Annotated in this window: 55 protein-coding genes and 1 pseudogene; 17 read left to right on the forward strand and 39 right to left on the reverse strand. The window is 56.5% G+C overall.

Translation table 11 applies throughout. The features are described from left to right. Positions 1-314: 314 nt before the first annotated feature. From JIF53_RS11905 to JIF53_RS11930, 6 genes are all read right to left on the reverse strand, one after another. Complete coding sequence (locus JIF53_RS11905; RefSeq protein ID WP_199452606.1) at positions 315-932, reverse strand: sulfite oxidase heme-binding subunit YedZ; 618 nt, start codon at positions 930-932, stop codon at positions 315-317. After that, positions 932-1,906, reverse strand: a complete 975-nt coding sequence (gene msrP / locus JIF53_RS11910; protein ID WP_199452556.1) for a protein-methionine-sulfoxide reductase catalytic subunit MsrP — start codon at positions 1,904-1,906, stop codon at positions 932-934. Before msrP ends, JIF53_RS11905 begins: the two co-directional genes overlap by 1 nt. 87 nt (positions 1,907-1,993) lie before the next feature. Beyond that, complete coding sequence (pssA, locus tag JIF53_RS11915; RefSeq protein WP_114434757.1) at positions 1,994-2,809, reverse strand: CDP-diacylglycerol--serine O-phosphatidyltransferase; 816 nt, start codon at positions 2,807-2,809, stop codon at positions 1,994-1,996. 90 nt (positions 2,810-2,899) lie between these two features. Then, positions 2,900-3,916, reverse strand: coding sequence for a ketol-acid reductoisomerase (gene ilvC, locus JIF53_RS11920; RefSeq protein WP_114434758.1), 1,017 nt, complete (start codon positions 3,914-3,916; stop codon positions 2,900-2,902). Between the two features lie 65 nt (positions 3,917-3,981). Continuing rightward, the gene (gene ilvN / locus JIF53_RS11925) at positions 3,982-4,473 is read right to left on the reverse strand and encodes an acetolactate synthase small subunit (protein WP_011784401.1); all 492 of its coding nucleotides are present in this window, start codon (positions 4,471-4,473) and stop codon (positions 3,982-3,984) included. A 2-nt stretch (positions 4,474-4,475) separates the two neighbouring features. After that, entirely contained in the window at positions 4,476-6,194 is a 1,719-nt protein-coding gene (locus JIF53_RS11930; RefSeq protein WP_011784400.1) for an acetolactate synthase 3 large subunit, read from the reverse strand. A 470-nt stretch (positions 6,195-6,664) separates the two neighbouring features. Here JIF53_RS11930 and JIF53_RS11935 point away from each other — a divergent pair, with 470 nt between their 5' ends. After that, entirely contained in the window at positions 6,665-7,141 is a 477-nt protein-coding gene (locus tag JIF53_RS11935) for a DUF4124 domain-containing protein (protein WP_199452557.1), read from the forward strand. A gap of 80 nt (positions 7,142-7,221) precedes the next feature. Here the strand turns inward: JIF53_RS11935 and clpB are convergent, their stop codons facing one another. The 3 genes from clpB to rluD all read right to left on the reverse strand — a co-directional run bounded on the left by clpB (position 7,222) and on the right by rluD (position 11,701). Next, a complete protein-coding gene (gene clpB, locus JIF53_RS11940; protein ID WP_199452558.1) occupies positions 7,222-9,801 on the reverse strand; it encodes an ATP-dependent chaperone ClpB in 2,580 nt (859 codons plus the stop codon). Positions 9,802-9,975: 174 nt separating this feature from the next. Beyond that, complete coding sequence (gene pgeF, locus JIF53_RS11945; protein WP_206769591.1) at positions 9,976-10,674, reverse strand: peptidoglycan editing factor PgeF; 699 nt, start codon at positions 10,672-10,674, stop codon at positions 9,976-9,978. Positions 10,675-10,723: 49 nt separating this feature from the next. Further along, a complete protein-coding gene (gene rluD / locus JIF53_RS11950) occupies positions 10,724-11,701 on the reverse strand; it encodes a 23S rRNA pseudouridine(1911/1915/1917) synthase RluD (RefSeq protein WP_023010891.1) in 978 nt (325 codons plus the stop codon). 172 nt (positions 11,702-11,873) lie between these two features. Here rluD and JIF53_RS11955 point away from each other — a divergent pair, with 172 nt between their 5' ends. After that, positions 11,874-12,707: an outer membrane protein assembly factor BamD gene (locus tag JIF53_RS11955; protein ID WP_199452559.1), complete on the forward strand. Its 834-nt coding sequence runs from the start codon at positions 11,874-11,876 to the stop codon at positions 12,705-12,707. An 8-nt stretch (positions 12,708-12,715) separates the two neighbouring features. On the opposite strand, the gene JIF53_RS11960 is transcribed toward JIF53_RS11955, so the two are convergent. After that, positions 12,716-14,380, reverse strand: coding sequence for an NAD+ synthase (locus JIF53_RS11960; protein WP_199452560.1), 1,665 nt, complete (start codon positions 14,378-14,380; stop codon positions 12,716-12,718). 92 nt (positions 14,381-14,472) lie between these two features. Here JIF53_RS11960 and JIF53_RS11965 point away from each other — a divergent pair, with 92 nt between their 5' ends. The 10 genes from JIF53_RS11965 (at position 14,473) to JIF53_RS12010 (ending at position 25,331) form a co-directional block, all read left to right on the forward strand. After that, entirely contained in the window at positions 14,473-16,119 is a 1,647-nt protein-coding gene (locus tag JIF53_RS11965) for a sensor histidine kinase (protein WP_199452561.1), read from the forward strand. Positions 16,120-16,168: 49 nt separating this feature from the next. Next, positions 16,169-17,557: a sigma-54-dependent transcriptional regulator gene (locus JIF53_RS11970; protein ID WP_199452562.1), complete on the forward strand. Its 1,389-nt coding sequence runs from the start codon at positions 16,169-16,171 to the stop codon at positions 17,555-17,557. Between the two features lie 112 nt (positions 17,558-17,669). Continuing rightward, positions 17,670-18,236, forward strand: coding sequence for a GspH/FimT family pseudopilin (locus tag JIF53_RS11975; protein WP_023009260.1), 567 nt, complete (start codon positions 17,670-17,672; stop codon positions 18,234-18,236). 147 nt (positions 18,237-18,383) lie between these two features. Further along, positions 18,384-18,866, forward strand: coding sequence for a GspH/FimT family pseudopilin (locus tag JIF53_RS11980; RefSeq protein ID WP_014420604.1), 483 nt, complete (start codon positions 18,384-18,386; stop codon positions 18,864-18,866). Continuing rightward, complete coding sequence (pilV, locus tag JIF53_RS11985; protein ID WP_023009259.1) at positions 18,863-19,357, forward strand: type IV pilus modification protein PilV; 495 nt, start codon at positions 18,863-18,865, stop codon at positions 19,355-19,357. The genes JIF53_RS11980 and pilV overlap by 4 nt, the downstream gene beginning before the upstream one ends. Then, positions 19,357-20,490, forward strand: coding sequence for a PilW family protein (locus tag JIF53_RS11990; RefSeq protein ID WP_081698947.1), 1,134 nt, complete (start codon positions 19,357-19,359; stop codon positions 20,488-20,490). Before pilV ends, JIF53_RS11990 begins: the two co-directional genes overlap by 1 nt. After that, the gene (locus JIF53_RS11995) at positions 20,487-20,996 is read left to right on the forward strand and encodes a pilus assembly PilX family protein (RefSeq protein ID WP_199452563.1); all 510 of its coding nucleotides are present in this window, start codon (positions 20,487-20,489) and stop codon (positions 20,994-20,996) included. The genes JIF53_RS11990 and JIF53_RS11995 overlap by 4 nt, the downstream gene beginning before the upstream one ends. A gap of 60 nt (positions 20,997-21,056) precedes the next feature. After that, positions 21,057-24,461, forward strand: a complete 3,405-nt coding sequence (locus JIF53_RS12000; protein ID WP_121208506.1) for a pilus assembly protein — start codon at positions 21,057-21,059, stop codon at positions 24,459-24,461. A gap of 44 nt (positions 24,462-24,505) precedes the next feature. Continuing rightward, positions 24,506-24,889 (forward strand): hypothetical protein, encoded by a 384-nt coding sequence (locus JIF53_RS12005; RefSeq protein WP_023009255.1) that lies wholly within the window; start codon positions 24,506-24,508, stop codon positions 24,887-24,889. 37 nt (positions 24,890-24,926) lie between these two features. Beyond that, positions 24,927-25,331: a type IV pilin protein gene (locus JIF53_RS12010; RefSeq protein WP_014420598.1), complete on the forward strand. Its 405-nt coding sequence runs from the start codon at positions 24,927-24,929 to the stop codon at positions 25,329-25,331. A 28-nt stretch (positions 25,332-25,359) separates the two neighbouring features. On the opposite strand, the gene ispH is transcribed toward JIF53_RS12010, so the two are convergent. The 6 genes from ispH to murJ all read right to left on the reverse strand — a co-directional run bounded on the left by ispH (position 25,360) and on the right by murJ (position 32,821). Beyond that, a complete protein-coding gene (ispH, locus tag JIF53_RS12015) occupies positions 25,360-26,313 on the reverse strand; it encodes a 4-hydroxy-3-methylbut-2-enyl diphosphate reductase (RefSeq protein ID WP_199452564.1) in 954 nt (317 codons plus the stop codon). Between the two features lie 2 nt (positions 26,314-26,315). Beyond that, a complete protein-coding gene (gene fkpB / locus JIF53_RS12020; protein WP_199452565.1) occupies positions 26,316-26,768 on the reverse strand; it encodes an FKBP-type peptidyl-prolyl cis-trans isomerase in 453 nt (150 codons plus the stop codon). A 5-nt stretch (positions 26,769-26,773) separates the two neighbouring features. After that, positions 26,774-27,295, reverse strand: coding sequence for a signal peptidase II (gene lspA, locus JIF53_RS12025; RefSeq protein ID WP_199452566.1), 522 nt, complete (start codon positions 27,293-27,295; stop codon positions 26,774-26,776). Then, the gene (gene ileS, locus JIF53_RS12030) at positions 27,295-30,114 is read right to left on the reverse strand and encodes an isoleucine--tRNA ligase (RefSeq protein WP_199452567.1); all 2,820 of its coding nucleotides are present in this window, start codon (positions 30,112-30,114) and stop codon (positions 27,295-27,297) included. The genes lspA and ileS overlap by 1 nt, the downstream gene beginning before the upstream one ends. Positions 30,115-30,147: 33 nt before the next feature. Next, the gene (ribF, locus tag JIF53_RS12035) at positions 30,148-31,116 is read right to left on the reverse strand and encodes a bifunctional riboflavin kinase/FAD synthetase (protein ID WP_023011688.1); all 969 of its coding nucleotides are present in this window, start codon (positions 31,114-31,116) and stop codon (positions 30,148-30,150) included. Between the two features lie 118 nt (positions 31,117-31,234). Beyond that, the gene (gene murJ / locus JIF53_RS12040) at positions 31,235-32,821 is read right to left on the reverse strand and encodes a murein biosynthesis integral membrane protein MurJ (RefSeq protein WP_081496550.1); all 1,587 of its coding nucleotides are present in this window, start codon (positions 32,819-32,821) and stop codon (positions 31,235-31,237) included. 266 nt (positions 32,822-33,087) lie between these two features. On the opposite strand from murJ, the gene rpsT reads away from it, so the two are divergent. Next, entirely contained in the window at positions 33,088-33,357 is a 270-nt protein-coding gene (rpsT, locus tag JIF53_RS12045; protein WP_011784377.1) for a 30S ribosomal protein S20, read from the forward strand. Between the two features lie 67 nt (positions 33,358-33,424). Here the strand turns inward: rpsT and proB are convergent, their stop codons facing one another. From proB to rplU, 4 genes are all read right to left on the reverse strand, one after another. Continuing rightward, a complete protein-coding gene (gene proB / locus JIF53_RS12050; protein WP_014420591.1) occupies positions 33,425-34,549 on the reverse strand; it encodes a glutamate 5-kinase in 1,125 nt (374 codons plus the stop codon). A gap of 30 nt (positions 34,550-34,579) precedes the next feature. Beyond that, on the reverse strand, positions 34,580-35,773 hold the full coding sequence (gene cgtA, locus JIF53_RS12055) for an Obg family GTPase CgtA (protein ID WP_011784375.1): 1,194 nt from the start codon (positions 35,771-35,773) through the stop codon (positions 34,580-34,582). Positions 35,774-35,909: 136 nt separating this feature from the next. Beyond that, a complete protein-coding gene (rpmA, locus tag JIF53_RS12060) occupies positions 35,910-36,170 on the reverse strand; it encodes a 50S ribosomal protein L27 (RefSeq protein ID WP_011784374.1) in 261 nt (86 codons plus the stop codon). A 35-nt stretch (positions 36,171-36,205) separates the two neighbouring features. Further along, positions 36,206-36,517, reverse strand: a complete 312-nt coding sequence (gene rplU / locus JIF53_RS12065) for a 50S ribosomal protein L21 (RefSeq protein WP_011784373.1) — start codon at positions 36,515-36,517, stop codon at positions 36,206-36,208. 241 nt (positions 36,518-36,758) lie between these two features. Here rplU and ispB point away from each other — a divergent pair, with 241 nt between their 5' ends. Then, on the forward strand, positions 36,759-37,727 hold the full coding sequence (gene ispB / locus JIF53_RS12070) for an octaprenyl diphosphate synthase (protein ID WP_199452568.1): 969 nt from the start codon (positions 36,759-36,761) through the stop codon (positions 37,725-37,727). Between the two features lie 14 nt (positions 37,728-37,741). On the opposite strand, the gene JIF53_RS12075 is transcribed toward ispB, so the two are convergent. Further along, positions 37,742-38,728, reverse strand: coding sequence for a glutathione S-transferase family protein (locus JIF53_RS12075; RefSeq protein ID WP_199452569.1), 987 nt, complete (start codon positions 38,726-38,728; stop codon positions 37,742-37,744). Positions 38,729-38,880: 152 nt separating this feature from the next. Here JIF53_RS12075 and JIF53_RS12080 point away from each other — a divergent pair, with 152 nt between their 5' ends. Further along, complete coding sequence (locus tag JIF53_RS12080) at positions 38,881-39,801, forward strand: LysR substrate-binding domain-containing protein (protein ID WP_199452570.1); 921 nt, start codon at positions 38,881-38,883, stop codon at positions 39,799-39,801. 82 nt (positions 39,802-39,883) lie between these two features. Further along, the gene (locus JIF53_RS12085; protein WP_041654568.1) at positions 39,884-41,410 is read left to right on the forward strand and encodes a WS/DGAT/MGAT family O-acyltransferase; all 1,527 of its coding nucleotides are present in this window, start codon (positions 39,884-39,886) and stop codon (positions 41,408-41,410) included. A gap of 65 nt (positions 41,411-41,475) precedes the next feature. Here JIF53_RS12085 and JIF53_RS12090 read toward each other — a convergent pair whose 3' ends face one another. After that, entirely contained in the window at positions 41,476-42,123 is a 648-nt protein-coding gene (locus tag JIF53_RS12090) for a DUF2057 family protein (protein WP_199452607.1), read from the reverse strand. A 269-nt stretch (positions 42,124-42,392) separates the two neighbouring features. On the opposite strand from JIF53_RS12090, the gene JIF53_RS12095 reads away from it, so the two are divergent. Continuing rightward, a complete protein-coding gene (locus JIF53_RS12095) occupies positions 42,393-42,596 on the forward strand; it encodes a DUF6316 family protein (RefSeq protein WP_011784367.1) in 204 nt (67 codons plus the stop codon). 33 nt (positions 42,597-42,629) lie between these two features. Here the strand turns inward: JIF53_RS12095 and JIF53_RS12100 are convergent, their stop codons facing one another. The 17 genes and pseudogenes from JIF53_RS12100 to JIF53_RS12180 all read right to left on the reverse strand — a co-directional run bounded on the left by JIF53_RS12100 (position 42,630) and on the right by JIF53_RS12180 (position 57,435). Next, entirely contained in the window at positions 42,630-43,154 is a 525-nt protein-coding gene (locus tag JIF53_RS12100) for a phosphatidylglycerophosphatase A (protein ID WP_014420585.1), read from the reverse strand. Then, positions 43,151-44,098: a thiamine-phosphate kinase gene (thiL, locus tag JIF53_RS12105; RefSeq protein ID WP_199452571.1), complete on the reverse strand. Its 948-nt coding sequence runs from the start codon at positions 44,096-44,098 to the stop codon at positions 43,151-43,153. Before thiL ends, JIF53_RS12100 begins: the two co-directional genes overlap by 4 nt. A gap of 3 nt (positions 44,099-44,101) precedes the next feature. After that, on the reverse strand, positions 44,102-44,578 hold the full coding sequence (gene nusB / locus JIF53_RS12110; RefSeq protein WP_014420583.1) for a transcription antitermination factor NusB: 477 nt from the start codon (positions 44,576-44,578) through the stop codon (positions 44,102-44,104). Next, a complete protein-coding gene (ribE, locus tag JIF53_RS12115) occupies positions 44,578-45,054 on the reverse strand; it encodes a 6,7-dimethyl-8-ribityllumazine synthase (RefSeq protein ID WP_011784363.1) in 477 nt (158 codons plus the stop codon). The genes nusB and ribE overlap by 1 nt, the downstream gene beginning before the upstream one ends. 48 nt (positions 45,055-45,102) lie before the next feature. After that, complete coding sequence (gene ribBA / locus JIF53_RS12120; RefSeq protein ID WP_011784362.1) at positions 45,103-46,218, reverse strand: bifunctional 3,4-dihydroxy-2-butanone-4-phosphate synthase/GTP cyclohydrolase II; 1,116 nt, start codon at positions 46,216-46,218, stop codon at positions 45,103-45,105. Between the two features lie 64 nt (positions 46,219-46,282). After that, positions 46,283-47,398, reverse strand: coding sequence for a bifunctional diaminohydroxyphosphoribosylaminopyrimidine deaminase/5-amino-6-(5-phosphoribosylamino)uracil reductase RibD (ribD, locus tag JIF53_RS12125; RefSeq protein ID WP_023011679.1), 1,116 nt, complete (start codon positions 47,396-47,398; stop codon positions 46,283-46,285). Beyond that, positions 47,395-47,913 carry a transcriptional regulator NrdR gene (gene nrdR / locus JIF53_RS12130; RefSeq protein WP_011784360.1) on the reverse strand — a complete coding sequence of 173 codons (519 nt, stop codon included), beginning with the start codon at positions 47,911-47,913 and terminating at the stop codon, positions 47,395-47,397. The genes ribD and nrdR overlap by 4 nt, the downstream gene beginning before the upstream one ends. A gap of 72 nt (positions 47,914-47,985) precedes the next feature. Then, positions 47,986-49,239, reverse strand: a complete 1,254-nt coding sequence (glyA, locus tag JIF53_RS12135) for a serine hydroxymethyltransferase (RefSeq protein WP_014420579.1) — start codon at positions 49,237-49,239, stop codon at positions 47,986-47,988. A gap of 805 nt (positions 49,240-50,044) precedes the next feature. Continuing rightward, positions 50,045-50,671 (reverse strand): hypothetical protein, encoded by a 627-nt coding sequence (locus JIF53_RS12140; protein WP_199452572.1) that lies wholly within the window; start codon positions 50,669-50,671, stop codon positions 50,045-50,047. A 331-nt stretch (positions 50,672-51,002) separates the two neighbouring features. Beyond that, positions 51,003-51,662, reverse strand: coding sequence for a hypothetical protein (locus JIF53_RS12145; RefSeq protein ID WP_199452573.1), 660 nt, complete (start codon positions 51,660-51,662; stop codon positions 51,003-51,005). 38 nt (positions 51,663-51,700) lie between these two features. After that, on the reverse strand, positions 51,701-51,946 hold the full coding sequence (locus tag JIF53_RS12150; protein WP_199452574.1) for a hypothetical protein: 246 nt from the start codon (positions 51,944-51,946) through the stop codon (positions 51,701-51,703). 5 nt (positions 51,947-51,951) lie between these two features. Next, entirely contained in the window at positions 51,952-53,595 is a 1,644-nt protein-coding gene (gene tnpC / locus JIF53_RS12155; RefSeq protein ID WP_008169627.1) for an IS66 family transposase, read from the reverse strand. A gap of 57 nt (positions 53,596-53,652) precedes the next feature. After that, the gene (gene tnpB / locus JIF53_RS12160) at positions 53,653-54,021 is read right to left on the reverse strand and encodes an IS66 family insertion sequence element accessory protein TnpB (RefSeq protein ID WP_008169629.1); all 369 of its coding nucleotides are present in this window, start codon (positions 54,019-54,021) and stop codon (positions 53,653-53,655) included. Beyond that, positions 54,021-54,329, reverse strand: a complete 309-nt coding sequence (gene tnpA, locus JIF53_RS12165; protein WP_008169631.1) for an IS66 family insertion sequence element accessory protein TnpA — start codon at positions 54,327-54,329, stop codon at positions 54,021-54,023. The genes tnpB and tnpA overlap by 1 nt, the downstream gene beginning before the upstream one ends. A gap of 494 nt (positions 54,330-54,823) precedes the next feature. Beyond that, a pseudogene (locus JIF53_RS12170) lies at positions 54,824-55,336 on the reverse strand (DDE-type integrase/transposase/recombinase); the annotation flags it as partial. Further along, a complete protein-coding gene (locus tag JIF53_RS12175; protein WP_228285547.1) occupies positions 55,305-55,691 on the reverse strand; it encodes a hypothetical protein in 387 nt (128 codons plus the stop codon). The gene JIF53_RS12175 and the pseudogene JIF53_RS12170, both read right to left, overlap by 32 nt. Positions 55,692-56,028: 337 nt before the next feature. Continuing rightward, the gene (locus JIF53_RS12180; RefSeq protein ID WP_199452575.1) at positions 56,029-57,435 is read right to left on the reverse strand and encodes an SEL1-like repeat protein; all 1,407 of its coding nucleotides are present in this window, start codon (positions 57,433-57,435) and stop codon (positions 56,029-56,031) included. Positions 57,436-57,671: the final 236 nt, after the last annotated feature.

A 57,671-nucleotide genomic window follows, 5' to 3' on the forward strand; every position in this document is an offset into this window, starting at 1 on the left:
CCCACACGAATTACTTGGTTAACTTTTTAAAGAGCGTTTGAGCTGTTGCTCAATCAAGGCCGCGTATTCTACATCGTTCCGCTGCCCTGTCAACCACTTTTTTCGAAGAATTTTTGAAGCAAATTTTCGAACACTTTCAAGCAGTTGCGTTCCTCGTGAACCGGCGTTGTCTGCCGTGTCCCTCAGAAGTGGTGCGCATTCTACAGCCCTCAGGAAAACTGTCAACGCCCATTTTCAATTTATTTTACCGGGCTTCGGTTTCCACCTATGCGAGTGATCAAACACCCACCAAAACGTTTAGAACTTGACCAAAATCACGTTCTTTTCAGAGGAATGAGGGTGGAGAAACCAGACCAGTACACCCTGGCACCCAGTATTACAGCCAGCGCCAACCCGTAGATCATCATTTCGGTCACATCGCTGCGTGCCTGCCACAGGAAATGAACCCAGGCCAGAACCGCCGAACTGTAGATAAGACGATGTAATGGTTTCCAGCCACGCCCCACTCTTTTCATCATGCCTCTGGTAGACGTTGCCGCCAGCGGAACCATCAACAGGAAGGCCAACCCGCCCGCGATGATATAGGGGCGTTTGGTAAAGGTTGCCCAGAGATCAAACCAACCAAGGATAAACTGGAGAAAGGCGAGCACATGCAAAGTCGCATAGAAGAAAGCGTACAGGCCCAGCATCCTGCGGAATCGGAGCCAACCGGCCCAACCTGTGATTTTCCGCAATGGCGATATTAAAAGCGTTATCAGTAGAAACTGGAACGCTGCGATACCGAGCGCTTCTGTAATGGTCTGGCCTGGATCAGGCCCCAGATTACCACTCTGGATGTCCCACCCGATCAACGCGAGCGGAATCAGGCAGGACAGAAAAACCAGGACTTTAACCGGAGCATAGGGAAATTGACGAGAAGCCTTGGATGCCATCAATAATACCTGGAAAGATCCATATCCTTGTATAGATGAGCGACCTGTTCACCATAGCCGTTAAACTTCACTGTCTCGATCCAGTTCGGACTCAACAAACCAGAGGGCAGGCGACGCTCACGTTTCTGACTCCAGCGCGGATGATCCACTTCCGGATTCACGTTGGCATAGAAGCCATACTCTTCAGGCGCAATCATCTCCCAGCTGGTCTTGGGTCGCTCCTCCATGAAGCGGATACGGACGATCGACTTGATGCTCTTGAAGCCATACTTCCACGGCACAACCAGGCGGATCGGCGCACCATTCTGGTTTGGCAGGGTCTTGCCGTACAAACCAATGGCCAGAAACGACAACTCGTTCATGGCCTCGTCCATCCGGAGCCCCTCCCGGTAGGGCCAGTCAATCACGCTGAACATGGAGCGCTGCCCACGCATCTGGTCCGGATCATGAAGCGTTTCGAAGTAGACGTATTTAGCTTTTGATGTCGGCTGCAGACTGGCGAGCACTTCGGCCAACGGCACACCGACCCACGGAATCACCATCGACCAGGCTTCCACACAACGCAACCGGTAAATACGCTCCTGATACTGGTGAGGCTTCAGCAGATCTTCCAGCGCATAGGCGCCTGTCTTTGCACATTCACCTTCGACAGATACAGACCAGGGATCGACCGACATGGCATCGGCATAGCGCGCAGGGTCGCCTTTGTCCGTACCAAACTCATAAAAGTTGTTGTAGGAAGTAATCGCGGGGTAAGGCGCTTTCTTTTCGTCGGTAGAAAACGCCGGCATGGCCTTATACTGCAGGGCGTCGCCAGGAATTCCGCCCTCCTCCGCCTTGAGAAGGGCCGGCATGGTCAGCGCCGCAGCGGATGCCATCGTCCCGGCCATGAATTTCCGCCGGTTCAGGTAGACGGACTCAGGCGTCACTTCAGATTCTGACAGAGCCCACGACGGGCGGCGCTTGATAAGCATCGGGAACCTCCAATTCATTACTTGAGGTAACTGACCGGAGGTTCCCGAGAAAATTCCCGGCCGATTCACTCGGCCGAGGGGTAAGTCCTACCGAGCGCGGGCCGGCTTGCGACGGAACAGAGCCCGGACCGGGCCGGAAAGTGCGTAAATCAGGAACCCGGTGAAGAGTACGGTGGCGGGATCAAGGGCGATCACCACAAACACCAGCACCACCAGAAGTATTGCCGCGAAAGGCACCCGACCTCGAAGATCGAGATCCTTGAAGCTGCGGTAAAGAATATTGCTGACCATCAGCACACCGGTTCCGGCCACAACGATAATTGTCAGCAACGTCAGCCAGGACGATGGCTCGAAACTGTGGAAACACCACACCAGCCCCGCAACACAGGCAGCTGCCGATGGACTGGGCAGGCCCACAAAGTATTTTTTGTCCACGGAGCCGATCTGGGTATTGAACCGAGCCAACCGCAATGCTGCGCCAGCCACGTAGATGAACGTAACCACCCAGCCCACTTTGTCCAATCCGTTGAGGGACCAGAAAAAGGCCACCAGGCCGGGCGCAACACCGAAGGCCACCATGTCGGCAAGGCTGTCGTATTCCTCACCGAATTTGCTCTGGGTATTTGTCATCCGGGCGACACGGCCATCCAGCCCATCCAGAATCATGGACACAAAAATGGCAATAGCAGCATTGTCGAAGACACCATTGGCGGCAGAAACAATCGCATAGAATCCAGAGAACAGAGAGGCAGTCGTCAGCGCGTTGGGAAGCAGGTAAATGCCTTTGCGACGAACCTTGGTCCCCTCAACAAGCTCCTCTTCAACCACTTCACCGGGCTCAATTTCCGGATCTGCGGCTTTCCTGGTTTCTGATTTTTCCACGGTATTCTTTTCTTCAGTCATTCCATAAACTCCGGAAAGCATTTGGGCGGAGTATAAACGAAAAACGCGGCCACAAGGGGCCGCGTTTCCAAACCTTACCGAAAATCCGGATCAGTTCTTGTCTTTGTCCACGATCTTGTTCGCGGAAATCCACGGCATCATGGAACGCAGCTTCTCGCCCACGGTCTCGATCTCGTGAGCCGCATTCTGGCGACGGCGAGCGGTCATGGACGGATAGTTCAGGGCACCTTCAGAGATGAACATCTTGGCGTATTCGCCGCTCTGGATGCGCTTCAGTGCGTTGCGCATGGCTTCGCGGGACTGCTCGTTGATCACCTCCGGACCGGTTACGTACTCACCGTACTCGGCGTTGTTGGAGATGGAGTAATTCATGTTGGCGATGCCGCCTTCGTACATCAGGTCAACGATCAGCTTCAGCTCGTGCAGACACTCGAAGTACGCCATTTCCGGAGCGTAGCCCGCTTCGGTCAGGGTTTCGAAGCCGGCTTTAACCAGCTCAACCGCGCCACCACACAGAACCGCCTGCTCACCGAACAGATCGGTTTCGGTTTCGTCTTTGAAGGTGGTTTCGATGATACCGGTACGGCCGCCGCCGATGCCGCTGGCGTAGGACAGGGCTACGTTCTTGGCGTTGCCGGACGCGTCCTGGAAGATCGCAATCAGGTCAGGGATACCACCGCCCTTGGTGAACTCGGTGCGCACAGTGTGGCCCGGAGCCTTCGGGGCAACCATGATCACGTCCAGATCTTTGCGCGGAACGATCTGGTTGTAGTGAATCGCGAAGCCGTGAGCGAAGGCCAGGGTAGCACCCTGCTTCAGGTTCGGCTCGATTTCCTCACGGTACAGCTGGGCCTGGAACTCGTCCGGCGTCAGAACCATGACCACGTCTGCAGATGCAACGGCAGAAGCCACATCGCTGGTCTTCAGTCCATAGGCTTCAGCCTTGGCGATGGAGGATGAACCGGAACGCAGACCAACAACCACGTCTACACCGGAATCCTTCAGGTTGCACGCGTGGGCGTGGCCCTGAGAGCCGAAGCCCAGAATGGCAACTTTCTTGCCTTGGATGATGGAAAGATCACAATCTTTATCGTAATAAACCTGCATGAGAAACCTCTATATGTATGTAATGGCCCCTCGGGGCCATGATTTTCGATTTGTTTCGGCAGCCCTTACAGGCTGAGTACCTTTTCGCCACGGGCAATGCCAGATACGCCAGTGCGAACAACTTCCAGAACACCCGAAGTGCCCACTGCCTGAATGAAGCCATCCAGCTTTTCACTGTCGCCGGCAAGCTGCACGGTGTAGACAGAACTGGTGACATCCACAATCTGGCCACGGAAGATATCCACCGTGCGCTTGATCTCGGCACGCTGGGATCCGGTTGCCTTGAGCTTGACCAGCATCAGCTCCCGCTCTATGTGAGCGCCCTCGGTCAGATCCACCAGCTTGACCACTTCGATCAGCTTGTTCAGCTGCTTGGTGATCTGCTCGATCACCTTGTCGGAACCTGTCGTGGTGACAGTCAGGCGAGACAGGGTTTCGTCTTCCGTGGGCGCTACGGTCAGGGTTTCGATGTTGTAGTTGCGCTGCGAAAACAGGCCAACCACACGAGACAGTGCGCCGGGTTCGTTTTCCAGCAAAACAGAAATGATTCGACGCATGATCACACCCTCTCCGTTTTGCTGAGCCACATGTCTTTCATGGATCCTCGAGCGACCTGCATGGGATAGACATGCTCAAAGCGGTCCACATAGATATCGACAAACACCAGTTTGTCTTTCATGGCCAGGACTTCCTTGAGCTTGGGCTCCAGGTCTTCCTTGCGATCAATGCGCACACCCACATGACCATACGCTTCCGCCAGCTTGATGAAGTCCGGCAAAGACTCCATGTAAGACTGGGAATGGCGGGACTCGTAATTCATGTCCTGCCACTGCTTAACCATGCCCAGAGCCTGGTTATTCAGGTTGATGATCTTCACCGGCAGATCGTACTGCTTGCAGGTGGACAGTTCCTGGATATTCATCTGGATACTGCCTTCACCAGTGAAGCACAGCACTTCATCTTCCGGATGGGTCAGTTTGATGCCCATGGCGGCTGGCAGGCCGAAGCCCATGGTGCCGAGGCCACCGGAGTTGATCCATCGGTTCGGCTTGTCAAACTTGTAGTACTGGGCAGCAAACATCTGGTGCTGACCTACATCGGTGGTTACGAAGGCATCACCATTGGTGAGCTTCCAGAGCATCTCGACCACTTCCTGGGGCTTGATTACATCCGGGCTGGTCTCGTAACGCATGCCGTGGAACGCGCGCCACTCTTCAATCTGCTTCCACCACGATGCCAGCGCCTCGGCATCCGGCTTGTCCCTGGATTCTTTTACCAGCGACAGCATTTCTTTCAGTACCGCATCCACCGGGCCGACAATGGGCACGTCTGCATCTATGGTCTTTGAGATAGATGCCGGGTCGATATCGATATGAATAATGCGCGCGCCCGGGCAGAACTTCTCGGTGGCGTTGGTCACGCGATCATCAAAGCGCGCGCCCACACAGAGAATCAGATCTGAATGGTGCATCGCCATGTTGGCTTCATAGGTACCGTGCATACCCAGCCAGCCCAGGTGCTGTTTGTCAGTCGCCGGATAGCAACCGATGCCCATCAGGGTGTTGGTGATAGGGAAGCCCAGGGTCCGGGTCAGCTCGGTCAACTGGCTGGAAGCCTTGCCCAGGATCACACCGCCGCCGGCATAGATGACCGGGCGTTTGGCCGCCATCAGCATGTCGACGGCTTTTTTGATCTGACCGGCATGGCCACGAACCGCCGGGTTATAGGAGCGCAGCTTGACCTTCTTGGGATAGGAGTACTCATAGCGCTCATTCGGTGTGGTCATATCCTTCGGGATATCAACCACAACCGGACCGGGACGACCGGTAGCAGCGATGTAGTATGCCTTGCGGATTACCTCAGGGATTTCCTCGGGGTGACGAACGCTCAGATTGTGCTTAACCACCGGACGGGAAACACCGATCATATCGGTTTCCTGGAAGGCATCCTCACCAATAAGGGTGGATGCAACCTGGCCGCACAGAACCACCATGGGGATGGAATCCATGAACGCGGTGGCAATGCCGGTAATAGTGTTGGTGGCTCCAGGACCCGAGGTCACCAGTACGGTACCTGGTTTTCCGGTTGCACGGGCATAGCCGTCGGCCATGTGGACCGCCGCCTGTTCGTGCCGAACCAGAATATGCTTGACTTTGTCCTGCCTGAACAGCGCATCATAAATATGAAGGGCTGCACCACCCGGATAGCCGTATATGTATTCGATCCCTTCATCCTGCAGGGAGCGGATCAGCATATCGGCGCCAGACAATAACTCCACGATTTTCTACCCTCTTCTACGAGTGAATGAGCCGGGTTACGCCCCGGTTGCCTGGATTCTCGGTTTCCCTGCTTCTTGTGAAAGCGGAACCGGCGTACTCCTCCACACTAAAACTAAAGAGGTTGTCTCCTGGCCAGCCGCCCTCCTGAGGGTTGCGGAGAACGGCCAATCAACGGGTTGCACGTAAGCAACAACCAAGGCCCGCCAAGCGCTGGCGAACGCAGTGTGGTGATTAACGGGGGATACTCGCTCGGGATTGCCTGCCGTATTGACCCCAGTCTTCAGGCAATCGGTAATTCTGACAGCGGGAAACTCGCTGTCAATAGGCGCTGTGGCTTAATTACCCCGGAATTCGCCTCTCTCTGCCATACTGTGCAAAACTGCGTGCAAGATTTTGAACCAGAGACAGGAAAATCCGGCCATCCGATGGCATGATAGCCACAGGCAGTAACCAAGTGACGAGCAGAGACATGAACCGAAAAATATTATTGCTGACGGTATTGATGGCGGCCGCACCCGGCCTTGCGACCAGCGCTTCGGTCTATAAGTGGACAGACGAGAACGGTGTAACGCACTTTGGCGACCGGCAGCCAACCGGCCAGAACGCAGAGCAGGTCAACGTTCGTTCCGGCACCAGTCAGGGTGCTGGTGTGCAGCGGCGAAGCGCCCAGGAACAGCTGGGCGAACTGCAGGAGCAGCAGGCGGCAGAGCAACAGCAACGAGAAGAATCTGCGGTTGAGGAAGCTCGCCGGAAACAGCGCGAAGCCAATTGCGCCACGGCACGCTCCAATCTTGAGGTGATCAACAGCAACGCTCGTATCCGCGTGGAGGAAAACGGTGAAACCCGGTATCTGAGCCCTGAGGAAATCGAGCAGCAGCGCCAGAAATTCCAGGAAATTGCAGACGAAAACTGTGGCCCGGAACAAGAAGGCAGTAGCGAGCGTTAAACCCGAAGGTTCGGAGAACAGAAAAGGGCGGAGACTCGTGCCTTCCGCCCTTTTCTTTTTCAGCAGCTGAGGTCCCGCCCTCAGCCGTTCTTACTGAACACCAGCCGGTCTTCCTGAACCGTTGCGCGAATGGTATCGCCGGGCACAAAGTCACCCTGTAGCAGCTTCTGCGCCAGCGGATTTTCGATCATGCGCTGAATCGCCCGCTTCAGCGGCCGAGCGCCATAAACCGGGTCGTACCCCACTTCCGCCAGCAACTGCATCACGTCGTCTCCGAGCTCCAGCTTCATATCCTGATCCTTCAGGCGACGAGCCAGATTCTCAATCTGGATACGGGCGATGCCCTGAATCTGGGACTCCGCCAGCGGATGGAACACCACAACTTCATCCACACGATTAATGAACTCCGGCCGGAAATGAGAGCCAACCACTTCCATCACCGCCGACTTCATGTCTTCGTAGTTCTCTTCTCCGGCCTTCTCCTGAATGATGTGGGAACCCAGATTTGAGGTCATCACCACCACTGTGTTGCGGAAGTCGACCGTGCGACCCTGACCATCGGTCAGACGCCCATCATCCAGCACCTGAAGCAGGATGTTGAAGACATCCGGGTGCGCCTTTTCAACCTCATCCAGAAGCAGAACCGAGTAGGGCCGGCGACGCACGGCCTCGGTCAGGTAGCCACCCTCTTCATACCCCACATATCCGGGAGGCGCACCAATCAAACGGGCGACCGAGTGCTTCTCCATGAATTCCGACATATCGATGCGAACCATGGCCTCTTCGGTATCGAACAGGAAGTTTGCCAGCGCCTTGCACAACTCGGTCTTCCCCACCCCGGTCGGCCCGAGGAACAAGAAAGAACCATTGGGACGATTCGGATCCGACAGTCCAGCCCGGGACCGGCGCACCGCATTGGATACCGCTTCCACGGCCTCATCCTGGCCAATGACCCGATCGTGGAGGGCTTCCTCCATGCGCATCAGCTTGTCGCGCTCCCCCTCCAGCATCTTGGATACCGGAATCCCGGTCCACTTTGAAACGATTTCCGCAATTTCTTCATCCGTGACCCGGTTGCGCAACAGCTTCATTTCCATCATTTCCGCCTGGCTGGCCATATCCAGTTGGCGCTCCAGCTCCGGGATCTTGCCGTACTGCAGCTCGGACATCTTACCCAGATCCCCTGCACGGCGGGCATTCTCCAGGTCAATCCGGGCCTGCTCCAGCTGGCTCTTGATCTTCTGGGAGCCGTGCAGAGCCGCCTTTTCAGTGTTCCAGACTTCCTCAAGGTCGGCGTATTCGCGCTCAACATTGCCAATAACCGCCGACAGCTCTTCCAACCGCTTCTTAGAGGCTGCGTCGGTTTCCTTTTTCAGGGCTTCCCGCTCAATCTTGAGCTGAATCAGCCGGCGCTCCAGACGATCCAGAGCCTCAGGCTTGGAGTCCATTTCCATACGGATCTGGCTGGCCGCTTCATCCACCAGGTCAATGGCCTTATCCGGCAACTGACGATCGGTAATATATCGATGAGACAGCTTGGCGGCCGCGATGATGGCGCCATCCGTTACCTCAACCCCATGGTGAACCTCATAGCGCTCTTTCAGCCCACGCAGGATGGCGATGGTATCTTCCTCACTGGGCTCGCTGACCAGCACTTTCTGGAAACGGCGCTCCAGTGCTGCGTCTTTTTCAATATTTTCCCGGTACTCATTCAGCGTGGTGGCGCCGACACAGTGCAACTCGCCCCGGGCCAGGGCCGGCTTCAGCATGTTGCCGGCATCCATGGAACCTTCGGCTTTACCGGCGCCCACCATGGTGTGGATCTCGTCAATGAACAGGATGATCTGGCCTTCCTGTTTCGACAGCTCATTAAGCACTGCCTTCAGGCGCTCCTCAAACTCACCTCGGAACTTGGCGCCGGCAATCAATGCGCCCATGTCCAGCGACAGTACTTTCTTGTCTTTCAGGCCATCGGGCACCTCTCCGTTGACGATACGCTGAGCCAGCCCCTCCACAATCGCGGTTTTACCCACACCGGGCTCACCGATCAGCACGGGGTTGTTCTTGCGCCGGCGTTGCAGTACCTGAATGGTGCGACGGATTTCATCGTCGCGACCAATCACCGGGTCCAGCTTGCCGGCCTCGGCCCGCTCGGTAAGATCAATGGTGTACTTTGACAGGGCCTGACGGTTTTCCTCCGCGCCGGCATCGTTCACCGACTCTCCCCCGCGCACTTCGTCAATGGCCTTTTCCAGCGCGGCCTTGTCAACGCCTTGCTCTCGCAGAATGCGCCCCAGGGAACCGCGGTCTTCAACCGCCGCCAGCAGAACCAGCTCACTGGATATGAACTGGTCACCCCGCTTCTGGGCCAGCTTGTCGGAAATGTTAAACAGTCGCCCCATGTCGTTCGACATGGACACATCGCCGGCATTGCCCTGCACCTCCGGCAGGTTCTCAATTTCCTTCGCCACGGCCTGTCTTACCCGGCCGGGCTCAACCCCCACTTGTTTGAGCAGCGGTTTAATGGAGCTTCCCTGCTGGTCCAGCAGGGCCTGCATCAGATGCACGGGCTCGATGAAGTTATGGTCTTTGCCAACCGCGATGGACTGCGCATCCGCCAACGCGGTTTGCAGCTTGCTGGTGAGCTTGTCGATTCTCATGTGCTCTTATCCCCAAAATTCGTAGTGAATACCGATCAACCCTGTGGTCCGGATATTCCGATTGCTTTGAAACTTAATGTAGGGGCAAGTGGGGGGAGTTCAAGTTGGGCAGACCGCAATTCGTCAGAAATTTGACGGCTGTCAGTTAACACATCAGGAAGAGCTATCGAGACTTCAGGATTTTAGCCAGACCAGGGTGGCCATACGGCCGGTTTGACCATCCCGGCGATAGGAAAAGAACCATTCCCGATCCTGAACGGTGCACAGACTACCGCCAGCGACGGACGAGACACCAACCTGACTCAGACGCAGGGTTGCCAGACTGTAGATATCGGCCATGAAATGGCCCGGGCGGGCACCCTTGGTGTCAAAGGCTTTCGCAGCTTCCGGACTGTGCTGAACAAACGCTTCGCGCACTTCCGGGCCAACTTCGAAACTGTCGGGACCAATGGCGGGGCCCAGCCAGGCCGAAAGCTTGTCAGGCTCAACCGCCATCGCACTGACCAGGTTTTCCAGCACGCCTCCGCTGAGGCTGCGCCAGCCGGCGTGAGCAGCCCCCACTACGGTTCCATCGGAATCCGCAATCACTACGGGCAGGCAGTCGGCAGTCAGAATGGCACAACTAAGGCCGGGCGATCGGGTGAAACTGGCATCCGCTTCAGGAACCTGTTGAGCGTTGTCGGGTGTAAGCTCGACCACCCTCGCACCATGCACCTGATTCAACCAGCCAATCCGATCCACCTCTAACCCCGTGAAGCGGGCCAGGCGCTGCCGGTTTTCGGCGACAGATTCAGGGCTATCCCCGACATGATCCCCGAGGTTGAGCGAACTCCACGGCGCCTCACTGACGCCTCCCTTGCGAGTCGTGCACATGGCTTGCACCGCCCCCGGTGCGGACCAACTCGGCCTCAGGATGTAGTTGTCAGAAATCACGTTCTTCCAGCTCCCGGGCGTGTTTGCGCAGAGCTTCGATCAGGTGAACCATATCCTCTGGTAGCGGCACCTCCCAGCTCAGAATCTCACCCGTTTCCGGATGCTCAAGGGTCAACTGTCTCGCATGCAGGGCCTGCCGGGTGAACGCAGCCAGTACATCCCGAAGCTCCTCTGTAGTGCCTTTGGGCAACCGCAGACGCCCACCGTAGGCAGGATCACCAACCAGCGGGTGGCGCACATGCGCCATGTGCACACGGATCTGATGGGTGCGGCCACTTTCCAGCTTGCAACGAACCAGGGTATGCGCGGCAAAACGCTCCAGCAGGCGGTAATGGGTGACCGCCGGTTTGCCACTGGAAACCACGGCCATGCGTTTACGATCCTGCGGATGACGGCCAATAGGTGCGTCAACTGTTGCACCACCGGTCAGCGCGCCCACCACCACGGCCTCATACTCCCGCCCCATCGTGCGTGTTTGCAGCTGGTCTACCAGGGAGGTATGTGCAATCAGGCTGCGGGCCACCACCATGATGCCGGAGGTATCCTTGTCCAGGCGGTGAACAATACCTGCCCTCGGCAGGTTTTCCACTTCCGGCGCGTAATTCAGCAGGGCGTTCACCAGCGTGCCATCAGAATGGCCGGCCGCTGGGTGCACCACCAACCCGGCCGGCTTGTTAATCACCAGCAAGTGCTCATCTTCGTAGACGATATCCAGGCTGATGGGTTCGGCTTCCCAGGTCACCTGCACTTCAGGCTCAGCATTGAGCGCCAGGGAATCGCCCATCATTACCTTGTCCCGCGGCTTGCGGGATTTACCGTTCACCGTCAGGGCTCCGCTCTTGATCCAGGATTGCAGGCGGGAGCGGGAATGCTCGGGCATCAGCTCCGCCGCGGCCTGATCCAGCCGCTTGTCGCTGAGTTCCGGCGGTACGGTAAATTGGCCGGTAATTCGGTTTTCGGAAGTCATTCAGCCTCGTTTTCGCCGTTGGTTTCTGGCGCAGACGGCCGCCGGACAGGCGGCGATGTTACGTTTCGGTCAGATTCTGGTGCCAATATCGGGAAACACTGCACACAGACAGCCTTCCCCGTTACAATGACCAATCCAACCACAAGTTCTGAACATTATACGGGATTCCGGCATGAGATCAGTCGTTCGATTACTGCTACTTTCCACACTTTTTGCGCTAGCCGCCGGCTGTGCGTCCCAGAAGGAGGTGGAAGTCCTGCCGGAACAGACCTATTACGAGAATGCCCGTGAGGCCATGAACTCGGGCAACTTCAACGAAGCCGAACAGAACCTGGATGCCCTGGAAACCTATTATCCATTCGGCCGCTATGCCGAACAGGCTCAGCTCGATCTGATCTTTGCCCGTTATCAGAACCTCGACCTTGAAGGCTCCCGGGCCGCCGCCGACCGCTTCATGCGCCTGAATCCGCAGAGTGATCACCTGGACTATGCCCTCTATATGAGAGGGCTAGCCTCCTACAACCTGGACCTTGGCCTGGCCGCCCGCTACTTCCCTGTTGATGTGGCCGCGCGCAATCCCGGCGAGCAGCTGCAGGCCTTCCGCGATTTCTCACAGCTGCTGAACCGGTTTCCGGACAGTGAATATGCCCTGGACGCCCGCCAGCGTATGATCGCCATCCGCAACCGCATGGCTGAACTGGAGCTGCACGCCGCACGCTACTACATCAAGCGTGAGGCCTACGTGGCCGCCAACAACCGCGCTCGCTACGTAGTGGAGAACTACCCGTCTTCGCCTTCAGTGGAAGAGGCTCTGATGATCATGGCGGATACCTTCCGCTTTCTGGAGCTGAAAAAGGGCGCCAACGATGCCATTGCCACGCTGAGAAAAAACTTCCCGAACAGCGACGCCTTCAATGACAACGGTGAGTACGAATCGGATCTTCTTCGCCGCCAGAACCGCTCATTGACCAACGTGGTGACCTTCGGTCTGATGGGGGATGAGTAAGAGCGGGATTACTTCCCGCTCTTCCAGCCATTGGTAATGGGATAGCGTCTGTCTTTGCCAAAGCCCCGTTCGGTAATACGAACACCGATGGGGGCCTGGCGGCGCTTGTATTCATTGATATCAACCAGCCTGACCACCCTGTCCACATCCTCGCGCTCAAACCCTTCCGCGACGATAGCATCGGCACTGTAATCACGCTCCACGTATAGGTTCAGAATCTGATCCAGCACGTCATAGCCCGGCAAGCTGTCCTCATCTTTCTGGTCTGGCGCCAGCTCGGCTGAGGGCGGGCGGGTAATCACCCGCTCCGGAATCACTGGTGACAGGGTATTGCGGTAGCGCGCCAGCCGGAAAACCAGCGTTTTCGGCACATCCTTCAGAACATCAAAGCCACCCGCCATGTCACCGTAAAGCGTGGAATAACCAACCGCCATTTCACTCTTGTTGCCGGTCGTAAGCACCAAAGAGCCAAACTTGTTGGACAGTGACATAAGCAGCACGCCCCGCAGACGGGCCTGAAGGTTTTCCTCGGTGGTATCCGGCTTTGTGCCTGCAAAAGGTTCTGCCAGAGCCGCCATGAAGGCATCGTACATGGGCTCAATGGAGAACACGTCATACTGCACACCCAGGGCGGTGGCCTCGGCCTCGGCATCTTCCAGGCTGATGCTGGAGGTATACCGGAACGGCATCATCACCGCGCGCACACGCTCCTTGCCCAGGGCATCCACCGCAACCGCCAGTGTAACCGCCGAATCGATGCCGCCAGACAGGCCCAACACCACTGACTTGAAACCATTCTTGTTGACGTAATCCCGTACGCCGGTTACCAAGGCACTGTAAACATTGGCTTCCAGCTGCGGTTCTGGCGGTAATGGCCGAGAAATCGGCTGACAATGGTGCTCGCACAGGAAATCCACCGGGTACAGCCCCTCCTCGAACTGAGACACCTCCGCAGACAGCCCACCCGAGTGGTCGTACACCATGGAGCCGCCATCAAACACCAGCTCATCCTGACCACCCACCAGGTTCACGTAGACGATGCTGACCCGGTTCTCCCGGGACTTGCGCTCGAGCAAAGCCTTGCGACGGGCCTGTTTATCGATGTCGTAGGGCGAGGCATTGAGATTAAGGATAAGTCGGGCACCCGCGGCTGCCGCATCTTCCACAGGGCCATCTTTCCAGAGATCCTCACACACGGTAATGCCGACAGGCTGGCCTTTAATGTCGAGCACCAGTGTGTCGGAACCTTCGGCGAAATAGCGCTTTTCGTCAAAAACCTGGTAGTTCGGCGGGAAGCGTTTGAAGTAGCGACCGCGAATCTGACCAGCTTCAATCACCAGCGCCGCATTATATAGCAACCCTCCAGAGCGAATAGGAGCCCCGATGACCATCACCGGAGGCAGTGCCGCACTTTGCAGCTTTTCCAGTGCTTCGCGCACGCGAAGGTCCAGACTTGGGCGCAACAGGAGATCCTCCGGCGGGTAGCCGGTCAGGCACAGCTCCGGAAAGACAACGATATCGGCCTGAAGCTCCGCCCAGGCCCGCTGGGTTGCCTCCAGAATCAGATCGGTATTGCCCGGAATATCTCCAACCAGGAAATCCAGTTGCGCCATAACAACGCGGAGTTTTCTGGCGGCGTTCTGGCTCTCGGATGTTTGACCGGCTTCCGGCATGGACTGGCTCCTGTAACTTGTTGCCGTTAAAAGGCTATTATAACCCGTCAACAACAAAGATTTCTCCCGCACACAGACAGATGACTCGCTCCATGGCTCAAGACACTGCCGACAAACACAGCAAGCGCTCTGCTTTCGGGCCGCCGGCCAAGCAGCAACAGGGAAGGCTGTTCCGGATCTACAATCATTATCGCGTGGTCATCAGCCTGATGCTGCTGGGCTTGCTGCTCTTCGATCCATTCACCACCGACAGCAAGTTCCGCTGGCTGGAGTACTACCAGGCGGGCGTGGTTACCTACCTGGCAATCAATGGCTTTACCGCACTGCTACTGCTTGCCGGCTTCCAGCCACGACAGCGGCATATCACGCTCTCCATTCTGATCGACATACTGGTGATGCATGGACTGTTACTGGCCAGCACCGGTATCACTAATGGCCTGGCCAACCTGGTTATCATTTCGGTGGCGGCGGGCAATATTCTGACACCAAGCCGGATAGGCACCTTCTACGCGGCGCTGGCTGCCATCTGCTCTCTCGGCATCTCCGGCTGGGCGGTACTCGCCATCAATGAAACCGCCGACGACATTGTCCGGGCGGGCTCTCTGGGCATACTCTACTTTGCCGCGGCTTTTGTCCTGCAGGGCATTTCAAAACGGATGATCCGAAGCGAAGCCCTGGCCAGCAGCCGGGCACGGAGCATTCAGGAACTGGAACAGATCAACCAGCAGATCATCCAGCGCATGCGTACCGGCATCCTGGTGCTTGATCGTTTCGGCCAGATTCGGCTTGCCAACGCCGCCGCCGAAGAACTGCTGTTCGGTGTGAGCGCCGATGGAGAAGATCTGGAGCCCCGTGCACGGCTACTGCCTAAACCGCTCAGGCAGGGGCTCGAAAGCTGGCTGAAAAACCCCAACATGCGGATTGAACCCTTTCAGGCGTCGTCTACCTCACCGCTTTTGCAGGCCAACTTCACGCAACTGGACCAGGAACGGGGCGACCAGATTCTGGTGTTTATTGAAGACATGAGTAAAGTGACCCAGCAGGCCCAACAGATGAAGCTGGCGTCCCTAGGACGATTAACGGCTGGCATCGCTCACGAAATCCGGAATCCTCTCGGCGCCATCAGCCACGCAGCCCAGTTAATGGAAGAATCCCCCAGCCTGGATGAGGGGGATCTTCGGATGCTCGATATCATTCGCCGTCACTCCCGACGGGTGAATGGCATCATCGAGAATGTACTGGATCTCTCTCGCCGCCGGACCGCAAATTCCGAGCTGATAGATGTCGGCCAATGGCTTCGCGAGTTCCGGGATGATTTCGTGCAGACGCTGAATGGGGAAACGGCCACCACGATCGAATTGAATATCAGCGAGCAGATTCCACAGGCTCGTTTCGACAAGAGCCAGATTGAGCAGGTGATGGTGAATCTGTGCGACAATGGTTTGCGGTACAGCAAACAGCAGACCGGGCAAAACAGGATACAATTAATTGCGGGCGCCACGGCCGATGGCAAACGGGCTTACGTGGACGTTCGGGATTTTGGCCCGGGCATCAGTGCCGAGCATCGGCATTCCGTATTCGAGCCCTTTTTCACTACGGATAAAAGCGGAACCGGGCTTGGCCTCTACCTGGCCAGGGAGTTATGCGAAGCTAACCAGGCACACCTGTCGCTGGTCGATGACGGACAGCCGGGGTGCCGATTCCGCATAACGTTTGCTCACCCCGGGCGAATGATCTGACCAACTGGCCATCGGGCGTTTGAATTCAACAGGGAACCGAAGACACAGAATGACTACACAGACAGCGCTGATTGTTGACGACGAGCCGGATATCCGGGATCTACTGGAAATCACCCTCACCCGGATGGGCATTACCACCTACACCGCCCCCGATCTGGCCAGCGCCAGGGAACTACTGCAGCAGCACAATCCCCAGCTCTGCCTGACAGACATGAACCTGCCCGACGGCAATGGTATAGACCTTGTTCACTGGATTCAGCAACACACTCCCTGCACCCCCGTTGCAGTGATCACCGCCTATGGCAGCATGGACACGGCTATCGAATCGCTCAAAGCCGGCGCTTTTGACTTCGTATCCAAGCCCGTGGAGCTGCCCCGCCTGCGGGAACTGGTCAACAGCGCTCTGAAGCTGTCAGAACCCCAGACCGGCGAAACCGCCGAGTCCGATGAGCCCGGCCTGCTTCTGGGCGACTCGCCGCAAATCCGGAAACTGCGCACACAGACGAAAAAGCTCGCCAGAAGCCAGGCACCGGTGTTTATCAGCGGCGAATCCGGCAGCGGCAAGGAGCTGGTCGCCCGCATGATTCACCTGCAAGGCCCCAGAAGTGACGGCCCCTTTATCGCAGTGAACTGTGGCGCAATCCCCTCGGAATTGATGGAAAGCGAGTTCTTTGGCCACAAGAAGGGCAGCTTCACCGGAGCCGTCGAGAACAAGCAGGGCCTGTTCCGCTCTGCCGATGGTGGCACCCTGTTTCTGGACGAAGTGGCCGACCTCCCACTGGCCATGCAGGTAAAACTGCTGCGTGCTATCCAGGAGAAAGCCGTCCGCCCGGTCGGCGATACCAAAGAAGTGCCGGTGGACATCCGGGTGCTCAGCGCCACCCACAAAAACCTCCCGGAACTGGTGCAGGAAGGCGACTTCCGCCAGGATCTGTTCTACCGGATCAACGTCATCGAACTGGCCGTTCCGCCGCTGCGCGAGCGCGCCGAGGATATCCCCCTGCTGGCCGAGCACATTCTCCAACGCATAGCGCGGGAATACGAGTGCGACCCGGCCAAACTCACCGCGGCCGCCATCGAACGACTCAAAGGCTACGAGTTTCCCGGTAACGTTCGTGAACTGGAGAACATCCTGGAACGCGCTTTTACCCTGTGCGATGAAGACCTGATTGATGCCGGAGATCTGCATCTTGGCGGCGGTGTCGTGCCAGCAGGCTCCGCCTCCGCGACCAGAGAGACGGAGTCAGAAACGGATGCTGCCGCAGCCCAGGTGCCCGAGGGTGAGATCGATCTTGAGGGCTATCTGGAAAGCATCGAGAGACAGGCCATTGAAAAAGCACTGGAAGCGACACGGTGGAATAAAACAGCGGCGGCCAAGAGACTGGGGATCAGCTTTCGGGCCTTGAGGTATCGGTTGAAGAAACTGGGGATGGAGTAATCCAGAAGTAGACTCAGTACTTAGAATCAAGCCAGCGGCCTGGGTTAGGATTGACAGGCTCTGAACAGGATGTACAGAGCTCATCAGATAACCTCAGACAAGGACGTTCGCTATGCGTTACACAATACGCAGTGGCGGGTTTACGCTTATAGAGCTGACCCTTACGCTATCTATCATGGCCATTCTGGCTACCTTGGCCAGTGTCTCCTGGCCCCAACTGATCACCTCAACGCGCCACACGGATACAGTCAATCAGATCCATCGCATGTTTGCCAGTGCCCGCTCACTGGCCGTCACCCGCAGGACAGTGATCACGGTATGCCCACTTACACCGGCGCAATCCTGCATCGACGACTGGAACCGACCGGTTCACGTGTTCCTTGACGCCGACAACGACAAGCGTCCGGATAATGGGCGTAGCCATCAGGTTTTCCACCTCAACGACAACCAGGCGAGACTCCATACTCGAACCGCCGGCCGGGGCTACTTCCAGTTCGCTTCAACCGGAATGAGCCGCGGCACAATGGGGAGCATAGTGGTGTGCTCCGGAACCCAGCCAAACGATATCAGAATGAGCTACCTGGCCCTGAATATCGGCGGACGTCTACGCAGCCTCGATGACGAAGACCGGGACGGAACCATCAGGTTACCGTGGGGCACCACCGTGGTCTGTTCCTGATCGCACACCGGGATAGCAGGTACGAGGTCTCATTTTATCAGACGCTCGTACCGCTCATTCCCTGACAACTACCTTTTATCGCAAGACTCATGGACTGTAAGACTCATTCTGCTGTAATTGAGACTGTATTAATGGGCAGGATGGCATATGAGGAACAGAACTGCGGGTTTTACGCTAATTGAGCTCATGGTGACGATGGTCATTCTCGCGCTTGTCGCAACCATCGCCATTCCGGGATTTGGCAGGTTAATCGATAACAACCGACTGGTATCAGGTACCAACCTGCTTGTTTCATCCATCAAGCTGGCCAGATCGGAAGCTATCAAGCGTGGCGAGAACGTGACCCTCAGCACCGATGGCGGGCTCGACAGTGGCTGGTGCGTCCATGAGGGCGGTGCTGCCGGTGATTGCACAAACAACCAGATTCGTGTTTTTGAGGCTCCCGGCAATCTGACGTATACCGAATCAGCGGCCGACATCGTGTTTGACCGCCGAGGTTTTCTGGTACCGCAGGCAGCCCAGACATTTACGGTCGCTCCCGTTGGCTGCGCTGCCGGGGATATACGGTTTCGGACTATTCGAATCAGTCCGGTAGGGCGAACTGAAGTGGAAGACGGAGTATGCCCGTGACGATCAATTCCCTAAATCACACAGTTAATTCGCACAGCCCCATGGCTCTGACCCGCCAGGCAGGTATCGGACTCATTGAGATACTGGTCACCGTCCTGATTCTCGGTATCGGGATTCTGGGCGTCGCATCGACACAGGTGGTCTCCCTGCAGATGAACACGCAATCGCAAAGCCGCAGCCAGGCGGTTCTGCTGGCGGAGGATCTGCTTGACCGAATTCGAGCCAATCCGGATAACATCGCCGGCTACGCACTGGCTCAAGGCGATGCCCAAGGCGCTGATGGCGGCGCCTGCGACACATCCTTCGTCCCGGCAAACGGGAGTGTAGCTGCAAATGATCTGGCAACCTGGGAAAACAACCTGGCTTGCCTGCTCCCGGATGCAGAACGCACAGTTGTCATTGACGGCCTCAACAACACGGTCACTGTGACGATCGACTGGGATCAAAACGACCAGGCAATGAACCCCGTAGTGGTGAGGACTCAGATCTGATGGCGCACACTATCCAAGCAAGAGCTCACGCTTCCGCTCCCCGTTGGCAATCCCAGCGCGGACTTTCACTCGTGGAGTTGCTGATTGCAGTTGCACTGGGCCTGCTGTTGACGCTTGGCGTCACACAGATTTATCTGAGCGGAAACGAAACGTATCGCCAAACCCAGGGACTTGCCCATGCACAAGAGAGCGCACGCTTTGTGTCTGCGATCCTCGCCCCGGATTTCCGGTCCGCAGGCAGCTTTGGCTGCCTCGCAGAGATGGGCCGGCCGCTGGACCAGGTTGTCGATAATCGATTGAATGGTGGCCTGCTGATGCCATTGGGGCGGCCCGTCCAGGGCTGGGATTTCAACGGCACAGGACCCAGCGACAGCGTTACCCTTCCCGCCGCTCTGAACACACCGGGGGCGGGCAGTTGGTCCTCTGGTAATGCTGGCGCGCAGCTGCCGGCCCAGTTGGCCGGCTCGGTACTGGCCAATTCAGACGTGGTCGTTATAAACGCCCTCACCCCCCTGAGCGTGCCTGTAAACGCAGCGAACCCTCAGAACGGCAACAGCATCAACCTCGTTGATAACTCCGAGGTGCCCGTCAACCGGATCGTACTGGCAACACTGGGAGACTGTTCTGAAGGCGAGTTGTTTCAAAAGAGCAACAACTTCAACTCGAGCTCAGTGACCATGGCAGGCGGCAATGTCATACCAGGCAATAATGGCAACAATTTCAACCTGGCATATGACTCTGAAACACGCGTGTATGAATTTACCTCTATGGCTTACTACATCGGTCAGGGCACCAACGGAGAACCCGCCCTGTTCAGACGACTGATGACACCGTTAGAACCCCCACAGGAACTCGTGTCAGGGGTCGAGACGCTGCAACTCCTGTATGGCGTCGACACGGTTGGAGACGAAGCCGCAGACGATTATGTTCCCGCCAACCTCGTGGCTAACTGGGATTCGGTTTCAAGCGTCCGATTTGCGGTAATCACCCGCAGTCGGGACGAGGTGCTTGATGAAGAAAACGATCGGTTGTTTGACGTCCTGGGCAGCGAAGTGTCCCAGGCCAACAACGGTGACAGACGAGTTCGACTGGTTTCCGTCGGCACCACCACCATCAGAGGTAGAATGCAATGATTGACGCAGTCTCCCCAGGTTATCCGCTCGCGAATGGCCAGTTTCCTGGACAACAGCAAGGCGCCACCCTGATCATTGCCCTGGTCATGCTGCTGTTGATATCCCTGCTGGCTATCGGAGGCATGCAGGGATCCATCATGCAGGAACGGATGGCCAGCAACGCCCATGATGGAGCTCTTTCGTTTCAGGCATCCGAAGCAGCCCTGCGACAGGCAGAAGACGATATTCTGAACAGTCTGCCGACACGCCTCACGGCTTTCGATGAGCCGCTGATTGCGACCCCGTGGCTCTGGGATGGCACCAATCCAACTCGCCTGGGCGTTGGTAATGCCGGCCCGGATGTCAGCGCACAGCCGATTTACCACATTGCCCGACTGGCCGATGTCTGCCCGATTGAACCGGGCCAACCCTGCTTTGAGAGGTATATGACAACTGCCCGAGCCCAAGGCGGCAGTGCCGAGGCAGTGACGGTTCTGCAGTCAACCGTTCTGCTACCGCCTCAGTGATAAAGAAAACCATAAACGAACATCAGATTAGGATTGCTCATTCCATCCGGAGAGCCAGTTATGAAAAAAATCTTCCGCAAACGGCTACAGTCGAGAAAGCTGTCAAAGCTGACCACCTTCGGTGTCAGTGCGGCGTTTTCTATCCTGACCGCACAATCAGCGATCGCTCAGGTAAACCTGTCACAAGTGCCACTGTTTCTGAAGGAATCAGTGGATCCCAACCTGGTTTTCATTTTTGACGACTCGGGCTCCATGGGCTGGCGTTTTATGCCAGACGATTTGAGCGGGCGAGCGGGCAACAACTATTACTACTCCAGCCACGTCAATAAAATCTATTATGACCCGTCGGTGACCTACACGCCGCCCTACAAGCCAGATGGCAGTAGCCGGTATCCGAACTCGTCCTACACCAACGCCTGGGTCAACGGTTTTGATCAATCAGAGGGTACGGACGACCTGCGCAATGATATTCGGTTTGACCAGATTGGCAGCATCGAGCAAGGCTTCTATATGCAGTTCAACTCCTCAACGAGTTGTGACAGCAACCCCAGGCAAAACAGTTGTTATACAGCCGTATTGCTAAACAATGCCTCCGCCGAGGAAAAACAGAACTATGCCAACTGGTTTTCCTATTACAGCACCCGGGCATTGGCCGCAAAATCCGGTATCACTGAAGCCTTCTTCGACCTCCCCGAGAACATTAGAGTTGGCTATGGCGCGATCAACGTCAACGGAAGAACCATTGATGGTGTTAATACTGACACGCTGGTGAGCGGGGTGCGTCCGTACACAGCGGCACGCCGACAAACCTTCCTGACCTGGCTGCACGGTAAGAGCATCAATGGCGGCACCCCGTTGCGGACCGCGCTCAAGGACGTGGGTCAGTACTATTCCCGAACCGACAACCGTGGTCCATGGGGTGAAGTGCCCGGCACCAATGACAACACCTCCCACATTGAATGTCGGCAGAGTTTCTCAATCCTGATGACCGATGGTATCTGGAACGGCAGCAGTCCGCAGGTAGGCAATGCGGATGGAACCGGTGGCCCCACCTACAACAATCCCGACCCCAACGGTAAAAACTTCACCTACCAGGCGGTGTCGCCGTTTTCGGACAGCTATTCCAACACTCTCGCAGACGTGGCAATGAAATACTGGAAGACCGATTTGAGAACGGACCTGGCCAATAAAGTGCCGGTTTCTTCGACAGATCCGGCCTTCTGGCAGCACATGACCACGTTTACCATCGGCCTGGGTGTGACCGGCGACATCAAGGAAGCCGACGCGCTGGCCGCACTGGACTCGAGCAAAAATATCACCATTAACTGGCCAGAGCCCGGCGCCGACCAAAGCCCGGATAATATCGATGATCTGCTACACGCAGCCATTAACGGCCGGGGCGGTTATGCCAGCGCCCAGAATCCAACCGAATTCACCACTGAAATCCAGGGCTTCCTGGGCGATGTCATTGCACGTTCTGAAACCTCTGCATCCTCGGCAGCAGTGAGTTCAGCAGTGCTCCGCACCGATTCCCTGGGTTTCTTCGCTGGATTCAGGAGTCAGGACTGGTCTGGAACGTTAACCGCCTTCAATTTTGATCAAGGCTCAGAAGCCTGGAATGCTGAAGAAGTCCTCGCCAGCACTCAACCGCAGGCGCGCAAGCTGATTACCCACAATGGCAGTGCCGGGGTTGAGCTGGAGTTTGCATCGGCCAGCTCGCTGTCGAATCTGTCGACGGCACAGCAGAATGCTCTGAACGCCGACCCTACGCTCAACTCCACCCAGGACAACCTTGGGCACAATCGAATTGCATGGCTCCATGGGGATAACAATGCCCACCCGACGTTAAGAGACCGGCTGGTTCAGGACGACGGTGGCGCCAGCGTTTTGCGCCTGATGGGCGATATCATCAATGCCAACCCTCAGTTCGTGGGTAAAACCAACTATGGTTTCGCCCGGCTCCCGGACCCTGAGGGGGTCGCTTACCGGAATTTCAGGTCCACGTCCTCGTATCAAAACCGTGTCGATGCGCTCTACGTACCCGCAAACGACGGCATACTCCATGCGTTCAATAGCGAAACCGGGGAAGAGTTGTTTGGTTACATCCCCTCCGAGCTATTGCTGCCCTCGGGGTCAAAAACCTACGCACGAATCTCTGAGCTGATGCAGCCCAACTACACCCATAAATATTTCATGGATGGCACACCCCGTGTCCAGGACGCCTACATCGACAAGTCTGGCGGCGGGACGCAGTCCTGGCGCACGGTGCTGCTGGGAGGCATGGGCATCGGTGGAAAAACCGTTTTCGCACTTGATGTCACCAACCCGGGTTCTTTCTCTCCATCGGATGACGTTCTATGGGAGTTTTCACACCCGAACCTGGGCTATGGCGTAACCGATCCGCAGATTTCCCGGCTGGGCGATGGCACCTGGGTGGCCCTGTTCGGCAATGGCTACAATGGCGACAGCGGGCAATCGAGCTTGTTCGTTGTGGATCTTGAGACCGGTACCCTGATCAAAGAAATACAGACTGGAGCAGGCTCTGCCACCAGCCCCAATGGACTGGCATCAGTGACAGTAACCAGCTTTCCTGAAACCGACCCGGTAACCCGTTATGCCTACGGTGGAGACCTGTTGGGCAACCTCTGGAGGTTTGACCTGACAGGGCGAGTGTCTAATTGGTCCGCGACCAAGGTATTTACAGCGCAAAGTCCAGCGGGAAATAGCCAGCCGATCACTGTGGCCCCGCGCGTGGCGCTTAATCCAAACGACAGCGATGAACTGGTTGTCGCCTTCGGCACCGGTAGTTTCCTCCGCAGCGGGGACGAAGGTGACTACGATATTCAGTCGCTTTATGCCATCAAGGATGATTTGAACAAGAGCGGATTAGCGCGCTCAGACCTGCTGGAGCAAACCATCACCAAACAGGAAAGTATCAGTGTCAGCAAGGCATCCGGAAATGGATCCAATAGCTTCATTGTCCGAGACACCTCCGGCAACAGCCTGACAACCCAAAGTGGCTGGTACCTGGATCTGGCTTATAACGGGAATAAGGTAGGCGAACGGGTGATCAGTCGTGCCACCTTCCCATTTGGTGTTAACCCGGATCGGGTGCGTTTCACGACCGTTATTCCAGACCGCGACCCCTGTGGCAGCGGACGAACAGGGTTTCTGATGGACCTCAGGCTGAGCACAGGTGCGCCCTCAGACACGGCAGTTTTCGACCTGAACAGCGACGGTAAATTCAATACCGGCGATATTACCGGGGGGTATGCGCCCAGTGGTATCCAGGTTGGGTATGGTGGCGAAAACCGGACCATAGCCACGTCCGACGGTGACGCGGAGATCGTCATTCCGGGGCTGGACCCGACTCAGTTGTCACCCGGCGATCCATGCGAGGATGGCTTATGCGCCAGATCGCTCGACACAAACATCGGAAGACAGACCTGGGAGCAGCTTCGTTAAGAAGCTGGTCCCAAAACTGACTCAACCTAGAAACGGGATTGACCATGAAGAATCCGTTCAAGCTTCTCGGCGTTCGCCGAATCAACAAGAAAACCCTAGGCAGTTTAGGCGCCCTATTGGTCGCGATATCCATTTCTTCCGGCCTTCAGGCTCAGGAGGAGATCGCTGACGGCACACCTATGAATACAAATGATCGTTTTTACGAGGGGGCCATAAACGCCATCCACGCTGAGGAATCCATCCTGATCGTCGATGATGAGTCCTTCACGCTCGACAGACTCGTCCAGTTCAGGAATACCGTCTGGTCACGAGAACAGGTGCTGCAGCAAATTCAGCCAGGAGACTCCATCAGACTGGAACTGTCGCCCGATACTGCGGGCGGCTCGGGGCCAACAGTGGCGGTGGGTCTCAGCGTTATACGCGATTGATCCGCCAAAACACATTCCAGAGTAAGGATCTATTACCTTGAAGATTCAATCGAATGCCGGTTTCACATTGGTCGAGCTCATGATCGCGGTTGCAATCATCGCGATCATAGCTGCAATAGCCCTGCCGCTCTACCAGAACCAGGTGGAACAAACCCGACGAACCACAGCCCAGGCAGACCTGTTGGAACTGGCCCAGTGGATGGAAAGACGCTACTCAAACGGCTTTGACTACAGAGATGGTGGCAATAATCCAGTATTGCCCTTCACGCAATCGCCGCAAACAGGCACAGCGTTTTATAACATCAGCTTTTCCGTGAACGCGACGCGAGACACCTATACTCTGCAGGCGGTCCCCACGGGTGCTCAAGCCAATGATGATTGCGGCACGCTGACGCTGAACGATGAAGGCGTCAGAGGCGCAGCCCAGGCGGGCTGCTGGTAACATCAAAAGAATTGATAGCCCTTCAGGTTCAGTCGATTTGAAGGGCGTCAATCCTCAGTTCTTTCGGCATCGAGAAGACAATGTTCTCCTCCCGGCCTGAGACTTCCTCGGGTTCTTCCCCGCCCAACTCCTTGAGTCGGGCAATCACGTCGGCAACCAGCACCTCCGGAGCCGACGCTCCAGCAGTGACTCCTACGGACTTCTTGCCCTCAAGCCATTGCGGCTCTATCTGGGCAGCCTCATCAATCAGGTAAGCAGGCGTGCCCATGCGCTCAGCCAGTTCCCGCAGGCGATTGGAGTTGGAGCTGTTGGGGGAGCCCACCACCAGCATCAGATCACAGTCACCGGCCAACTGCTTGACCGCGTCCTGCCGATTCTGGGTGGCGTAGCAGATGTCGTCTTTGCGGGGGCCTTCGATTTTCGGGAATTTGGCGCGCAGGGCGTCGATTACCCGTGCGGTATCGTCCATGGACAGCGTGGTTTGGGTAACGAAGGACAAACGGCTGGCGTCTTTCACTTCCAGCTTTTGCACGTCGGCTTCGTCTTCCACCAGATAGATGTCGCCGCCGTTGCTGTGATCGTACTGGCCCATGGTACCTTCCACTTCCGGGTGTCCATGGTGGCCAATCAGGATGCACTCGCGGCCATCACGGCTGTAACGCATCACTTCCATATGCACTTTGGTGACCAGCGGGCAGGTAGCGTCGAACACTTTCAGGCCGCGCCGGGCGGCTTCGTTCTGTACCGCCTGGGATACGCCGTGGGCACTGAAGATCACCAGTTTGTCGTCGGGCACTTCGTCCAACTCGTCGACAAAGATCGCGCCCCGGTTGCGCAGGTTGTCTACCACGAATTTATTGTGGACCACTTCGTGGCGCACGTAGATGGGCGCTCCGAACACGTCCAGCGCGCGGTTTACAATTTCTATGGCACGGTCTACGCCGGCACAGAAGCCACGGGGGTTAGCGAGTCGAATGTGCATAATCAGTGTGTCGGCCCTGCTGGTTCAACGTCGATAATCTGAACTTCAAAGCTCAGTGTATGCCCTGCCAGCGGGTGATTAAAGTCCACATCCACCTGGTCACCTTCTACCCGCTTGATCACACCGGGCAGTTCCTGCTGGCGCGCGTCGGCGAAGGAAATCACCACACCCGGCTCCAGAACCATGTCAGCACTGAATTCGTGGCGCTTGAAGGTCTGGATATTGCTGGGGTTGCGCTGGCCGAAGGCTTTTTCCGGCGGCACTTCAAAGGTTTTGTGGTCGCAGGCTTTCAGGCCCATCAGGTAGGCTTCGAAATTTTCCGGCAGGTTTTCATCACCGATTTCCAGGGTAGCCGGCTCTTTGTCGAAGGTGGAATCCACAGTTTCGCCGTCTTCAAACTTCAGGGCGAAGTGCAGTTTTACTCGGGTTCCCTTATCGATGGGCAGTTCTTTCATGGGGTTCAGTTGCTCCTGTCAGCATCGCCGCTGGCACCAGCGGGTTTGCGGAATGCATCGATGATCATCATGGCAGCACCAATGGTGATGGCGGTGTCGGCCAGGTTGAAGGCCGGGAAGTGCCAGTCCTGCCAGTAGAAATGCAGGAAGTCCACCACGTAACCATGCACCACCCGGTCGTATACGTTGCCGATGGCACCACCGAGGATCAATACGATGGCAATCGCGGTCCAGGTTTCATCGACTTTGAGTTTTCTCAGCCATCCCACCAGCACCACACTGACCACGACCGCCAGGGTGACAAAGAACCAGCGCTGCCACCCGGCGGCATCGGCCAGGAAGCTGAATGCCGCGCCAGTGTTGTGCAGTAGCGTCAGGTTGAAACTGGGCAGCACCGGTACCGGGTTACCGTAGGTCAGCATAGCGGTGGCTATGGCTTTGGTGCCCAGGTCAATGGCGATGACCAGCACCGCCAGCCACAGCCATTTCAGTTTACTGCCAGTGCTTTCAGTCATGACCGCATCCATCAGGCGTATGCGCGGGTTTCACCCGGGCCTTCCACATTGGTCACGCAACGGCCACACAGATCGCTGTACTGCTCGTTCTGCCCCACGTCTTCACGGTGGTGCCAGCAGCGCTCGCACTTGGCGTGAGTCGCCGGGGTCACTTTCACCAGCAGACCTTCCAGGTTGGTTTGCTCTACGCCGGCCGCTTCGCTCACCGGCCTAACGGTGGCTTCAGAGGTGATCAGCACAAAGCGCAGCTCTTCACCAAGATAGTTCAGACGCTCGGCCAGGCTACCTTCGCAGTACAGAGTCACTTCCGCGCTCAACGAGCCTTTGATTTCACCACGGGCACGGACTTCTTCCAGGCACTTGTTGACCGCTTCTTTCACAGCGTAAATTTCGCGCCAGTAGTCACGGCCTAACTCGAAGCCTTCAGGCAGTGCAGTCAAGCCCTCGTACCAGGTTTCGTAGAACACGGTGTCGCCGCGCTTACCCGGCAGGTGCTGCCAGATTTCATCAGCGGTGAAGCTCAGGATTGGCGCAATCCAGCGCACCAGGGCTTCGGCTACATGATAGAGCGCGGTCTGGCAGGAACGTCGCGCCAGGCTGTCGGCCTGGGTGGTGTACTGGCGGTCCTTGATGATGTCCAGGTAGAAGCCACCCAGGGTGGCTTCACAGAAGTTGTACACCTTCTGGTAGATCCGAAGGAAGGCATAGTTGCCGTAGTCTTCGTGCAGTTCGTTCTGGAGCTGCAGGGCGCGGTCGACCATCCAGCGGTCCAGGGCAATCATGTCTTCCGACGCTACCATGTGCTGGTCCGGATCAAACCCGGTCAGGTTGCTCAACAGGAAGCGTGCAGTGTTGCGGATACGGCGATAGCCATCTGCAGTCTGGCGCAGGATATCCTTGGAAACGCTCATCTCACCGCTGTAGTCGGTGGCAGAGACCCACAAACGCAGGATGTCTGCCCCCAGCTCGTTCATGACTTCCTGTGGGGCGATAACGTTACCCAGGGACTTGGACATCTTGTAGCCCTTGGCATCCACAGTGAAACCGTGAGTAAGCACCTGTTTGTACGGCGCCACGCCATTCATGGCGATGGAGGTTTTCAGGGATGACTGGAACCAGCCACGGTGCTGGTCGGAGCCTTCCAGGTACATATCGGCCGGGAACTGGCCCAATTCTTCACGTACCCGCAATACAGAGTCATGGGTGACACCCGAGTCAAACCAGACGTCCAGGGTATCCAGCACTTTTTCGTACTGGTCAGCATCGGCGCCCAGCAGTTCGTTCTGGTCAATGTCGTACCAGGCATCAATGCCGCCGGTTTCCACCGCCTGGGCGACTTTCTCGATCAGCTCCTGGGTGTTCGGGTGCAGCTCCTGGGTTTCCTTATGGATAAACAGGGTGATCGGCACGCCCCACGTGCGCTGACGAGAAATACACCAGTCCGGGCTCTGCTCGAACATGGCCTCGATGCGATTCTGGCCCCAGGCCGGCACCCAGCGCACGCCTTTGATGGCTTCCAGGGCATCGGCGCGCAGGTTAAGCTTGTCCATGCTGATGAACCACTGGGGCGTAGCCCTGTAGATCAGCGGGGTCTTGGTGCGCCAGCAGTGCGGGTAGCTGTGGCGGAATTTTTCCGAGCGTACCAGCTTGCCTTCGCGTTCCAGCGCGGCGCATACCGGCTCATCGGCCTTGTATACGTGCACACCAGCGAATTCGCCGGCCGCGTCGGTATAGGTGCCGTCGGCTTTCACCAGGTTGAGGGTGCCAATGCCGTATTCCTTACCCACCACGAAGTCTTCCATACCATGGTCAGGCGCTGTGTGTACTGCACCGGTACCGGCGTCCAGGGAAACGTGGTCACCCAGCAGCACAGGCACTTGCTTGTCGTACACCGGATGTTGCAGCAACTGGTTTTCCAGTGCGGAACCGGAGACGTTGGCCAGCACATTGTAGTCTTCCACACCCCAGCGAGCCATGATGCCCTGCACCATGTCCGTGGCCAGAATCATTCGCTCAGCGCCGTGGCCGACATCTAACTGTACCAGTGCGTATTCAATATCGGCACCGATGGACACCGCCTGGTTGGCGGGAATCGTCCAGGGAGTCGTGGTCCAGATCACCAGGGATACATCGCCCTCACCTTCGCTGGTTCCGAAGGTTTTCAGTACGGCGTCCTGATCCACGACAGTGAAGCGCACGTCAATCTGGGTTGAAGTTTTGTCCTGGTATTCAACTTCGGCTTCTGCCAGTGCGGACTGACCAACCACACTCCAGTAAACCGGCTTGAAGCCCCGCACCAGGTGGCCCTTGGCGACGATCTTGCCCAACGCCCGGACAATGCCCGCCTCCACTTTCGGATCCATGGTCAGATAGGGCTTGTCCCACTCACCCATCACGCCCAGGCGGATAAAGTCGGCCTTCTGGCCTTCGATCTGTTTGGTGGCGTAGTCTCGGCAGGCCTGGCGGAAGGTTTTGTAGTCCACCTTCACGCCGGCCTTGCCGATTTCCTGCTCAACCTTGTGCTCGATGGGCAGACCGTGGCAATCCCAGCCCGGCACGTAGGGTGCGTCGTAGCCCATGAAACTGCGGGATTTCACGATCATGTCTTTCAGGATCTTGTTGACCGCATGCCCGATGTGAATGCTGCCGTTAGCGTAGGGAGGGCCATCGTGCAGGATGAACTTCTCACGACCTTGGCGCTGCTTGCGCAGATTGCCGTAAACGTTCAGGTCCTGCCAGTGCTTGAGCATGTCCGGCTCGCGCTTGGCCAGGTTACCGCGCATGGGGAACGCGGTTTCCGGCAGATTCAGGGTATGCTTGTAGTCGCTCATGTCTGTGTGCGTACTCTTGGTTGGTCAGTTGAATCAGGTTTCCGGGGTGGCGGGGTTCTCCGCCAACCAGGCCCGGGCATGCTCAAAATCCCGGGCGATCTGTTGCCGAAGTTCGTCAACAGAGTCGAATTTCACTTCGTCCCGCAGGCCATGGCGGAACACGACTTCCAGGTGCTGGCCATAAAGTGTGCCAGCAAAGTCAAACAGGTGCACTTCCAGCGATGGTCGCTTGCCATCTACCGTGGGGCGCAGGCCGATGTTCGCCACGCCATCACGCCATTCCCCGGTATCGAGCCGGGCCCTCACCACGTAAACCCCTCTCAGCGCCGGCATCTGATGCAGCAGGATATTGGCGGTGGGCGCGCCGATCTGCCGGCCCAGCTGCCGGCCATATACCACCCGCCCATGGACCCGGTAAGGGTGCCCCAGCAGTCGCTCGGCTTCCTCAAGTCCGTTCACATTCAGGGCGTTGCGCACCCGTGTGCTACTCACCCGCTCTCCGTCCACGACAACGGTGCGGGTATTCTCAACTGTAAAGCCCCGTTCCTGCCCCACGCTTTGCAACAGCCTGAAGTCGCCGGCCCGGTCGCAGCCGAAGCGGAAGTCATCGCCCACCACCAGGTGACGAACCCCAAGGCCATGGATCAGCACATCCTCGATAAAGCCCATGCCGGAATAGCTGCGGAAGGTTTCGTCAAAGCGGATACACAGCACCACATCAACGCCTTCGCCAAGCAGAGCTTCAAATTTCTGGCGAAACGGCATCAACCGGGGAGGCGCTTCCGCCCCCTTGAAAAATTCCTGGGGCTGAGGCTCGAAAATCATCACCACAGACGGCAGGTTAAGTGCCTGAGCCTTGCCTCTGACCTGATCGATGATGGTTTTGTGGCCCCGATGAACGCCGTCAAAGTTGCCGATAGTGGCCACGCACCCATCGGCCAGCGGAGAATCCGCACTTCCCGCGATACGCTTGAGATTGGTCAGGCCTCGAATCAGACGCATGTACTGCGAACCCTAATGCTGCCAATGGCTTTCGGCGCGCCGGCGCGAACGCGCGACGCACTGGTGAGAAAACGCGCGATTATACCCCAGGAGCGGGCGTGGTAGAAATGACGATGCCTTACTTCTGGCGGAATTGCCGCACGCGAACACCTGCAAGGGCCAGCGCAACAAAATAGGCGAGAACCCCAGCCACAACCAGAATCGTCATTTCCGAAGCCCTCTGCAGGCCAGTAAAGGCCAGCCATTGGCCAACCGGCACGTTCAGCCAGAGGATCACCGCTGCCAGCGCGCTGTTCGCAACCGCCAGCTGCATCAGGAACTTCGGCCAGCCCGACTGGCTTTTCCAGGCGCCTTCCTTGCGAAGTCCGCGCCAGAGCAGATAACCGTTGAGCCAGGCAGAAAGCGATGTCGCCAGCGCAAGCCCGGCATGCGCCAGCGGCACGATCAGCGCCAGGTTAAACACCATATTGGCGACCATGGCGATCACACCAATCTTTACCGGGGTTTTGGTATCTTCCCGGGCGAAAAAACCCGGTGCCAGCACCTTGATCAACATGAACGCCAACAAACCCGCAGAATAGGCCCGCAGACTTTGTGCTGACATCGCGACATCGCGATCGGTCACTTCGCCGTAGTGGAACAGAGTTGCGATCAAGGGCTCTGCCAGCAAAGCCAACGCCAGGGCGGCCGGCACGCCGATCAGCAGAACGGCCCGCACAGCCCAGTCCAGGGTCGCTGCAAACTGGTCCGCAGATGCTGCCGCATGCTTGCGCGACAGACTGGGCAGAATCACCGTGGCGATCGCAATACCGAACACCCCCAATGGCAACTCCGACAAACGGTCGGAATAGTACAGCCAGGACACGCTCCCGGTTTGCAGGAAGGAGGCCAGCACGGTATCCAGTAACAGATTGATCTGGCTGACCGAAACCCCGAACAGCGCCGGCGCCATCAGCTTCAGGATACGGCTTACCCCTTCGTGCCGATAATCGATCCGAGGCCTGGGCAGAAGCCCCAGGCGCATCAGAAACGGCAACTGGAAAAACAGCTGCAAGGCACCGGCAATGAACACACCCCAGGCCAGGGCCATCACCGGCTCATCCATCACCGGTGTGAGGAAAATGGCCGCCGAAATCATCGCCAGGTTCAGTAAGACCGGAGTGAAGGCCGGCACCGCAAACCGGTCATAACTGTTGAGAATGCCACCCGCAAAGGCGGTCAGGGATATCAACAGCAGATACGGAAAGGTAATGCGCAGCATCTCGCTGGTGAGCGCAAACTTGACGTCGTCACCCAGAAATCCTGGCGCAAACACCGCGGTCAGCACCGGCGAGCCGAGCATCGCAACAAGCGTTACCGCCAGAAGCACCAAACCCAGAGAACCGGCCACGGCGTCTACCAGGCGTTTCACTTGCGAAATATCCTGCGTTTCCCGATAGGATGACAACACCGGCACAAAAGCCTGAGAAAACGCACCTTCGGCAAACAGACGCCGGAGGAAGTTGGGAATCTTGAATGCCACGAAAAACGCGTCAGCCCCCGCTCCCGCGCCAAAATAGCGGGCAATCACCATATCCCGAACCAGACCCAACACCCGGGACAGCATGGTCATCATCCCGACCACGCCAGACGATCTCAACAACCCCGGCGCCCTGGGCGGTTCTGACTTCCCTGTTGAGGGTGGCTTTCGTTGTTCGGAAGACATGATTTCGGCGTCCAGAATCCTGAGTGGAAGCTACGGGCCATCTCGGTAATCCACAAGGCGGAGTAACGCCCCCCGGCCAGCCCCAGCGCTGCGATGCCGGAGTGTATCACAGGGCTTTGCAGGCGAGGCACGAACCGTGCGTCGGCCTTGACATTTCAGGTATTCAGCGGCATAGTTCCGCGTCATTTATTTCGACGCGCTGGTTTTGGCGCGCCCGCGATGTAAAAATTTCTTTTTTATAGCAACGAATTTTCAGGAGTTTTACGGTGGCAAATTCCCCGCAAGCCAAGAAGCGCGCTCGTCAGAACGAGAAAAACCGCAAGCATAACGCCAGCCTGCGTTCCATGGCACGCACCTACATGAAAAAGGTCGACGCCAAGATCAAGGCCGGCAACCACGATGAAGCCCAGGCTGCTCTGAAAGAAGCTCAGCCGATCATGGACAGCATGGTCAACAAAGGCATCTTCGCCAAGAACAAGATTGCTCGCCACAAGAGCCGTCTGAACGCCAAAATCAAGGCTCTGAAAAGCGCCTGATTCTGTGCGAAATAAAAAAACCGGCTAGCCAGCCGGTTTTTTTTGTGCCTGAATCAAGCGAAAAAGATCAAACCACCACCAGATTATCCCGATGGATCATCTCCTCATCGGACACATAACCCAGAACATCGTTAATGCGATCACTGGACCGGCCCGAGATGGCCCTGGCTTCATCAGCATCATAGTTAACCAGCCCCCGCGCGATTTCTTTGCCAGTCAGATCGACACAGGAGACCATCTCCCCCCTCCGGAACTGCCCGGACACAGCCTTCACACCCACCGGCAACAGACTCCGTCCACCTTGGCGCAACACCTTCACCGCACCATCATCCAGCGTGAGCTTGCCCCGGGTTTGCAAGTGACTGGCAATCCACTGCTTTCTGGCCGCCAGCCGCCCCTGCTCCGGCAACAGCAAGGTGCCAATCACATCACCCTGGCGTAATCGGGCAATCACATGCTCAATCCGGCCACCAACAATCACGGTAAACGCGCCTGAGCGGGCCGCTAACCGGGCCGCCCTCAGCTTGGTCTGCATACCACCGCGCCCGAGCGCTCCGGCACCACCGCCGGCCATGGCATCCAGCTCGCGATCTTCCGCCCTGCGCTCGGTCACCAGCACAGCATCGCCGTGCTTGCGGGGGTCTTTATTAAACAGCCCCACCTGATCGGTCAGAATGATCAGACCATCCGCCTCAATCAGGTTCGCCACCAGCGCACCCAGGGTGTCATTATCACCAAAGCGGATCTCGTCGGTCACCACCGTATCGTTCTCGTTCACGATCGGCACCACACCGTAATCCAGCAACGTACGCAGGGTACTGCGGCCGTTCAGGTAACGCTTGCGGTCGGAGAGGTCGTCGTGGGTCAGCAGAATCTGCGCCGTATGGATATCATGGCGCTTGAACTGGGCCTCCCAGGTCTGCACAAGCCCCATCTGCCCCACAGCAGCCGCAGCCTGCAACTCGTGCAGGTGCTGGGGGCGAACGGTCCAACCAAGGCGACTCATGCCTTCGGCGACCGAGCCGGAGGACACCACCACCACCTCCACCCCTTCGGCAATCAGCTCTGCGATCTGATCTACCCACAACCCCAACGCGGCCACATCCAGACCTTTGCCATCATTGGTCAGCAAGGCACTACCGATCTTGACCACCAGACGGCGGGCCTGTCGAAGCTGAAGGCGTTCACTCATGATAGCGGTACAGTCTCTTCCGTTAGTGAGTTATTCCGGTGCGTAAACCACTTCAACGTCGTAATCATCGTCGTCAAAGTCGTCGTCATCATCCGCGTTACGGGCCGCTCTACGGGCCTGACGATCCGCCTCAATTTTCTGACGGGCCTCTTCGTCCATGCGACGCCTGCGCGCGGCTTCCTGCTCAGCGAAATCGGGATTGTCGGCTTCCTGCTCGGCCTGCTCCTCAATCCAGCGCATCACGGCCTGCACCAGAGGTTTGGTGCCCTCACCACTCAGCGCGGAAATGCGGAACACAGGCCCCTCCCAGCCAAGCTCATCAACAATGGCCTGACAATGGGCCTCGCGATCTTCCTCGGCGACCATATCGACCTTGTTCAGCACCAGCCAACGTGGACGGCTGGCCAGCGTTTCACTGAACTTTTCGAGCTCGTGGGCAATCGCCCTGACCGCGTCGGCCGGAGACGAGCCGTCATAAGGAGCAACATCCACCAGGTGCAGCAACAAGCGCGTCCGGACCAGGTGCTTCAGGAAACGAATACCAAGCCCTGCTCCCTCCGCGGCCCCCTCAATCAGACCAGGGATATCCGCGATGACAAAGCTTTGATGGGCCTGCACACTGACCACACCAAGATTTGGTACCAGGGTGGTGAAGGGATAATCCGCTACCTTCGGGCGCGCGGCGGAAACCGACCGGATGAACGTAGACTTGCCGGCATTGGGCAAACCCAGCAAACCGACATCGGCCAGAACCTTCAGTTCCAGACGCAGATTACGCGCCTCACCCTCAGACCCTTTGGAGGTCTGGCGCGGAGCACGATTAACGGACGACTTGAAACGGGTATTGCCAAGGCCGTGAAAACCACCCTGAGCCACTTTCAGACGCTGACCTTCTTTGGTGAGATCTCCCAGCACTTCATGGGTATCCATATCCACCACTGTCGTGCCAACCGGCACCGGTAGCACCAGATCTTCGCCTTTAGTACCGGTGCAGTTACGGCCAGCGCCCGGCTCACCATTCTGGGCCTTGTATTTACGCTGGAAGCGGTAATCAATCAGGGTATTGAGTGCGCTGTCCGCCTCCAGATAGACGGAACCGCCATCCCCACCGTCACCGCCGTCGGGACCACCCTTTGGCACGTACTTTTCCCGCCGGAAGCTCAGGCAACCATGCCCGCCTTTACCGGCTTCAACAATGATGGTGGCTTCGTCTACAAATTTCATACGCCAAATGCCTTTGCATAAACTAAAAAGCCCCGCAGCCTCAAGGAAGCTTTGCGGGGCTCCGGATTCACCTGAGAACTGACTAAATCAGCATATCAGGCAAACCCAAGGTTCAACAGAACCGGATCGCCGCTGCTTACGCAGCCGGAACGATGCTTACGAACTTGCGGTTCTGCGGGCCTTTGGTTTCGAACTTCACCTGACCTTCCGCTTTCGCGAACAGGGTGTGGTCCTTGCCAATGCCTACGTTGCTGCCAGCGTGGAAACGGGTGCCACGCTGACGAACGATGATGCTGCCTGCAGATACAGACTCGCCACCGTAGCGCTTGACACCAAGTCGTTTCGACTCGGAATCGCGACCGTTACGGGTACTACCTGCTGCCTTTTTATGAGCCATTACCAGCCTCCTTCATTAAGGGGTTATTCGAGGGCTTAGCCCTGGATACCCGTGATCTTGACTTCAGTAAACCACTGACGGTGGCCCTGACGCTTCATGTGATGCTTACGACGACGGAACTTGATGATGTTCACTTTGTCGTGACGACCGTGGCTAACCACTTCTGCGGTCACCTTGGCACCTTCAACAACCGGAGCGCCAACTTTTACGTCGTCGCCATTGGCAACCAGAAGAACACGATCAAACTCAACGGAACCGCCGGTTTCAACTTCCAGCTTTTCCAGCTTCAGAGTTTCGCCTTCTTTTACACGGTGCTGCTTACCACCGCTAACAATAACTGCGTACATTCATAGTCTCCGCGATTGACCCATCCCTGCTCTTATCCACCTGGTTCTAAGGGAAGCGCTCTGGCGACCCTATTGCAGGGAGCGCAGGTTGGGATGAGTTGGGCGCGTGATTGTACGAAAACCCGTCGACCAATACAAGCCGGATTCCGGCTCAAGTTGACACTGTAAGCAGCAATACCTAGCATTGCCGCGACCTGCCCGAAAACTCAACGAAAACACCAGCAAGGGACTTACCGGCCCGATGACAGCCCAGCGCATCTACGACACCGTAGCGGATGATTTCAGCCGCGTTAACGACCTTATCATCAAGCGGCTCGCTTCCGATGTCCCGCTGGTTGAGAAAATCGCCCAGTACATTATCGAAAGCGGCGGCAAACGCCTGCGTCCTTTGCTGGTTCTGCTGGCCAGCCAGGCCGCCGGCTACCAGAAAGACGATCATCTGAAGCTGGCTGCCGTGATTGAATTCCTGCATACCGCCACCCTGCTGCACGACGATGTGGTAGACACCTCCGATATGCGCCGCGGCCGCAGCACAGCCAACGCAAAATGGGGCAACGCGCCCAGCGTGCTGGTCGGCGATTTCCTCTATGCCCGGGCCTTCGAAATGATGGTCGAGCTGCAGAGCCTGCCGATCATGAACGTGCTGTCGCACGCCACGGCCGTTATTGCGGAGGGAGAGGTCATGCAGCTGATGAATGTGAAGAACCCGGACTTGAGCGAAGACCAGTATATGGTCGTTATCCACAACAAGACCGCCATGCTGTTTGAAGCCGCGTCCCACACGGGCGCCCTGCTGGCCGGAGCCAGCAGGGAACAGGAAAATGCCCTGAAAGACTATGGCAAGCACCTGGGGCTGGCATTCCAGCTGGTTGATGACGTTCTCGATTATCAGGGCGATGCCGAAACCATGGGCAAGAACGTGGGAGACGACCTGGCGGAAGGCAAAACCACCCTGCCGCTGATCTACGCCATGGCCAATGGTAGCGAAGCCGAAAGGCAACTGATCCGCCAGGCCATCCGGAAGGGAGGGCTGGATGACCTGCCGAAAGTACTGGATATCGTTAAGGCGTCCGGTGCCATCGAATACACCATGACAAAGGCAAAAGAGCAGGCGCAGATCGCGAGAGACCTGCTGGTCTGCCTGCCGGGCTCTGAGCACCGGCAGGCGCTGGAACTATTGACCGAAGTGGCGGTAGCCCGGGTAAGCTAGTCAACCAGGCCCATTCAGCCGAGATGTTCACGCCCGTGGGGTGCTTCGAATTCCAGCTCTGGCCCCACCGGCACAATCTGGGTTGGGTTAATGGTGCGCTGACTTACATAGTAGTGACGCTTGATCTGGCCCAGATCCACGGTTTCAGCCACGCCCGGCACCTGATATAGCTCCCGCACATAGCCGGACAGATTCGGATAGTCGCAGATCTGCTGGCGGTTGCACTTGAAGTGGCTGTAATACACCGCATCAAACCGGATCAACGTGGTGAACAGCCGCCAATCGGCCTCGGTTAGCCGGTTACCGGTGAGATAGCGCTTCTCCGCCAGCCTTTCTTCAAGCCAGTCCAGGGAGTCGAACAGGGCCTGGTAGGCCTCCTCATACTTGTCCTGCGCAGTCGCGAACCCTGCTTTGTAAACGCCGTTGTTCACCGTGTGGTAAACCCGTTCATTCACCGCCTCGATGTCACCACGCAGGCTTTCCGGGTAGAAATCCCGGTCGTTATTCACGCCCTCAAGGCCATCAAAGGCGGAGTTGAACATCCGGATAATGTCGGCGGATTCATTACTGACAATGGTTTCGCGCTCTTTGTCCCACAACACCGGCACCGTGACCCGGCCAGAATAATGCGGGGCGGCACGGGTATAGACCTGGTGCATGAAGTCAAAATTATACAAGTCGTCCTGATGGTCTTTGCGACCGGGCCGGAACTCCCAGCCGTTTTCCACCATGTCCGGGTGCACGACAGACACTGAAATATGGTCCTCCAGACCTTTGAGCTTCCGGAAAATCAAGGTGCGGTGGGCCCAGGGGCAGGCCATGGAAACATACAGGTGATACCGGCCACTCACTGCAGGAAAACCACCCTCTCCGGCCGGCCCGGCAGAGCCATCAGCGGTTACCCAGTTCCGGAACCGCGCCGCTTCGCGCTCAAACTTGCCACCGGTTCTGCCCGTGTCATACCACTGATCGTGCCAACAGCCGTCAACCAACAAGCCCATAACTACCCTCCTGCGAGGTCAGCCACCATGACATTTGCCCTGATGAAGTGTGATGGGGCCGACCCGGTTCTGAATTAATAGAGACAGGCTAACGGCTGTGCTGCTAGGCTGATAGCAAGCATTTCTGGCAAACACTTTCAGATTATTCGAACATGCATACAGCCATTACCATCGACGCACTCAAAGTACTGGACGCTATCGACCGCAAGGGCAGTTTTGCCGGTGCCGCCAGCGAACTGTTCCGGGTTCCCTCGGCCATCAGTTACACCGTTCAGAAGCTTGAGGAAGACCTCAGCGTCAGTGTCTTTGACCGAACCGGCCACAAAGCCGTGCTCACGCCCGCCGGTCGTTACCTGCTGGAGGAAGGCCGCTCGCTGCTTGAAGCCGCCGAGAACCTGGCTCACTCTACCCGCCAGGTAGCTCAGGGCTGGGAAACCAGGCTTAGAATAGGATTCAACTCGCTGCTGCCGGCACAATGCCTGTTTCCGGCGATTGACGCTTTTTACCAATTGGGCGTTCCAGTGGATGTACAGGTGGTGGAGGAGGTCTTTGCAGGCGCCTGGGACGCCCTGCAAAGCCGGCGCGTCGACATGGTGATCGGCGCAGACCAGCTCAGCAAGCCCGCCGGAAGCTTTACCACCAAGCCACTGGGCGAGATACCTTTCGTCTTTGCCGTGGCGGCCAACCACCCTTTGGCCCAGGCAGAAGACCCCCTGAAAGAAAGCGACATCGCCCCATTTCCCGCTGCCGTTGCCGCCGACACCTCCCGCGCGCTGCCACCCGGCCATGCCGGCATCTTCCGGCGCCAACGAACCTTGACCGTCACCAACATCGACCAGAAAATTGCCATACAGGAAGCAGGCCTTGGCGTTGGCTGGCTGCCCTTGCCACGCATCCGGGAGGCACTGGCTTCAGGCCGGCTGGTGGCGAAAGCCGTGCACGAACCACGCCCCCCGATCGCCATTCACCTGGCCCGCCACAGTGAAGACAAAGGCAAGGCACTGATGTGGTTCTGGAACCGGCTGAGCGAAGACCAGAGCCTCAGCCAGTGGCTCAAGCCTGCCGATTCCTGAGGCAAAGGGGCCAACCGGCGAATTCACGACCTGAAGTATACTGACCAGCCGAATACAACGAGAAACACAAGGAGTGCGTTCCATGCGTCAGCTGTCGGAACTGGATGCCTCGTTCCTGTATCTGGAATCGGACACCACCCCGATGCACATCGGCGGCATTTATCTGTTCGATGCCAGCGGGCTGTCCAACCCACTGGCATTCAGCACCTTCGTCGCCTATCTGCGCAGCCGGCTCCACGTGGTACCTCTGTTCCGCCAGAAGCTGAAAGAAATCCCTCTCCGGCTTGGCCGCCCCTATTGGGTGGACGACGCCGATTTCAGCATCGAGCGGCACCTGGCCTACGTAAACCTTGGCGAACACGGCAAGCAGGCCAGCCTGATATCCCTGGCCTCGAAGATTCTTGAAGAGCCGCTGAAACGGGACCGACCACTCTGGCACATCACCTTTGTCGATGGTTTCCGGATCGACGATCCGGAGGGTGAAAAAGAAGGGTTTGCACTGATCGTGAAGCTGCACCATGCCGCCATTGACGCGTTTAGCGGTGAGGAAATCATGGGCAAGCTACTGGAGTACACACCCAGCCCGAGAACCATCACGCCACCCCGTCCCTGGCTGCCAAGGCAGGAACCTTCAGAAGAGCGGGTTTTCCTGCAGGCCGGCGCCAACATGCTGAAAACGCCGATGCAGCTGGCCTCTCTGGCCTATAACGCCGCCGAAGCCACCACCCGTGGGCTGATCCAGAAGCAATTACACAAGCTGCCATTGCCACTGCCCTTGTTCACCGCGCCCCACAGCCCCTTCAACCGGCAGATTACCGCCAACCGGCGAATTGTCTCAACCAGCGTGGACTTGTCCCGGCTCAAAGCCATCAAGGGCTCATTGGTCGACGTCACCCTGAATGATGTGGTCCTCGGCCTGTGTGCCGAATCCCTGGCCCGATACCTCGCCAACCAGAACATAGAAACGAAATCCTCGCTGGTCGCCATGACGCCGATCTCGGTTCGTTCCAGCAGTCTTCGCAAGGCCACCGGCAATCAGATGTCAGCCATGTTGCTGGACCTGGCCACCGCAGAACCCAACCCGGCAGCCCGGATCCGGCGAATTCACCGCAATGCGGTTGAATCCGAGCCCTACCGTGAAGCCATAGCCGCAGACCGGCTGACCGAGCTACTTCCGTCAACGCTGCTGGCACTGTCCGCCCGCCTGTATTCCGAGCTGCAGGTCGCACAGCGCTACCAGCCACTGTTCAACGTGCCGATTACCAACGTACCGGGCCCGCAGGTACCGCTGTACCTGCAAGGTGCCCGACTGGTGCGCCAGTACAACAGTGCCCCATTATTCGACAGCCTTGGGTTGGTGATTGTTGCGGTCAGCTACCAGGGCCAGCTCACCCTGAACTTTACGCTTTGCCCGGACGTGGTCGCCGACAGCGACCAGCTACCGGAACTGGTACACGACAGTCTGGAAGCGATAGAGAAAGCTGCAGCGGAGCTGGGCCCCGATCAGGGCCATGAGCAGTTTCCGGAACCACAACACAACATGACCGACGATGTCCTTGCCTACGTGGAAAAACTGCTAAAAGGTGGGCTGGGCAGATTCAGAAGATAGCCGGGGCGGATAGTCGTTCCGAAGAACGGTAGAGAAAAAGCCGGGCCCCCAGGCCCGGCGCCGGATTATTCGAATGCCCAACGCAAAAAGGCTTTCTTGTCTTCATCAGAAGCGTCGGCCCAAATGGCTTTGAGCTTATCCAGAGTACCGCCTTCCTGGGGAAGGCCGGTGCTCTCGACTCCGGAAGCCGGAACCGGAGTGCGGTTGTCCGTCAGCCGGGACTGTCCGTCCCACTCCTCAGATACCGCCACGACGGTGCCATTGCCGGCGACGATCTTCGCTGAAAAGCTCTCCATCATGGCTTCGGCTTCCTGGCGACTTGCCGGCTTATTAAACTCGAAACCATAGACTGCGTCCGGGCTCGCCTTGAAACGCGCAACCTGAGTACCGCTCTCAATAACATGCACTTTGGATTCGCCGTTACGCACCACACCACTCTTCGCCCAGATGGTTTTGTAGCGGAACACCACCTCGTTCTCTCCCGGCAACAAACCGTAATCCAGCGCCAGATCCTCAATCAGGAAGTTGGTCATGTTCCGACCATTCACACTGACCACCTGTATCTCACCGGGCGCCTGCAGCACGGCCGGTTTTGTCGTCGCCGGCAACTGGCCTTCCCAGGTATCCACTCTGGCCACACTCGATGCACAGCCCGCCATGACAACGCTCGCCAGAACAGCCAGCAACTTGAAAAGCCTTGGAACGTGACACATACTCACTTCATCTCCTTATCCATAGGGATGGCCGTTGGCACGGCCTGCAATGTTGAGGGCAACTCTGCCAAGCATTCTGACCATCCCGGCGGATCAGAGCAAGGCACGCAACGGAATTCACTTTCACTGCAGGAAGGTCCGGAATGTGATGCCCAACGTAAGAATGTAAAAAATTGTTGAATTCGGCTGCAATTGGATTAATTTTAAACAAGTCGGCTTACACAACGCACAGCCCGAGAAGAAAAGAACAAGTGGGCTCAGGAGAAACCATGGACACTCAGCGCAGGACAGGAGAGCAAGGCCCCGTCCCGTTTCGCAGCAGTCGTTTTTTCTGCGTAGGGAGCAAATGGTACTTTACAACCCGCGAAGGCTTCGACAGTGGGCCTTTTGCCTCAAGAGAGCGGGCAGAGGTCGGCCTTAAACGCTTTCTGCATGTTGTTCGCATGCTGCCAGAAGAGCAGCAGGTGCACTAACCCACCCAACAATACCGAATGGGTGATGCCCCGCTAGATAATATAGGGCATCACCCAGACGTCAATCGCCCAAAGGCAACCCAGCGCCATGGCCCCGGCGACGACATCGTCCACCATAATCCCGAGCCCGCCGGGCAAGCGCTCATCCAGCCAGTTAATGGGCCAGGGCTTCCACACGTCAAACAGCCGGAACAGCATGAACGCCATGAGCACCCCGTAAAGCTGATCCGGAAACAGGCCCAGGGCAATCCACATCCCCACAAATTCATCCCATACAATACCGCCGTGATCATGCACTTTCAGGTCTGTCGCGGTTTTGCCACACAACCAGATACCCACCAGAAACGCCGCCAGAACCACGAGCCAGTAGGCCAACGGAGGCATCCAGGAAAAGGCATACCAAACCGGAATAGCGGCGAGGCTACCCCAGGTTCCCGGCGCTCTGGGCGCTGCACCGCTGCCAAAACCGAAGGCCAACAGGTGGACCGGGTTTTTCAGAAAGCCAGGGGGCAAGATGACCTGGGCGGCGTCCGGTTCATGCATCAGCTCATCACTCATGCGGGTCTCCCAAAATGCTCATATCCTTGAATGACGCCAGAGACCGGCCCGCTCAGCTGAAGGCCAGGCTCCGAAGTAATCTCTCCAATGACCGTCAGCTCACAGGCCACAGAAGCGTCAAGGGTGCCGAAGGTTTCTGGCGGGATGGTGATGCAAAGCTCATAGTCATCTCCTGCTCCCAACGCCAGATCCCGGGCGTTCTCACCCTTTAATGCAACCAACTCCGCCATCATCGGTATACGTCCCGTGTCGATTCGCGCTCCGGCCCCCGAGGCATCAAGGATATGGCCGAGATCCGCCAGGAGCCCGTCAGAAATATCTATGGCAGAGGAGGCACAGCCCGCCAGCTGCTGACCCAGTGACAGACGAGGCTGCGGGAAATGATAACGTGACAACAAGGCGAGCTGGGCCGGTGAGGGCGCGGGGGCAGCAAGGTAATCAAGAGCGGCACCGGCCGCCCCGAGCGTGCCGCTGACACATATCAGGTCGCCGGGCTTCGCGCCGGATCGATAAAGTGCACGCCCACTCTCAACAGTTCCGTGCACCTGGATGCTGATTGTCAGGGGGCCACGGGTAGTATCTCCGCCCGCTAGGGCGATACCAAAGGCTTTGCTGGCCCGGGCCAGCCCCTCTGAAAACGGCTTCAGCCAGCCCTGATTGGCGTCTGGCAAGGTTAAAGCCAGAGTAAAACAGACCGGGCTTGCGCCCATCGCGGCCAAATCACTGACCGCAACCGCCAGAGCTCGCCATCCGAGATAATCTGGCGAATAATCGGAAGGAAAATGAACGCCCTCTACCAGGGTGTCCACAGAAAACACCAGATCCAGCCCCGGCGATACCCGCTGGATCGCACAGTCGTCGCCGGGACCGAGAAGGAGCTGATCCTGCCCGGCACCATCGGCCAGCGGCTGGAAATACTTCCGGATCAGCTCAAATTCACCCATGAATCAACGCGGGCGGGTCTCGGCCAGGCGAAGCCGGCGGCTGAGTTTGTCCAGAATGCTGTTCACGAACTTGTGCCCTTCGGTGCCACCAAAGCGCTTGGCCATTTCAATACCCTCGTTGATGACCACTTTATAGGGCACATCGATGCGGTGTTTCAGCTCATAGGCGCCCAGGCGAACGATCGCCAGTTCAACCGGGTCGACCTCCTTGAGGGGACGATCCAGAAACGGCTCCAGCAGTTTGTCGAGCTCTGCCTGCTCGCGGTAAACGCCACGCAGAAGATCCCGAAAATACATGATATCGACCTTGCTCATGTCGTTGTCGACCATGAACTCGGCTTCGATATCAGAAATCGGCGTTTTGCTGAAGTGCCGCTGATACAAACCCTGCATGGCCAGCGCCCGTGCCCGGCGGCGATCGCCTGCCTTGGGCTGGCCGGTTTTCCCCGGCTGGGGAGAAGTGTCACCCGCTTCGCTCATTACTCACCCAACTTTTTGAACAGACTGACCATTTCCAGGGCAGTAATGGCGGCTTCCGCGCCCTTGTTGCCGGCCTTCGTGCCGGAGCGTTCGATGGCCTGCTCAATGGAATCTACGGTCAATACGCCGAAGGTAACCGGGACATCGGTTTCCAGGCTGACAGCGCCCAGGCCACTGGAGGCCTCGCCCGCCACGTATTCAAAGTGGGGAGTACCACCACGAATTACCGCGCCGAGGGCAATAATGGCGTCGTAGTCCGAGGTTTCGGCAACACGCTTGACCGCCAGTGGCATTTCATAGGCACCCGGCACACGGATAATGGCAATGTCATCATTGGAAATGCCGTGACGACGCAAGGTATCCACTGCACCTTCCACCAGACTTTCCACCACAAAGCCGTTAAACCGGCCAACCACCAGCGCATAGCGGCCGCTGCACTGGGTAAAATCACCTTCAATTACTTTGATATCTGCCATCTCGGGCTCCTTCACGGGTCATCGCCTTATTGGCGATAACCGGGTTTATCATTCGGGGGCGTAAGGTACGTATTCCACCACTTCCAGGTCGAAACCGGAGATGGCGGAGAATTTAACCGGCGGACTGAGCAGGCGCATTTTACCGACTCCAAGATCCCGGAGAATCTGGGAACCGGTACCGACGGTAAAATACACGCCGGAACTGCCCTTGCCTGAGGATCCCTGCCCTTTGTCAAAGAACTCCTGAATCCGGTCTTCCAGGTTGTAGCTGTCTTCAGCACTGTTAAGCAGCACCACCACGCCTTTGCCTTCTTCCGCAACCTTCTCCAGTGCGTGATGCAGCGGCCAGCTCCGGGAATCTTTGCGGCGTGCACCCAGCAGATCGCGCAGGGTATCGGTAATGTGCACACGCACAAACACCGGCTCCTCCGGCTGGATATCGCCCATTACCATAGCCAGATGGGTAGCACCCTGGATATTGTCCCGGTAGGTGTGCAGTTTGAACAGGCCGTACTCGGTATCCAGTTCGTTCTGTTCCACGCACTCCACCGTGCGCTCGTTCATAGTGCGGTAATGAATCAGGTCTGCGATGGTGCCGATCTTCAGATCATGCTCTTCTGCGAACTTCTCCAGATCCGGGCGCCGGGCCATGGAGCCGTCATCATTCATGATTTCACAGATCACACCGGCCGGCTCACAGCCAGCCAGGGCCGCCAGATCGCACGACGCTTCGGTGTGACCGGCACGGCTGAGAACGCCACCAGGATCGGACATCAGCGGGAAAATATGTCCCGGTTGAACGAGGTCAGAAGCCTTGGCATCCCGGGCAACCGCTGCCTGCACGGTACGAGCCCGGTCCGCTGCAGAAATTCCCGTGGTAACACCCTCACGGGCTTCGATAGACAGGGTAAATTTAGTTCCGAAGCCAGAAGCATTCTGCTGAACCATCAACGGCAGACCCAGCTGTTCGCAGCGATCACGGGTCATGGGCATACAGATGAGTCCGCGGCCAAAGCGGGCCATGAAGTTGATGGCCTCTGCCGTGCAGTGCTCCGCCGCCATCACCAGATCGCCCTCATTCTCGCGATCCTCATCATCCATCAGGATGACCATTTTGCCCTGGCGAATGTCTTCAATGATTTCTTCAATGCTGTTCAGTGCCATACGGTTCTGCACCCTTTCACCCCTCCCGACAGTCTAGCCGGTTCTCGGGGAATGGATTGAATGATTAGTGGCGAGCCAGGATCAGACGCTGATCCTCACCCACCTGACGACGATCCAGCACCTTCCATTGCACTTTGTCGGCCATGGTCTCCAGCGGCAAATGCGCTGTCGGCCTGCCGGTACTACCCAGGAAAACCGGGGCCTGGTAGAGCCAGAGCTCGTCCACAAGATTTTCACCGATGAACGTACCGGCCAGCGTAGGGCCGGCTTCAACCAGCAACTCGTTAATACCAAGCTCTCCCAGCGCGTCCAGCAACTCGGCGACATCAACACCGTTATCTTTCCAGGCAACCCCGGTCAGGCTGACGCCCAGCGCAGCCAGATCCTGGGCCGGGCCTGAGGCCAGTGTCGAACTGGCGCAGAATACCTGCACATTGCCACCCTGAAGAATCCTGGCGGTGGCCGGCGTACGGGCATCCCGGTCGGCGATCACCCGCAACGGCTGCCGGGACGGATCCGTGGCATCGCCGATATCGCCCATCTCGTCCCGCCGAACGGTCAACGAAGGGTCATCCGCCAGTACCGTACCTACCCCGGTGAGGATGGCGTCGCTGATCGCCCGCAAACGCTGCACATCCGCGCGCGCTTCCGGGCCGGTTATCCACTGGCTTTCACCGCTGGCCATGGCGGTCCGGCCATCGAGACTGGCCGCCATCTTCAGCCGAACCCAGGGGCGACCGGTATTCATACGCTTCATGAAGCCAGGATTCAGACGCGCAGCCTCATCGGCCATCACGCCTTCGGTCACCCGTATGCCAGCCTCCCTGAGCATATCCAGCCCCCGACCGGACACAGACGGGTTGGGGTCTTTGGTGGCGGCAAACACATGGGCCACACCGGCATCTATCAGTGCCCGTGCGCAGGGCGGCGTGCGCCCGTAGTGGCTGCACGGCTCCAGGGTAACGTAGGCGGTGGCTCCCCGAGCCTCATGGCCTGCCTGGCTCAAAGCACGCACTTCCGCATGGGCTTCACCGGCACGCTCGTGCCAGCCCTCGCCCACAATCAGATCGCCTTTGGCAATAACACAACCAACACGGGGATTGGGATGGGTGGAATAGCGACCGCGCCAGGCCAGCTGAACGGCCCGGGCCATCATTGCCCGATCACGGTCTGAAATCATGCCTTGCCTTTGTCTGTACCGTTATCCACCAATGCCCTGGCAACATCCACCGCGGTATCGCCATTGCCCTGGGACAGCCGCTCGATCTCTTCCTTGAACTCGTTGATGTCCTGGAAACTGCGGTAAACCGACGCAAAACGCACGTAGGCAACCTTGTCCAGTTGGCGCAGCTCGGTCATTACCTCCTCACCCAACTGCATCGACTTGACTTCACGCTCACCAGTCGAGCGGAGACGATACTTGATACGGTTCAGGGCGGCATCGATTTCCTCAATGCTGACCGGACGTTTTTCCAGAGCTTTCATGATGCCGGCCCGCAGCTTTTCTTCATCAAATGGCTGCCGGGTACCATCCTGCTTAACGACCCGGGGCATCACCAGCTCGGCAGTTTCAAAGGTGGTAAATCGCTCACGACAGGACAGACACTCCCTGCGGCGGCGAACCTGGTCACCCTCGGCCACCAGGCGCGAATCAATCACCTTGGTATCGGCTTCACCACAGAAAGGACAATGCATAAATCACCTGCTCCGGAAAGAAAGAACCCGGGCACTCACCGGAGCGCCCGGGCTGACCTGTCTCTAAGCCTGTTAGCCGTAGACCGGGAACCGTGCGCAGACAGCTTCCACCTGCTCCCGCACACGGCTATTAACCGCTTCGTCTTCAAGGTTATCGAGGATGTCACACATCCAGCCTGCCAGATCCCGACATTCGGCTTCCTTGAAGCCGCGTGTGGTCACCGCCGGAGTACCAATGCGCAGTCCGGACGTTACGAACGGTGAACGAGGATCGTTCGGCACGGCGTTCTTGTTCACGGTAATGTGCGCTTTGCCCAGTGCGGCATCCGCGTCTTTACCGGTAATGTCCTGTTTGATCAGGCTCACCAGGAACAGGTGGTTCTTGGTACCACCGGAAACCACGTCAAAGCCGCGCTCGATGAACACCTCTGCCATGGCGGCGGCGTTCTTCACGACCTGCTGCTGGTAGGCCTTGAACTCGTCGCTCATGGCTTCCTTGAAGCACACGGCCTTGGCCGCAATCACGTGCATCAACGGGCCGCCCTGACCGCCCGGGAACACAGCAGAGTTCAGCTTCTTCTGCAGATCTTCGTCGTCACAGGCCAGGATCAGGCCGCCACGTGGACCGCGCAGGGTTTTGTGCGTGGTGGTCGCAACTACGTGGGCGTGAGGTACCGGATCCGGGTAGACGCCAGCGGCGACCAGACCAGCCACGTGGGCCATGTCAACAAACAGATACGCGCCCACCTTGTCGGCGATGGCACGGAAACGGGCAAAGTCCAGCTCCTGCGAGTAAGCAGAGAAGCCCGCGATGATCATTTTCGGCTTGTGCTCGACAGCCAGAGCTTCCACTTCGTCATAATCGATCAGACCGGTCTCCGGGTTCAGGCCATACTGAACCGCGTTGTAGATCTTGCCGGAGAAGTTCACGCTGGCACCGTGGGTCAGGTGGCCACCGTGAGCAAGACTCATACCCAGAACGGTATCACCGGGCTTGAGCAGCGCCATGAACACCGCAGAGTTGGCCTGTGAACCGGAATGCGGCTGCACGTTGGCGTAGGCGGCACCAAACAGCTCCTTGGCGCGGGCAATGGCCAGATCCTCAGCGATGTCCACAAACTCGCAGCCACCGTAGTAACGCTTGCCGGGGTAACCTTCAGCGTACTTGTTGGTCAGCACACTACCTTGGGCTTCCATCACCCGCGGGCTGGTGTAGTTTTCAGACGCGATCAGTTCGATGTGTGCTTCCTGGCGCTTTTCTTCCGCCTGCATAGCGTTCCAAAGTTCGTCATCGAAACCGGCGATTTTCATATCACGAGTAAACATGGATGTGCTGCCCCTGTCTGTATGGCTGGCCCGGCGATGCCTCTTTGCAAGCCGGAACCCCTGAAAAATTGGGCCGCTATTCTATCTTGAAAGCGGGTTAAAAATCATCCTTTATGCCGTCCGCAGATACCGGCACACCGGAGGCTGTCAATTGCTATCGCGGAACGCTTTAGATACCTTACCCGGTTATTGTTCTCAGGTACCGACGTCCGTGGTATCGGCCTTCGGGGTGAGCGATCCGGGATACGCTGTAAATACGTCCCTGTACGCTCGACAAAATCATCCCTGATTTTGACGATCCCGGATCGCTCACCCCGAAGTCCTCGATCAGTCGCCTGACGTGCTTTCATTTTTCAAGCTACTGTTTGATAAAAGGAATATGCCAAAATGGCTCAATTGGCTTATCTACCCCATAAAAACTTCGTTAACTTTGCAGGGTGGGTGGGTTGAAGGCCACGCAAGGCAGGCTTACTGCCGCCGAAGCCAATGATTATTACCTGAAAAAAACACGCTTTTTGGTAACTTTAGTTAACTTTACGCAGATTAATCGAATTATAGGGACCAAAACTTAACTTTTTTAGCCCATTCTGAACTCGGTATCAGTGGAACCAAAAGCGGCATTACGCAGTAACGAGGGAACTCAATCTGGGGGCTATGTCCCGAATCCCGTCCCTCGTCGGTTGGCAGGAGTTGAAGTTGTACTGTACCCCCTCGACAGGATGTCGTCTTAAACGGCGTCGAGGGGCCTCGCCCTCACTTCGCGGCGGGCTGCACCAGCTAATCGTTGAATCTGAGCTATCTAGTTTCACAATTGAACTTCAGAAAATGTCCCTTTCTCATCAAACCACTCGTCCCACAGGGACTTAGAACGCCATTCATCTCGCGGCCAGGCCTGCATTCCTTTTCGCTGGTTTGGCGGAGTATATGCAGGCAGATTTTCTCCAATTTTCTCTGGGCTCTCTACCTTGAGCATAGAAGCCAGCTTGCCGTCCAAATCCCACTTTAAGAGGACCCGAATAGAGGTTTCTGTTGCCCCTGTCGATTTATATGCTGAGCACACATCTCTGAACATAAAACAAAGTAGCCAGAACTCGCTAAGCTCATCCGGGTTGGCAACACGTATTTCTCCGATTCGATAGCTGATTCGGCTAATTAGGACACCCATGGAGGGAAGCTCTTCGTCACATGTGACCCCGCCTTCTCCATAGTGCATTTCAGCGGCCTCAAAGAACTGTCGCACTATCTCTGGCTGAGCTTTCTCTATAATGAGGCCAATAGTCTCGTGGCTGGGACTAACCCAAACTAATCGTGTAGACAACAAAGTCAATATCTGCGGCAAACTAGTCGATAGCCCGTAGTAGTAAATACAATCCGCCAGTAGAGGACGGATTTGCTCTATATAATCTGATTTGATCCTGTCAACATCTATCATGCCTCAAACCTATCAGATTGATCGTTTAACCGAGCCAAGAAAAACGAAGCCTGCCAATCCTCTGCGTCTAGTCATGGAATCCCGGTTGGCACAGTGTGCCATCTCTCAGGAATGTTGTGTAAACATCCCTTTTTCAGTTGCACCGTTAATAAGAGTCTTCCGTACGTTGGTGCCTCGTTAGGAATTACTATGGTGCCAAGCCCTCTAGTGAATTTTGGGCGCGCGAATTTTCGCTCTTGTTTGATAGTTTGGAGCCCCCTACGGTCGCAAAGCGGACATTGGGGTTGTACGGTAACGCCGCATTCAGCGCCTTGTCCGCTGCAATTCTTTGTTAACGATTTCTCGCGGAGTAAGCAGAAAGCCATGACACACAGCTTTCGTAAAACGCATTGAACTTACCAGTCAGCTCTGAAATCGAGACATCATAGAACTTTGGCGCAGAGCCTAATTTATTAAATGCCAAGGCAAGCGCATGAATTCTAGGCTCGCGCGCTCCGATAATCGTTTGGTCCGAATTTACGAATGAATGTTTAAAAGCATTGGCAATGTCATTCAAGATTTTCATCAGCTCAACATGCTCAGCATACGCTTCATGACGGCTACTCTCATCTTGAGAAACCACCGCACCAAGACAATCTATTTTGATGCTGCGGGGATACTGATTATCAGCCTCGTATTTTGACAGCAGCCATACCAAAGAAACCAGTTCATCCGCTGCCCTTCGGAGCATATATATAGCCTCTTCATTAGAGAAAATGTGGCGTTCGAAGGCTCCGATAGGTAGCATGCCACCACCTTGGCAAGCTCCCCAAAAATGCAAACTATCGGCAATCTTTCTATTAGCCTCGTCTAAACGAAGAATGATCTTCATGTACTTAAGCTGTAGATTCCCATACGGGGAATCAGGCGGAAGCCAGAAGCTTAGCACTTCGTTGTATGGCTCCCCTGGCTTTTTTCCATTGACGATGAACAATGTTGACTTCTCCATCATTGCTAACCCTTTAAAGGCTAACCCTTTAAAGGCTCATCTCACCAAAAGCTATAACGCTCAATCAGTGCTTCGCTCATCGCAATGGTCATATCACAGTCTGGATAAGAATAGCCATGTTTTTTTAAATAGCCATCCTGAGAGTCTTCAAAAATCCCAGTTACTATCCGTTCGTGCTCATGTTTTTCAAATTGTGCAAAAATTCGCTCTAGGTCATCCTCAAGGGCTTCGTCCAGCCTTTGCCTAAAATCGTCATTCCTATGGTAAGCGCCGTTAAATCGACCCACTTGCCCTAATCGTATTGAGCCACTTTTTTCAAAGCCAACAACTCGGCATTCCAGGGCAGCAAGGCTTCAAGCTTCTCCAGCGTGTCGGCCTTAGCAATTCGTTCCAGCACATGGTGGATATAAGCGGAAGGCTCCAGGCCATTGGCCTTGGCGGTTTCGATGAGCGAATAGCAGGTGGCGCTGGCTTTCGCCCCTTGTGAGGTATCGGCGAAGAGCCAGGCCTTTCTGCCGAGGGCAAACGGGCGAATAGCGTTCTCGGCACCGGCATTGCTGATGTTCAGGTCACCGCGTTCGCAGTAACCAACCAGATAGTCCCACTGGTTCAGGGTGTAATCCATGGCCTTACGGGTGAGCAGGCCTTTCATCACCTTGGCGGCATTTTTCTCCAGCCAGGCTTTGAAGGTGTTGAGCAATGGCAGACTCTTTTCCTGACGTAACTGATAGCGCTCTTCATCGCTCAGATCTCGGGCGGCCTTTTCAATGGCGTACAGTTTGCGGATGTGGCTCAGGGCCACATCCGCTTTTGAGGGCTGGCCCTTTTTGCCTTTGGCCGGCGCAGCCCGGGACGCTTCCACGAACTTACGTCTCGCGTGGTCCCAGCATCCAATCCGCGTCAGCTTGTTCGCGGCACAGACCTGACCGTAGCCGGAATAGCCATCGGCTTGCAGAATGCCCTGGAAGTCATCCAGCAGGCGCACCGGCACTTTGCCACCTCGCGATGGGTCGTACTCGAACAGAACCGAGGGTTGTCCCGGTGGGCCACCCCGGGTGACCCACATCCATTTGTCGGAGTGGACCGATTTGCCGTCTTCCTTGAGCACCTGGATCCGGGTTTCATCGGCTTGCAGGTAATCACTGCCGTTCTGGGTTTCCCGCATCAGGTTGATCAGCGGTTGGAAGACGTCATTCAACCGGATGATCCAGTGAGCCATGCTGGTGCGACTCACTTCATGCCCCAGGCGCTGGAACATCTGTTCCTGCCGGTACAACGGCAGGCCGTCGGCATACTTGGAGGTAATGAGGCAGGCCAGCAGTGATGGGGTGGCGATGCACTTACCCAGCGGGTGTGCTGGCCGAGCAGCCGCAACAATCCGTTCTTCGCCGTCCTGCTCGAACACCGCCTTTTCCTGCCAGTACTCCAGCACTTTCAGTTGGGCCGGGATATATTCAAGCTCTTCTTTCACCTTGGTGAAGAAGGTCTTGGTGGCACCGGCTTTCTCTTCGTCGCTGAGGGTCAGTTCAATGCGCTCGCGCAGTAGCGTATCAGAGAAGCCACGCTGACGACGCTTGCGGGAACGACGAGGAGCGTCGGCCTCTTCGACATCCTCGGGCAGCTCCTCGCGCAGTTCATCAATCTCGATTTCCAGCTCCGCTTCATCGAACAGCAGGATCTGGTTGGGCTGCTTTTCACTGCTGGCCGCGAACTGCTGGATCTTCTTGTGACGCAGCAGTTCTTCGAGGATGGCGATATAGTTGTCGCGACGCTGGAGGGTCTCGTCGTGCTGTTTCAGTTGAACTTGTTGGTTCTGGAGGGCGTCTTCTTTAGCGGCCAGCTGTGCTTGCAGATTGCTGATAACAGACATCATTTCAGCGGTGGAGAGACCGCTGAAATCGGGAGTTGAAGAGGCGTTATCAGGCGTTGATTTCATGGCGAAATTATAGCAAAAACAACGTCCTGGCACACCAAAAAAGTGCTACTAAAAGCACTATCCAACGCTCTCATAATGCAGGGTTTTATGGCCTCTCAACAGCGTGATGTCGTAGCCGTCCAGCAGCCAGTTGATCTGCTCACCGGTCAGCGACATCAAGTCATCCGCGGGTCCTGGCCATTTGAACTTTTCTTCAGCCAGAGCTTTGTAATAGAGCACAAAGCCGTTGTCTTCCCACATCAGGCATTTGATCTTGTTCCGCTGCCGGTTGGTGAAGGCATAAAGCGCTCCAGAGAACGGGCTGTGCCCCAGTTCCTGTTCCACCAGCAGGGCTAGGCCGTTGGCCTGCTTGCGGAAGTCGATCGGCTTTCGGTACAGATAGATCTCCGGCAGATCCCAGGAGGGACGCAGATAGCGGTGACGCATCACATCTGCCTCAGCACCGCGCCCAGCAACTCAATGTTGCCAGCGTGCAGGCCGGTGATTGATACGCCGCCGGGCAGTGACACGGTCAGACCGGCTCCGGCATTCGCAACCGGTGCCACGCGGGCGAATCCGGATCGAGTTTGAACCGGCTTGCTGGGCTCCTCGCGGCCAGTCAGCTTCTGCCGCCAGTAGACAAACCGGTGGTAAACAAGGGACTCTTGTTTGCAGTAGGCGGCACCGGACAGGCCCGAGGCCTGCCAGTCCGATAGCGTCTGTTGCCAGAACTGATGTAAATCAGGGGTGGTCATCGGATTCCTCCTTCATTTGAAAGCAGGAATCAGTGTGGCGAAATTCAGTTGCCAGCCACAGGTGCGGATTTATTGGCGCTTACTTCCTATGGTCCGCACCAATCGACCTCAATTTCTCAGCCAACTGGTCGTGCTTATCGCCATTCAGCGCCAAGAGAGAAACCTGTCCAACCCGATACTTTACTAGAATCGAGCACATCACATTTGTATCATACAGAACGGTCGCTTTCTTAAGATCCTCACCTTCAAGGCTCTTTGAACACCCAGTAAGTATGATCAATAAAAAACATGAAACTAGCGACTTCCTTGCCAAGCTCATCATGAGCCTCCTACAGGGATACGAATTGAGTCACTTCTATCAAAAACGAACAGCCACAACAACCGGAGCCCCTTCTACATCGCACAATTACATTTTGTGACAAAGCCAAAACATAGAAGATAAGACACTTGTCTTGATGGCTGTAGTTGCCCCCGCTAAACCGGACACCACCTAATCAATTTGATGCCAGTTCAGCCCGGTACTCCCAGGGCGATTTCATTTTCAGCCTCTTGTGCGGGTGGCTGCGGTTATAGTCCTCATCCATTCCGGCAACCAGGCCATCACCGTGACGGCATGCGGCATCAGGAATATCGTACAGGTACACATAGTCCTGCTTGAACATCTTCACGAAGGCCTCCGCCATGCCGTTACTCTGAGGGCTTCTCACGGGTGTGGTACACACCACAAAGCCCAGAGAGGACGCGAAGGCCCGCGTTTCATTGGCAATGTAACAGCTGCCATAATCTGTCAGCCATTCCAGCGGCTGCGGCACTCTCTCTGACTGGCCGAAGCGATATTCCAGACTTTCCAGAAGAAGGTCCTGAACCATCTCAGCGGTGATGCCAACAGTGGTCGCTACATAGCGCATCAGCTCGCGATCACAGCAGTCCAGGCTGAAGGCCACCCGAACGACCTCCTTGTTCCAGCAGCGAATCTCAAAACCATCCGAGCACCAGCGAAGGTCGGTCAAACTTTCTAATCCGGCTCGGCCACAGATAATCCATACCCGAAAGTTGGCGAGACTCAATCCATGCCTCGACCGATTCGCGCGTCTTTTTGGTTATCTCAAACTGAACAGGCTGACTTGTTTTCTGCTGGATGACTTGCGCCCGATCCAGAACCTCACCGTTTATGGAAACATCTCGAACCAAGAGCTTCGCCATATCGCAGGACCGGAGTTTGCAATCAATCGCCAGCTCGCGGATGTTCTTTGCAATCTCCAACCGAATGCGGATCGCCCATATTTGTTCGAGTTTGAGCGGTAACTTCTGGCCAACGAGCTTTCCCTTGTTCCAGGGAGCCTTGCTGATGGCAAATGTCATGGCGTGGCCCTCTTCGGAGGGTAAGGGCCTTTAAGTATGGTTCAGAAAATTGTTCCCTGCTGGCCAACCTGGTCGCAAAGCGAACATTCAGGTCGATAGGCCAACGCTCTCGCTACCAGAAATTCCGCCTCGTTTTAGGAGTGTACGCAGAAAAGGGGTGAAACCCGTCAGCGTAGCGGCTACGAGGTTTCCTTTAAGATTTACGACGTTGGTGTAATTGCTGACAAACAGCGCGTTCCGCGTATCCCAAAAGAACTTTCGTGTCCATGCAAAACCGTTTTGTTTCAAACCAACAGGACGATCAAGCCAGCCTCATCATGAAATCGGGTGTTATTTGTTAAAGCTGGCTCACGTTGAAGTTTCGCGATCTTCCTGAACCATCCGAGAACTTTTCAGTGATGGTTAAGCGATCCCCGGTCATTGAAAATTCAACATCAGAATCGCCTGATCGCGTTCTCCAAGGCCCATTTGCGGTTGCCCAAATAATCTCATCACTGTTCACCTTGCATTTGAATTCCCAGCGGGTGCCATCAGAGCCGCGAATATAATACAGAAAGACTATGTTATTTCTTGAACCGGTTATGCTGATAATGTTCGGCGCTTTTCCCATAACTGTAGCAATTCCGGCTTTACAAATTTGCGACGTCGTTGCGGTTCTGTGACTCTCGTTACCCTGAATGGCTTTCAGGTTGCGTTTAGCTACCGCCTCACCTTGCGCTGCTGCTTTTCCAAACCAATATTTTGCTTGATCAATATCCTTTGGGACGCCCCAACCACTCGCGTACATTGCGCCAAGGTTTGTCTGTGCCTCAGCATAACCTTGCTCGGCGGCTTTCTTGAACCAATACACTGCTTGTTTGTAATCTTGGTTTACGCCTTCACCGTTCACAAAATAGATGCCGAGGTTGTGTTGCGCTTGAGCAACTCCACCCTCTGCGGCTTGCTTGTACCAATAGGCACTCTTCAGATGATCGATTTCACCGCTTTTGTTATTCTCGCCGTCATACAGTTGTGCCAAATTATATTGGGCTTGATGATCTCCATTTACTGCCGCTTTTTCTAACCAGTAGATAGCTTGAGAATAGTCCTGATCGACTCCTAAGCCATCATAATAAAGGAGTGCGAGATTGAACTGTGACGAAAGATCGCCTTGTTCCGCCGCTTTTTCGTACCAGCGTGCAGCTTCCTTGTAATCTTGCTTTACCCCTGTGCCCGAATAATAGAGTTCTGCAAGGTTGTACTGGGCGTTCACAAAGCCTTGGTTGGCCGATTTTTCATACCATCGGACTGCTTCTTTATAGTTTTGTGGGAGACCTGTGCCATTCTCATACATTACCGCCAAATTATATTGGGCCTCGCTATCACCCTGTTCGGCGGCTTTTCGATACCAAAAACCAGCCTGTGCCTGATCTTGAGCAATGCCTCTCCCTAAGAAATACATGCCTGCGAGGTTGTACTGGGCATCCAAATAGCCTTGTTCGGCTGATTTTGTATACCAATATGCTGCTTTTTTTTCATCTTTGGGGACGCCCCTGCCTTTGTCATAGCTTACCCCGAGATCAAATTGCTCAGCCGGTGTGAGGGCATCTTCCGCTCTCTCACTGGCCTTCACGCCCCTAACAGCTGTCTCTTCAGAACGGGCGTCTTGTACGGGTAGTGAAAAGCATACCGCGACCAAGGTGAGCGTCCATCCAAATCTTGTTACGCTTTTGATTATTGACAGGTGTTCGGCGCTTGTTCCCATGCTGAATCTTCTCCTATGTGCATCGTGCTTAGTCCGGCAGTCAACTGTTGAGCCTGATAATGGAGCATTGTTGATGACCGAGTGGGCCCGCGGAGTAGGTGATCTGTTCCTTATCAGAGCTATCACTAACACCAATGTCAACCGTGTTGGGGTTAGGCCTACCGTATCGCCCTGCTAATTCTTTTGTTGTCATTAGCGGGAGATGTCGCGTCGGTTGGGTGTTGGTCTACGCTTTC

Source organism: Marinobacter sp. bablab_jr008 (assembly GCF_016464145.1).
Lineage (GTDB): Bacteria > Pseudomonadota > Gammaproteobacteria > Pseudomonadales > Oleiphilaceae > Marinobacter > Marinobacter nauticus.

Bases quoted from the DNA above. Each gene is read 5' to 3' on its own strand.
- JIF53_RS11905 (WP_199452606.1), bottom strand. From the start codon at position 932: ATGGCATCCAAGGCTTCTCGTCAATTTCCCTATGCTCCGGTTAAAGTC.
- msrP (WP_199452556.1), bottom strand. From the start codon at position 1,906: ATGCTTATCAAGCGCCGCCCGTCGTGGGCTCTGTCAGAATCTGAAGTG.
- pssA (WP_114434757.1), bottom strand. From the start codon at position 2,809: ATGACTGAAGAAAAGAATACCGTGGAAAAATCAGAAACCAGGAAAGCC.
- ilvC (WP_114434758.1), bottom strand. From the start codon at position 3,916: ATGCAGGTTTATTACGATAAAGATTGTGATCTTTCCATCATCCAAGGC.
- ilvN (WP_011784401.1), bottom strand. From the start codon at position 4,473: ATGCGTCGAATCATTTCTGTTTTGCTGGAAAACGAACCCGGCGCACTG.
- JIF53_RS11935 (WP_199452557.1), top strand. From the start codon at position 6,665: ATGAACCGAAAAATATTATTGCTGACGGTATTGATGGCGGCCGCACCC.
- clpB (WP_199452558.1), bottom strand. From the start codon at position 9,801: ATGAGAATCGACAAGCTCACCAGCAAGCTGCAAACCGCGTTGGCGGAT.
- pgeF (WP_206769591.1), bottom strand. From the start codon at position 10,674: ATGTGCACGACTCGCAAGGGAGGCGTCAGTGAGGCGCCGTGGAGTTCG.
- rluD (WP_023010891.1), bottom strand. From the start codon at position 11,701: ATGACTTCCGAAAACCGAATTACCGGCCAATTTACCGTACCGCCGGAA.
- JIF53_RS11955 (WP_199452559.1), top strand. From the start codon at position 11,874: ATGAGATCAGTCGTTCGATTACTGCTACTTTCCACACTTTTTGCGCTA.
- JIF53_RS11960 (WP_199452560.1), bottom strand. From the start codon at position 14,380: ATGCCGGAAGCCGGTCAAACATCCGAGAGCCAGAACGCCGCCAGAAAA.
- JIF53_RS11965 (WP_199452561.1), top strand. From the start codon at position 14,473: ATGGCTCAAGACACTGCCGACAAACACAGCAAGCGCTCTGCTTTCGGG.
- JIF53_RS11970 (WP_199452562.1), top strand. From the start codon at position 16,169: ATGACTACACAGACAGCGCTGATTGTTGACGACGAGCCGGATATCCGG.
- JIF53_RS11975 (WP_023009260.1), top strand. From the start codon at position 17,670: ATGCGTTACACAATACGCAGTGGCGGGTTTACGCTTATAGAGCTGACC.
- JIF53_RS11980 (WP_014420604.1), top strand. From the start codon at position 18,384: ATGAGGAACAGAACTGCGGGTTTTACGCTAATTGAGCTCATGGTGACG.
- JIF53_RS11990 (WP_081698947.1), top strand. From the start codon at position 19,357: ATGGCGCACACTATCCAAGCAAGAGCTCACGCTTCCGCTCCCCGTTGG.
- JIF53_RS11995 (WP_199452563.1), top strand. From the start codon at position 20,487: ATGATTGACGCAGTCTCCCCAGGTTATCCGCTCGCGAATGGCCAGTTT.
- JIF53_RS12000 (WP_121208506.1), top strand. From the start codon at position 21,057: ATGAAAAAAATCTTCCGCAAACGGCTACAGTCGAGAAAGCTGTCAAAG.
- JIF53_RS12005 (WP_023009255.1), top strand. From the start codon at position 24,506: ATGAAGAATCCGTTCAAGCTTCTCGGCGTTCGCCGAATCAACAAGAAA.
- ispH (WP_199452564.1), bottom strand. From the start codon at position 26,313: ATGCACATTCGACTCGCTAACCCCCGTGGCTTCTGTGCCGGCGTAGAC.
- fkpB (WP_199452565.1), bottom strand. From the start codon at position 26,768: ATGAAAGAACTGCCCATCGATAAGGGAACCCGAGTAAAACTGCACTTC.
- lspA (WP_199452566.1), bottom strand. From the start codon at position 27,295: ATGGATGCGGTCATGACTGAAAGCACTGGCAGTAAACTGAAATGGCTG.
- ileS (WP_199452567.1), bottom strand. From the start codon at position 30,114: ATGAGCGACTACAAGCATACCCTGAATCTGCCGGAAACCGCGTTCCCC.
- ribF (WP_023011688.1), bottom strand. From the start codon at position 31,116: ATGCGTCTGATTCGAGGCCTGACCAATCTCAAGCGTATCGCGGGAAGT.
- murJ (WP_081496550.1), bottom strand. From the start codon at position 32,821: ATGTCTTCCGAACAACGAAAGCCACCCTCAACAGGGAAGTCAGAACCG.
- proB (WP_014420591.1), bottom strand. From the start codon at position 34,549: ATGAGTGAACGCCTTCAGCTTCGACAGGCCCGCCGTCTGGTGGTCAAG.
- cgtA (WP_011784375.1), bottom strand. From the start codon at position 35,773: ATGAAATTTGTAGACGAAGCCACCATCATTGTTGAAGCCGGTAAAGGC.
- rpmA (WP_011784374.1), bottom strand. From the start codon at position 36,170: ATGGCTCATAAAAAGGCAGCAGGTAGTACCCGTAACGGTCGCGATTCC.
- rplU (WP_011784373.1), bottom strand. From the start codon at position 36,517: ATGTACGCAGTTATTGTTAGCGGTGGTAAGCAGCACCGTGTAAAAGAA.
- ispB (WP_199452568.1), top strand. From the start codon at position 36,759: ATGACAGCCCAGCGCATCTACGACACCGTAGCGGATGATTTCAGCCGC.
- JIF53_RS12075 (WP_199452569.1), bottom strand. From the start codon at position 38,728: ATGGGCTTGTTGGTTGACGGCTGTTGGCACGATCAGTGGTATGACACG.
- JIF53_RS12080 (WP_199452570.1), top strand. From the start codon at position 38,881: ATGCATACAGCCATTACCATCGACGCACTCAAAGTACTGGACGCTATC.
- JIF53_RS12085 (WP_041654568.1), top strand. From the start codon at position 39,884: ATGCGTCAGCTGTCGGAACTGGATGCCTCGTTCCTGTATCTGGAATCG.
- JIF53_RS12090 (WP_199452607.1), bottom strand. From the start codon at position 42,123: ATGTGTCACGTTCCAAGGCTTTTCAAGTTGCTGGCTGTTCTGGCGAGC.
- JIF53_RS12095 (WP_011784367.1), top strand. From the start codon at position 42,393: ATGGACACTCAGCGCAGGACAGGAGAGCAAGGCCCCGTCCCGTTTCGC.
- JIF53_RS12100 (WP_014420585.1), bottom strand. From the start codon at position 43,154: ATGAGTGATGAGCTGATGCATGAACCGGACGCCGCCCAGGTCATCTTG.
- thiL (WP_199452571.1), bottom strand. From the start codon at position 44,098: ATGGGTGAATTTGAGCTGATCCGGAAGTATTTCCAGCCGCTGGCCGAT.
- nusB (WP_014420583.1), bottom strand. From the start codon at position 44,578: ATGAGCGAAGCGGGTGACACTTCTCCCCAGCCGGGGAAAACCGGCCAG.
- ribE (WP_011784363.1), bottom strand. From the start codon at position 45,054: ATGGCAGATATCAAAGTAATTGAAGGTGATTTTACCCAGTGCAGCGGC.
- ribBA (WP_011784362.1), bottom strand. From the start codon at position 46,218: ATGGCACTGAACAGCATTGAAGAAATCATTGAAGACATTCGCCAGGGC.
- ribD (WP_023011679.1), bottom strand. From the start codon at position 47,398: ATGATTTCAGACCGTGATCGGGCAATGATGGCCCGGGCCGTTCAGCTG.
- nrdR (WP_011784360.1), bottom strand. From the start codon at position 47,913: ATGCATTGTCCTTTCTGTGGTGAAGCCGATACCAAGGTGATTGATTCG.
- glyA (WP_014420579.1), bottom strand. From the start codon at position 49,239: ATGTTTACTCGTGATATGAAAATCGCCGGTTTCGATGACGAACTTTGG.
- JIF53_RS12140 (WP_199452572.1), bottom strand. From the start codon at position 50,671: ATGATAGATGTTGACAGGATCAAATCAGATTATATAGAGCAAATCCGT.
- JIF53_RS12145 (WP_199452573.1), bottom strand. From the start codon at position 51,662: ATGATGGAGAAGTCAACATTGTTCATCGTCAATGGAAAAAAGCCAGGG.
- tnpC (WP_008169627.1), bottom strand. From the start codon at position 53,595: ATGAAATCAACGCCTGATAACGCCTCTTCAACTCCCGATTTCAGCGGT.
- tnpB (WP_008169629.1), bottom strand. From the start codon at position 54,021: ATGCGTCACCGCTATCTGCGTCCCTCCTGGGATCTGCCGGAGATCTAT.
- tnpA (WP_008169631.1), bottom strand. From the start codon at position 54,329: ATGACCACCCCTGATTTACATCAGTTCTGGCAACAGACGCTATCGGAC.
- JIF53_RS12175 (WP_228285547.1), bottom strand. From the start codon at position 55,691: ATGACATTTGCCATCAGCAAGGCTCCCTGGAACAAGGGAAAGCTCGTT.
- JIF53_RS12180 (WP_199452575.1), bottom strand. From the start codon at position 57,435: ATGGGAACAAGCGCCGAACACCTGTCAATAATCAAAAGCGTAACAAGA.